The sequence below is a fragment of the Shouchella shacheensis genome, from assembly GCF_001484965.1.
Classification (GTDB): Bacteria; Bacillota; Bacilli; order Bacillales; family Bacillaceae_D; genus Shouchella; species Shouchella shacheensis.
The window spans coordinates 1-57,671 of the sequence record NZ_LLYY01000010.1 but is presented as its reverse complement, the minus strand read 5'-3'; the positions used below and the strand labels follow the sequence as shown (position 1 = coordinate 57,671).

At 46.0% G+C, this 57,671-nt stretch carries 51 protein-coding genes, 3 pseudogenes, 1 CRISPR repeat array and 1 other annotated feature (1 of these 56 running past the window's edge); of the genes and pseudogenes, 46 read left to right on the top strand and 8 right to left on the bottom strand.

The window, feature by feature from the left end:
- On the top strand, positions 1 to 532 hold the 3' portion of the coding sequence (locus AVZ68_RS11995; protein ID WP_245628123.1) for a YeiH family protein. It extends 470 nt beyond the left edge of the window; 532 of the gene's 1,002 nt are visible here — the last part of the coding sequence; the start codon falls outside the window, past its left edge; it ends in the stop codon at positions 530 to 532.
- 136 nt (positions 533 to 668) lie between these two features.
- Here the strand turns inward: AVZ68_RS11995 and AVZ68_RS11990 are convergent, their stop codons facing one another.
- Complete coding sequence (locus AVZ68_RS11990) at positions 669 to 869, bottom strand: cold-shock protein (RefSeq protein ID WP_059104802.1); 201 nt, start codon at positions 867 to 869, stop codon at positions 669 to 671.
- 249 nt (positions 870 to 1,118) lie between these two features.
- Here AVZ68_RS11990 and AVZ68_RS11985 point away from each other — a divergent pair, with 249 nt between their 5' ends.
- From AVZ68_RS11985 to AVZ68_RS11940, 10 genes and pseudogenes are all read left to right on the top strand, one after another.
- Positions 1,119 to 2,243, top strand: coding sequence for an NAD(P)/FAD-dependent oxidoreductase (locus AVZ68_RS11985; RefSeq protein WP_059104889.1), 1,125 nt, complete (start codon positions 1,119 to 1,121; stop codon positions 2,241 to 2,243).
- Between the two features lie 275 nt (positions 2,244 to 2,518).
- Positions 2,519 to 3,424: an arginase gene (rocF, locus tag AVZ68_RS11980; RefSeq protein ID WP_059104801.1), complete on the top strand. Its 906-nt coding sequence runs from the start codon at positions 2,519 to 2,521 to the stop codon at positions 3,422 to 3,424.
- A gap of 41 nt (positions 3,425 to 3,465) precedes the next feature.
- A complete protein-coding gene (locus tag AVZ68_RS11975; RefSeq protein WP_059104800.1) occupies positions 3,466 to 4,671 on the top strand; it encodes an ornithine--oxo-acid transaminase in 1,206 nt (401 codons plus the stop codon).
- A gap of 349 nt (positions 4,672 to 5,020) precedes the next feature.
- Positions 5,021 to 5,503 (top strand): hypothetical protein, encoded by a 483-nt coding sequence (locus tag AVZ68_RS11970; protein ID WP_059104799.1) that lies wholly within the window; start codon positions 5,021 to 5,023, stop codon positions 5,501 to 5,503.
- Positions 5,500 to 7,209: a GMC family oxidoreductase N-terminal domain-containing protein gene (locus AVZ68_RS11965; RefSeq protein ID WP_059104798.1), complete on the top strand. Its 1,710-nt coding sequence runs from the start codon at positions 5,500 to 5,502 to the stop codon at positions 7,207 to 7,209. Before AVZ68_RS11970 ends, AVZ68_RS11965 begins: the two co-directional genes overlap by 4 nt.
- Before the next feature lie 153 nt (positions 7,210 to 7,362).
- Positions 7,363 to 7,482, top strand: a complete 120-nt coding sequence (locus AVZ68_RS19870; protein ID WP_082676553.1) for a YjcZ family sporulation protein — start codon at positions 7,363 to 7,365, stop codon at positions 7,480 to 7,482.
- A 179-nt stretch (positions 7,483 to 7,661) separates the two neighbouring features.
- Positions 7,662 to 7,778: pseudogene (locus AVZ68_RS21065) on the top strand (ABC transporter permease); the annotation flags it as partial.
- 204 nt (positions 7,779 to 7,982) lie between these two features.
- Positions 7,983 to 9,674, top strand: coding sequence for a dihydroxy-acid dehydratase (gene ilvD, locus AVZ68_RS11955; protein WP_059104796.1), 1,692 nt, complete (start codon positions 7,983 to 7,985; stop codon positions 9,672 to 9,674).
- A gap of 424 nt (positions 9,675 to 10,098) precedes the next feature.
- Positions 10,099 to 10,986, top strand: coding sequence for a glycine betaine ABC transporter substrate-binding protein (locus AVZ68_RS11950; protein ID WP_059104795.1), 888 nt, complete (start codon positions 10,099 to 10,101; stop codon positions 10,984 to 10,986).
- A 315-nt stretch (positions 10,987 to 11,301) separates the two neighbouring features.
- On the top strand, positions 11,302 to 12,255 hold the full coding sequence (locus AVZ68_RS11940; RefSeq protein WP_082676550.1) for an alpha/beta hydrolase: 954 nt from the start codon (positions 11,302 to 11,304) through the stop codon (positions 12,253 to 12,255).
- 168 nt (positions 12,256 to 12,423) lie between these two features.
- On the opposite strand, the gene AVZ68_RS11935 is transcribed toward AVZ68_RS11940, so the two are convergent.
- The 3 genes from AVZ68_RS11935 to AVZ68_RS11925 form a co-directional block, all read right to left on the bottom strand.
- Positions 12,424 to 12,783 carry a DUF1516 family protein gene (locus AVZ68_RS11935; RefSeq protein ID WP_059104793.1) on the bottom strand — a complete coding sequence of 120 codons (360 nt, stop codon included), beginning with the start codon at positions 12,781 to 12,783 and terminating at the stop codon, positions 12,424 to 12,426.
- A 37-nt stretch (positions 12,784 to 12,820) separates the two neighbouring features.
- The gene (locus AVZ68_RS11930; RefSeq protein ID WP_059104792.1) at positions 12,821 to 13,252 is read right to left on the bottom strand and encodes a GNAT family N-acetyltransferase; all 432 of its coding nucleotides are present in this window, start codon (positions 13,250 to 13,252) and stop codon (positions 12,821 to 12,823) included.
- 116 nt (positions 13,253 to 13,368) lie between these two features.
- Complete coding sequence (locus tag AVZ68_RS11925; protein WP_059104791.1) at positions 13,369 to 13,959, bottom strand: NAD(P)H-dependent oxidoreductase; 591 nt, start codon at positions 13,957 to 13,959, stop codon at positions 13,369 to 13,371.
- Positions 13,960 to 14,439: 480 nt separating this feature from the next.
- Here AVZ68_RS11925 and AVZ68_RS11920 point away from each other — a divergent pair, with 480 nt between their 5' ends.
- The 7 genes from AVZ68_RS11920 to AVZ68_RS11890 all read left to right on the top strand — a co-directional run bounded on the left by AVZ68_RS11920 (position 14,440) and on the right by AVZ68_RS11890 (position 18,467).
- A complete protein-coding gene (locus AVZ68_RS11920) occupies positions 14,440 to 14,793 on the top strand; it encodes a c-type cytochrome (RefSeq protein WP_157404644.1) in 354 nt (117 codons plus the stop codon).
- Between the two features lie 187 nt (positions 14,794 to 14,980).
- Positions 14,981 to 15,409 carry a hotdog fold thioesterase gene (locus AVZ68_RS11915; protein ID WP_059104790.1) on the top strand — a complete coding sequence of 143 codons (429 nt, stop codon included), beginning with the start codon at positions 14,981 to 14,983 and terminating at the stop codon, positions 15,407 to 15,409.
- A 190-nt stretch (positions 15,410 to 15,599) separates the two neighbouring features.
- Positions 15,600 to 15,824, top strand: coding sequence for a twin-arginine translocase TatA/TatE family subunit (gene tatA / locus AVZ68_RS11910; protein WP_059104789.1), 225 nt, complete (start codon positions 15,600 to 15,602; stop codon positions 15,822 to 15,824).
- Positions 15,825 to 15,845: 21 nt separating this feature from the next.
- On the top strand, positions 15,846 to 16,577 hold the full coding sequence (gene tatC, locus AVZ68_RS11905; RefSeq protein ID WP_059104788.1) for a twin-arginine translocase subunit TatC: 732 nt from the start codon (positions 15,846 to 15,848) through the stop codon (positions 16,575 to 16,577).
- Between the two features lie 219 nt (positions 16,578 to 16,796).
- On the top strand, positions 16,797 to 17,654 hold the full coding sequence (locus AVZ68_RS11900) for an MBL fold metallo-hydrolase (RefSeq protein ID WP_059104787.1): 858 nt from the start codon (positions 16,797 to 16,799) through the stop codon (positions 17,652 to 17,654).
- 103 nt (positions 17,655 to 17,757) lie between these two features.
- Positions 17,758 to 17,982 (top strand): hypothetical protein, encoded by a 225-nt coding sequence (locus tag AVZ68_RS11895; RefSeq protein ID WP_059104786.1) that lies wholly within the window; start codon positions 17,758 to 17,760, stop codon positions 17,980 to 17,982.
- Positions 17,983 to 18,053: 71 nt separating this feature from the next.
- A complete protein-coding gene (locus tag AVZ68_RS11890; protein WP_245628122.1) occupies positions 18,054 to 18,467 on the top strand; it encodes a thiol-disulfide oxidoreductase DCC family protein in 414 nt (137 codons plus the stop codon).
- A gap of 57 nt (positions 18,468 to 18,524) precedes the next feature.
- On the opposite strand, the gene AVZ68_RS11885 is transcribed toward AVZ68_RS11890, so the two are convergent.
- The 3 genes from AVZ68_RS11885 to AVZ68_RS11875 all read right to left on the bottom strand — a co-directional run bounded on the left by AVZ68_RS11885 (position 18,525) and on the right by AVZ68_RS11875 (position 21,085).
- A complete protein-coding gene (locus AVZ68_RS11885) occupies positions 18,525 to 19,142 on the bottom strand; it encodes an NUDIX hydrolase (RefSeq protein ID WP_059104785.1) in 618 nt (205 codons plus the stop codon).
- A 25-nt stretch (positions 19,143 to 19,167) separates the two neighbouring features.
- A complete protein-coding gene (locus AVZ68_RS11880; RefSeq protein WP_059104784.1) occupies positions 19,168 to 20,142 on the bottom strand; it encodes an MBL fold metallo-hydrolase in 975 nt (324 codons plus the stop codon).
- A gap of 394 nt (positions 20,143 to 20,536) precedes the next feature.
- The gene (locus AVZ68_RS11875) at positions 20,537 to 21,085 is read right to left on the bottom strand and encodes a DUF6944 family repetitive protein (RefSeq protein ID WP_059104783.1); all 549 of its coding nucleotides are present in this window, start codon (positions 21,083 to 21,085) and stop codon (positions 20,537 to 20,539) included.
- 402 nt (positions 21,086 to 21,487) lie between these two features.
- Here AVZ68_RS11875 and AVZ68_RS11870 point away from each other — a divergent pair, with 402 nt between their 5' ends.
- From AVZ68_RS11870 to cas2, 7 genes are all read left to right on the top strand, one after another.
- Positions 21,488 to 23,893, top strand: coding sequence for a CRISPR-associated helicase/endonuclease Cas3 (locus AVZ68_RS11870; protein WP_059104782.1), 2,406 nt, complete (start codon positions 21,488 to 21,490; stop codon positions 23,891 to 23,893).
- Positions 23,894 to 24,080: 187 nt separating this feature from the next.
- Positions 24,081 to 24,794, top strand: coding sequence for a type I-C CRISPR-associated protein Cas5c (gene cas5c, locus AVZ68_RS11865; protein ID WP_059104781.1), 714 nt, complete (start codon positions 24,081 to 24,083; stop codon positions 24,792 to 24,794).
- The gene (cas8c, locus tag AVZ68_RS11860; protein ID WP_059104780.1) at positions 24,795 to 26,723 is read left to right on the top strand and encodes a type I-C CRISPR-associated protein Cas8c/Csd1; all 1,929 of its coding nucleotides are present in this window, start codon (positions 24,795 to 24,797) and stop codon (positions 26,721 to 26,723) included.
- Positions 26,698 to 27,561, top strand: a complete 864-nt coding sequence (gene cas7c / locus AVZ68_RS11855) for a type I-C CRISPR-associated protein Cas7/Csd2 (protein ID WP_059104779.1) — start codon at positions 26,698 to 26,700, stop codon at positions 27,559 to 27,561. The genes cas8c and cas7c overlap by 26 nt, the downstream gene beginning before the upstream one ends.
- Entirely contained in the window at positions 27,551 to 28,210 is a 660-nt protein-coding gene (cas4, locus tag AVZ68_RS11850) for a CRISPR-associated protein Cas4 (RefSeq protein WP_059104778.1), read from the top strand. Before cas7c ends, cas4 begins: the two co-directional genes overlap by 11 nt.
- Positions 28,207 to 29,238 carry a type I-C CRISPR-associated endonuclease Cas1c gene (gene cas1c, locus AVZ68_RS11845; RefSeq protein WP_059104777.1) on the top strand — a complete coding sequence of 344 codons (1,032 nt, stop codon included), beginning with the start codon at positions 28,207 to 28,209 and terminating at the stop codon, positions 29,236 to 29,238. The genes cas4 and cas1c overlap by 4 nt, the downstream gene beginning before the upstream one ends.
- An 8-nt stretch (positions 29,239 to 29,246) precedes the next feature.
- Positions 29,247 to 29,537 (top strand): CRISPR-associated endonuclease Cas2, encoded by a 291-nt coding sequence (cas2, locus tag AVZ68_RS11840; protein WP_059104776.1) that lies wholly within the window; start codon positions 29,247 to 29,249, stop codon positions 29,535 to 29,537.
- A 171-nt stretch (positions 29,538 to 29,708) separates the two neighbouring features.
- Positions 29,709 to 35,056: a CRISPR direct-repeat array (repeat unit 32 nt; unit sequence GTCGCACTCCTTGTGAGTGCGTGGATTGAAAT).
- A 202-nt stretch (positions 35,057 to 35,258) separates the two neighbouring features.
- Here cas2 and AVZ68_RS21060 read toward each other — a convergent pair.
- A pseudogene (locus AVZ68_RS21060) lies at positions 35,259 to 35,486 on the bottom strand (transposase); the annotation flags it as partial.
- Between the two features lie 217 nt (positions 35,487 to 35,703).
- Between AVZ68_RS21060 and AVZ68_RS11835 the strand changes: the two are divergent.
- The 21 genes and pseudogenes from AVZ68_RS11835 (at position 35,704) to AVZ68_RS11750 (ending at position 57,143) form a co-directional block, all read left to right on the top strand.
- Complete coding sequence (locus AVZ68_RS11835) at positions 35,704 to 36,459, top strand: DeoR/GlpR family DNA-binding transcription regulator (RefSeq protein WP_059104775.1); 756 nt, start codon at positions 35,704 to 35,706, stop codon at positions 36,457 to 36,459.
- 20 nt (positions 36,460 to 36,479) lie between these two features.
- Positions 36,480 to 37,769 carry a four-carbon acid sugar kinase family protein gene (locus tag AVZ68_RS11830; RefSeq protein ID WP_059104774.1) on the top strand — a complete coding sequence of 430 codons (1,290 nt, stop codon included), beginning with the start codon at positions 36,480 to 36,482 and terminating at the stop codon, positions 37,767 to 37,769.
- Positions 37,770 to 37,780: 11 nt separating this feature from the next.
- The gene (gene pdxA / locus AVZ68_RS11825) at positions 37,781 to 38,779 is read left to right on the top strand and encodes a 4-hydroxythreonine-4-phosphate dehydrogenase PdxA (protein WP_059104773.1); all 999 of its coding nucleotides are present in this window, start codon (positions 37,781 to 37,783) and stop codon (positions 38,777 to 38,779) included.
- Positions 38,780 to 38,940: 161 nt separating this feature from the next.
- Entirely contained in the window at positions 38,941 to 40,308 is a 1,368-nt protein-coding gene (locus AVZ68_RS11820) for a GntP family permease (RefSeq protein WP_059104772.1), read from the top strand.
- A 238-nt stretch (positions 40,309 to 40,546) separates the two neighbouring features.
- Positions 40,547 to 40,756: pseudogene (locus AVZ68_RS19855) on the top strand (acyl-CoA dehydrogenase family protein); the annotation flags it as partial.
- A gap of 116 nt (positions 40,757 to 40,872) precedes the next feature.
- Positions 40,873 to 41,132: a binding site (T-box leader), on the top strand.
- A gap of 63 nt (positions 41,133 to 41,195) precedes the next feature.
- On the top strand, positions 41,196 to 42,428 hold the full coding sequence (locus AVZ68_RS11815; RefSeq protein ID WP_245628121.1) for an MFS transporter: 1,233 nt from the start codon (positions 41,196 to 41,198) through the stop codon (positions 42,426 to 42,428).
- A gap of 315 nt (positions 42,429 to 42,743) precedes the next feature.
- Positions 42,744 to 42,884: a YpzI family protein gene (locus AVZ68_RS19850; protein WP_082676546.1), complete on the top strand. Its 141-nt coding sequence runs from the start codon at positions 42,744 to 42,746 to the stop codon at positions 42,882 to 42,884.
- 353 nt (positions 42,885 to 43,237) lie between these two features.
- Positions 43,238 to 44,227, top strand: a complete 990-nt coding sequence (locus tag AVZ68_RS11810; RefSeq protein ID WP_059104770.1) for a LacI family DNA-binding transcriptional regulator — start codon at positions 43,238 to 43,240, stop codon at positions 44,225 to 44,227.
- Positions 44,220 to 45,113 carry a ribokinase gene (rbsK, locus tag AVZ68_RS11805; RefSeq protein ID WP_059104769.1) on the top strand — a complete coding sequence of 298 codons (894 nt, stop codon included), beginning with the start codon at positions 44,220 to 44,222 and terminating at the stop codon, positions 45,111 to 45,113. Before AVZ68_RS11810 ends, rbsK begins: the two co-directional genes overlap by 8 nt.
- Positions 45,110 to 45,499, top strand: coding sequence for a D-ribose pyranase (gene rbsD, locus AVZ68_RS11800; RefSeq protein ID WP_059104768.1), 390 nt, complete (start codon positions 45,110 to 45,112; stop codon positions 45,497 to 45,499). The genes rbsK and rbsD overlap by 4 nt, the downstream gene beginning before the upstream one ends.
- A 15-nt stretch (positions 45,500 to 45,514) precedes the next feature.
- Positions 45,515 to 47,014, top strand: a complete 1,500-nt coding sequence (locus AVZ68_RS11795) for a sugar ABC transporter ATP-binding protein (RefSeq protein ID WP_059104767.1) — start codon at positions 45,515 to 45,517, stop codon at positions 47,012 to 47,014.
- Entirely contained in the window at positions 47,001 to 47,945 is a 945-nt protein-coding gene (locus AVZ68_RS11790; RefSeq protein WP_059104766.1) for an ABC transporter permease subunit, read from the top strand. Before AVZ68_RS11795 ends, AVZ68_RS11790 begins: the two co-directional genes overlap by 14 nt.
- Positions 47,946 to 47,958: 13 nt before the next feature.
- A complete protein-coding gene (gene rbsB / locus AVZ68_RS11785) occupies positions 47,959 to 48,891 on the top strand; it encodes a ribose ABC transporter substrate-binding protein RbsB (RefSeq protein ID WP_059104765.1) in 933 nt (310 codons plus the stop codon).
- Between the two features lie 274 nt (positions 48,892 to 49,165).
- Positions 49,166 to 49,321, top strand: a complete 156-nt coding sequence (locus AVZ68_RS20250) for a hypothetical protein (protein WP_157404643.1) — start codon at positions 49,166 to 49,168, stop codon at positions 49,319 to 49,321.
- Positions 49,322 to 49,353: 32 nt separating this feature from the next.
- The gene (locus AVZ68_RS11780; protein ID WP_059104764.1) at positions 49,354 to 49,863 is read left to right on the top strand and encodes a DUF1572 family protein; all 510 of its coding nucleotides are present in this window, start codon (positions 49,354 to 49,356) and stop codon (positions 49,861 to 49,863) included.
- 65 nt (positions 49,864 to 49,928) lie between these two features.
- Positions 49,929 to 50,171 carry a hypothetical protein gene (locus AVZ68_RS11775; protein ID WP_059104763.1) on the top strand — a complete coding sequence of 81 codons (243 nt, stop codon included), beginning with the start codon at positions 49,929 to 49,931 and terminating at the stop codon, positions 50,169 to 50,171.
- A 320-nt stretch (positions 50,172 to 50,491) separates the two neighbouring features.
- Positions 50,492 to 51,658, top strand: a complete 1,167-nt coding sequence (locus AVZ68_RS11770) for a hypothetical protein (RefSeq protein WP_059104762.1) — start codon at positions 50,492 to 50,494, stop codon at positions 51,656 to 51,658.
- An 18-nt stretch (positions 51,659 to 51,676) separates the two neighbouring features.
- Positions 51,677 to 52,918 (top strand): metal-dependent hydrolase family protein, encoded by a 1,242-nt coding sequence (locus AVZ68_RS11765; RefSeq protein ID WP_059104761.1) that lies wholly within the window; start codon positions 51,677 to 51,679, stop codon positions 52,916 to 52,918.
- A gap of 185 nt (positions 52,919 to 53,103) precedes the next feature.
- Positions 53,104 to 54,084, top strand: a complete 981-nt coding sequence (locus AVZ68_RS11760; RefSeq protein WP_059104760.1) for a LacI family DNA-binding transcriptional regulator — start codon at positions 53,104 to 53,106, stop codon at positions 54,082 to 54,084.
- Between the two features lie 119 nt (positions 54,085 to 54,203).
- A complete protein-coding gene (locus AVZ68_RS11755) occupies positions 54,204 to 55,631 on the top strand; it encodes a sucrose-specific PTS transporter subunit IIBC (protein ID WP_059104759.1) in 1,428 nt (475 codons plus the stop codon).
- 48 nt (positions 55,632 to 55,679) lie between these two features.
- Entirely contained in the window at positions 55,680 to 57,143 is a 1,464-nt protein-coding gene (locus AVZ68_RS11750; protein WP_059104758.1) for a glycoside hydrolase family 32 protein, read from the top strand.
- Positions 57,144 to 57,671 lie beyond the last annotated feature (528 nt).

Below are 57,671 nucleotides of genomic sequence, written 5' to 3'. Positions count from 1 at the left end.
CGGAACATCGTTTACCATCCTCTATGCGCTACTGTATCCAATCCTGCCACTAACTCCGCATGAGTTTGGAATTCTTTCAGGGGGAACACTGCACGAAATTGCCCATGCAATCGCCGCATCTTCAGCAGGTGGGACAGAATCCGAAGACATGGCCATCGTTGTTAAATTAACACGAGTCGCACTCCTTGTACCTGTTGCGGTTCTAATTGGTCTCTATGTGAAAAAGAAAGAGAACAGAACCAAAGAAGAGAACGACTTTTCGCTAAAAATGCTGCCTGTTCCTTGGTTTATTTTTGGCTTTCTTGCCATGAGCGCGCTGAACACAACGGGGAGTTTGCCCGAGGCGATGGTGAGCGTATTGGTAACAGTTTCGTACCTATTGCTTGCAATGGCGATGGCTGGATTAGGCTTAAATGTCGAACTGGCTGTATTTAAGAAAGTAGGGCTTAATGTTTTCTATGCCGCATGTTTGGGGAGCGTTGTGTTAGCAGGGGTTGGGTTCGGGCTCATCTATCTCTTGCAATTAGGGTGATGGAAAGGGGAGACCTGCTTTGGACCGAAAGGCTGATAAAACATAAACACGTTGATTAGTAGGGGAGATGTTGAGTTTATACACATAAAAAAACAGGCTCTGTTTAGAGCCTGTTTTAATTATCATCCACCTAAAACTATGCTTTTTGAACGTTAGCGGCTTGAGCTCCACGAGCCCCTTGCTCAACGTCAAACGTCACTTTTTGTCCTTCGTCTAAAGATTTGAAGCCTTCACTTTGGATTGCAGAGAAGTGTACGAATACATCGTCATTATCTTCACGTTCGATAAAGCCAAATCCTTTTTCTGCATTGAACCATTTAACTGTACCTTGTTCCATTTTTGTTGCCTCCTAGTGCGTTCCCACACGATATATTACTATTCTTGCCCAAAGCGAATCTCAAGACGAAAAGAACTACTCATACTATCCTTTACACCGAACAAAAATAATTACTCCTATCATAGCACAAGATGAAGGGTATTGCAAATCCCTCGAGAGAGTTAAGAGTATATTTTTATTTCTCGAATTGCTCCGGGGCTGTTAAAATAAGAGGTACTCTTAATTAAAGTAAATGAAAAGGTGTTTTTAGTGAAATCATATATTGTCATTGGTGCGGGCATTTTAGGTGCATCGGCCGCTTATCATTTAGCGAAGACAGGAGCGCATGTTACGCTTATTGATCGTGAGGAGCCTGGGCAAGCAACAAGAGCTGGAGCAGGCATTATCTGTCCGTGGCTGACAAGGCGCCGTAATCAAATTTGGTACACGCTTGTTAAAAAAGGAGCGGCCTTTTACCCACAGCTGCTTGCAGAATTGGAAGCGCTTGGCGAAACGAATACAGGATACGCGAAGGTTGGCGCGATTCGCCTTCACGATGCAGAGGAAGAATTGGAGCGAGTACTGGAAATTGCTGAAGAACGGAAGGCAGATGCACCGGAGATGGGCGTCATCACGAAGCTGTCTCCACAGAAAACAAAGGCGCTTTTTCCGCCTTTGGACCCAGCGTATGGATCGATTCATATTAGCGGCGCGGCAAGAGTAAAGGGACAGGTGCTGTGCGAATCGCTCATTCGAGCTGCAAAAAAGCTTGGGGCCGAAACAGTGAACGCCGATGTCAAGTTAATTGAAGAAGGGCAGACGATTAAAGGCGTGAGATCAGAAGATCAAGAGTGGCGGGTAGACAAAGTGATTTTAACAGGCGGGGCCTGGGCGAAGTCCCTCTTAAAGCCGCTCCATCTTCAATTTTACCTGCGGCCCCAAAAAGCGCAGATCGTCCATCTCGATCTGCCTCGGGCACAGACAGATGCCTGGCCGGTCGTCATCCCTCCTGGCAACCAGTACTTGCTTGCCTTCGGAGGCGGCCACATTATTGCAGGCGCGACACATGAGAACGATGCAGGTTTTGACTCTCGAGTGACGGCCGGAGGGGTCAATGATGTGCTCGGAAAGCTGCTAAAAGTGGCGCCTGGGCTCGCCGAGGCCACATGGATAGAAACACGAGTTGGCTTTCGGCCGGTGACGCCAGACTCCGTTCCGGTAATGGGAATGTGGCCGCCGTACAGTGGCTTAGTGATTGCCAATGGTCTTGGCGCATCTGGCTTAACGGCAGGTCCGTATTTTGGCAGCCAATTGGCTAAGCTAGCACTTGGCGTGGAGCTGGAGCTTAACTTAGCAGACTACGACCTAGCAAAAGCGATTCAGGTGATGGAGTGAGCACTCTTCTGGAACACGATAGAAAACACATCTGCTAAAATTCGTGATTGTTAGAAACTTGAGCCTAATTTTTCGCTGTTTTAAGCAAGGTTAGGCTTCAAGGAGTCGCTTGCTATTTTAGTAGAGAAATGATCACAGCATAATGATTGCAAACAAATTGAAAGCGTTTTAAAATGAAATATATTATAGTGCTAAAAAAAGCCTTTTTCATAGATCTATACATTGGGCACAAGTTTGGCACTGGACTGTATTTGTTCTGAGAGGAGTTAAGGTTGATGAAACAATGTAAAAAAGTATCGGTCATAGGCGTTCCGATGGATTTAGGCCAAAAGCGCCGAGGGGTTGACATGGGCCCAAGCGCGATGAGGTATGCAGGGTTAATTGAAGAAATACAATCGCTGGGCTATGAGGTGAAAGACCACGGGGATATCCCCATTCATAGACCTGGAACAAGTGATACAAAACCGGGGCAGTTAGAGAATTTGCCTGAGGTTCTTAACGTTAGTGAGGAGTTAAGAAAGAAAGTCAAAGAAATGGAAGCACAGCAGAGTTTTCCGCTTATTTTAGGTGGAGATCATAGTATAAGCATTGGTTCTATCGCAGGGCTCAGAGAGGACTATGAAAATCTTGGCGTGATTTGGTATGATGCCCATCCCGATTTAAATACGGAAGAAACGTCCCCATCGGGAAATATTCACGGGATGCCTTTAGCTGTAAATATAGGGGTAGGACACCCGAGTTTGACGAATCTTGGAGGATTGGCTCCGAAAATAAAGCCTGAAAACGTTGTAATCATAGGTGCACGTTCCATTGATGAGGGGGAAAAAGAACTCATTAAAGAAAAAGGCATAAACGTCTATACCATGCATGACCTTGACAGAAGAGGGATGACAAGGATTATTGAAGAAACGATCGCGTATTTAGCAAGTCGAACAGACGGCGTTCATCTAAGCTTTGATTTGGACAGTATTGACCCGGTAGATGCACCGGGGGTAGGGACACCTATCCTTGGAGGGATTTCGTACCGAGAAAGTCATTTAGCGCTTGAGATGTTAGCTGAATCAGAACTCATCACTTCTGCAGAGTTCGTTGAAATTAACCCTATTCTAGATAATAAAAACCAAACGGCAGATGTTGCGGTTGCTTTAGTGACGTCGTTATTAGGGAAAAAACTACTATAAATCACGCTTGACTCTTGGGTTAGAAAAAGGGAGGAACTGACATGACAGAGAAGAAAACAACCACTTCTTCAATTATTGAAAAAACGGAAAGCCTCGGGGCAAACAACTATCAACCCCTTCCTATTGTTATTTCCGAAGCAAAGGGCGCATGGGTAAAAGATCCAGAAGGAAACGAGTATTTAGATATGCTGAGTGCATACTCAGCTGTCAATCAAGGCCATTGTCATCCTAAAATCATTCAAGCCCTAAAAGACCAAGCAGACAAAATCACGCTCACATCAAGAGCTTTTCATAACGACCAATTGGCTCCATTCTATGAGAAGGTCTCTCGCCTTACAGGGAAAAATATGATCTTACCGATGAATACGGGGGCCGAGGCGGTTGAATCGGCGGTAAAAGTAGCGCGGCGATGGGCTTATGATGTAAAAGGAGTACCCGACAGCCAAGCGGAAATCATTGTTTGTGAAAATAATTTTCATGGGCGGACGATGACAGCGGTGTCTCTATCATCTAATAACGAATACAAACGGGGATTTGAACCGATGCTGCCGGGGATAAAAATCATTCCTTATGGTGATATACACGCTTTGGAGGCAGCTATTACTCCCAATACGGCTGCCTTCTTACTTGAGCCGATTCAAGGAGAAGCAGGGATTATTATTCCTAAAGAAGGCTTCCTGAACGAAGCGTATCAACGATGTAAACAAGAGAATGTGTTGTTCATCGCTGATGAAATTCAAGCTGGTTTAGGCCGTTCTGGGAAGTTGTTTGCCTGCGATTGGGAAGGTGTAAAACCAGATATGTATATTTTAGGAAAAGCTTTAGGTGGAGGCGTATTTCCGATTTCTGTTATTGCCGCGGATCGAGACATTCTAGGAGTGTTTGAACCTGGCTCTCATGGATCAACCTTTGGAGGGAATCCATTAGCCTGTGCCGTGTCGGTCGCGGCACTTAACGTGATGGAAGAAGAAAAATTGGTGGAACGTTCGCTGGAACTTGGGAATTATCTGTTAGGTCAATTAAAGGCCATTCAAAACCCAATCATTACCGATGTACGCGGGAGAGGATTATTCATTGGAATGGAGTTAAATCAACCGGCTAGAGCCTATTGTGAACAACTAAAAGAGGAAGGGCTCTTATGTAAGGAAACGCACGAAACGGTTATCCGTTTTGCGCCACCTTTGGTTATTAGCAAAACCGATTTAGATTGGGCAATTGAAAAAATACACAAAGTGTTGGCGGGATAAATCCAATTTTATTTAAGCAAATGCGGGGCGACCTATAAGCTTTCGTGGCGGAAAGGTGAACCCCGCTATCCAAAGGGGCCTGCGTATGACTTTGTGCTAACTGCTCGTAACCTCAGTAAAAAAGGCGGCAGTCTTCGAGGTTGGTCATAAAAAAGGGAACGGATGAATACAGTAGTAGAAAAATTGAAAGAGGTGAAGCATCATCGATCCTTCTACCCGTCCCGAAGAGTATCTGCAGGCAACCTTCCAGGCTCTTACCGATGCCTTACTCCCTTCAATACCCGGGTTTGATTCTGGACACTTTTTTAGTGTTTCGGACAGGGAGGTTCATGAATACATCATCTATGCGTTGGATCACTACATTTCGATTCAGCAACAGCTGCATCACACCGACATCCCCCTCGCTTATCCTACAGCCATTATGTTAGATCGTGCGTCTATGCAGCTTGTGAATGCCGAGCAGGCACAAGCCTCTTCGCATGGGTCATTCCCCGGTGGGGGGATGTTCTCTTTTCTTTCCCGCCAAGATCGAATTGGAACATTATCTACACTAGAGGCGCTCGACATTGACCTTTACTTACTACCATCCCCTTATCAAAATAATGCAGGACTTATCAAACATGTGATCGATGCACTGAATCGCTTCTCCATGTTCGGTTATTATTCGGAGTGGTCGGCTTACGGTTCGACGCGCTTATACCCGCCGGATCATCGACGCCTCGAATCTTTTCCTTTAAGTTGGCAACAGGTGGGATACCCAGGTGTGTCTTTCGGTTATCGTGATTTTCGTGGGTTTTTATTAATAATGGGCAGAGATGAGGAGGACGAATGAAGACAGACCCTGATGTGATTGTCATTGGAGCTGGCGGCGGTGGGCCCGTTATGGCCAAAGAACTTGGAGAACTAGGAATTCGTGTGCTGGTTCTCGAAGCCGGCCCATGGTATGGAAATAGAAAATGGCCTGAACCTAATAAAAACCGGGGGGAGACAACAGAAAGTTCTGATCCAGAAGAGTTGGATGGTTCCCTTTATCGCAGGCAGTTGACAAGACTTGAAAATGATATGAATGATGTCGTTAGCGGTAAGTTCCGCTGGGGCCCGGCTGACCGCAGACGTACACGATGGTACAGGAACATTCCTGATCCGGCGTTGCTGTGGCAAAATGCCGGGATTGGGGGAACCACCCTTCATTACTATGCCAACTCCCCACGTGCGTTTCCGCAAGCGATCAATAACGTATGGCCCATCACATATGATGAGCTCGTCCCCTACTATGAAAAAGTGGAAAACCTATTACCTGTTGAATTTGCGCCGACGACAGCGAAAGAAGCACTTTTTTATTACGGAGCAGAAAAGGCGGGTTTTCCCCTTAATCAAACCTTAGATGCAACGACCAGTGGGTACCGTCCGCAACCGAATGCAATCTTGCCCCCGAATGAACATTTAATGGACCCTACCTATTCTTTAGAAGAACTAAGCCATATGGAAGGATGTACGTTAAGTGGTCATTGCGGGCAAGGATGTCCTTATGGTCCCACGCTTGAAAAGACGGCGAAGCGTTCAACCAATGTTAGCTATGTCCCCCTAGCGATGAAGACAGGGAATGTGACGTTCAGGCCGAATACGTTTGTCACGAAGGTATTAACAGAGCAGCAGGCGAGCGGTGGTTGTCGTGCGGTAGGGGTTCAAGTTCGAGATACGTGGACAGGTGAAATCGAAGAGTTGCGCGCAAACGTGGTCGTCATGGCGGCTGGTTGTGTAGAAACCCCGCGCCTTTGGCTGAACTCTGAGTTGCCGCGCAACCCCTGGGTAGGAAGAGGCTTGACGAATCACTATATGGACACGGTGACAGGGACGTTTGATGAGCAAACGTTAATGAAAATCATAGGGAGCTCAGCTATTAACCCATTTATTGGCCACACGTCAGGCGCCAGGCTTGATTATCCCGGTCTAGGGATGATTGAAAACCTTGGAGAAAGCCCCGGCTTGACAGCTCAACTGCTTTTTGGATTCAGTCAAGCAGGCTATCACCGTAAGCGTCAACCTAGTTCAGATATATGGAATCGACGAGGAAGAATCATCGGTTCTGAATTGCAAGACGCCATGAAAGACTATAGAAAAACGCTCAGTCTTCTCATTATTACAGGCGACGAAGTGCAGTATCGAAACAGAGTGGAGTTGGACCCCCATATTAAAGATGAACATGGAGCGGTCCCACGTGTCCACTATACACCAAGCAAACGAGATGAAAAGAAACGAGATCAATTAGTGAACATAGCAACGAATCTTTTACAAAAAGCAGGGGCGAACAACGTGCATCGAAGCGACCTAGCACCCAATTTATATATTCATTTAGAAAGCACGATGCGGATGGGTTTTGTCACTGATTCGTCATGTGAAGCTTATCAGGTGGAACGTCTCTACATTGCCGACAATAGCGTCCATTATAATTCACTTGGAGGTCCCAATCCGACCTTAACGACGCAAGCGCTTGCCACGCGCACAGCTGAAAAATTAGCTGACAAGTATTATAGTTAAACGTGTAAAAGTAAAGGGTTCGATCGTTCAAGCTTGAGAGACTAAGGACTGCACTCTATGGCCATTTATTTTCCGCTTCTCCTGCTCAAAAGCCCGGTCAATCATTAACTTTCCTCATATCTTATTATTAGCAATAGGAAAGGAGGAAACGAAATGTCTTATGGAGCTGGAGGCGGAGCCGGAGCTGGATCAGGATTCGCATTAATTGTTGTCTTGTTTATCTTGCTTGTTATTATCGGGGCTTCTTATGTTGGTGGCGGCGGCTACTGCTAAACCACCCGTTTGATTCCAAATAAAAAATTCCTAACTAAGCTTGTAGACTGCATGGTTTCCTGGGCAGGTCTACAAGCCTTTTTGCTTTGGAGGAATGCTAAAGAGGAACGATGCGGATCATACAATGGCGATGGTGATTCTCTTGTTATTTGTTGTCAGTACAGAACTTCCCAAATCGTCCAAGGATGATGACCGGTATGATCATTGCAGGCGCCAATCCGGTGGAAGCGGTCCACTATCCATGGCTTATTGTTTTTGCGATCACCAGTTCAGCTGCCATACGATCATCCTCTTAAGCATATTGACGCATTCGTTCAGGATGGAAGGGATCTTAGAATCAACAAGTAGAGAAACGCCGGGGAAAGAGGGGGAGTGGTTAGTTGCCCATCTGAACCAGTAATCATGTTTTGTGCTTTTATAAAAAGGGTAGAAGAAATGGATAGCAGTAAGAACAGTCAGAACACTGCCAGTTTCCTGAGCAGCAGAAAGGATGAGTGACGATGGAGAATGAATCGAAAGACCTGCGCATCCGCAGCAAAGTCATAAGCGATAGCGAAAAGCGCGCCCCGAACCGAGCGATGCTTCGCGCGGTCGGGTTTCGCGATGAGGACTTCAAGAAGCCAATGATTGGCATAGCCAGTACCTGGAGCGAGGTGACGCCCTGCAATGTTCATATTGATCAGCTTGCAGAGGGAGCGAAAAAAGGGGCAAGAAACGAAGGTGGGTCGCCACTAATTTTTAACACCATTACAGTCTCTGACGGGATATCCATGGGCCATGAAGGCATGCGCTATTCGTTGCCAAGCCGGGAAGTGATCGCTGACTCGATTGAGACCGTCGTCGGTGCCGAGCGCCTAGATGGGGTCGTCGCTATTGGTGGCTGTGACAAGAATATGCCTGGTTGTATGATTGCGATTGGCCGCTTGAATCTTCCCGCTGTTTTTACATACGGAGGGACCATCTCCCCCGGCAAATCAAAGGAAGGCAAAGATCTTGACATCGTTTCCGTGTTTGAGGCCGTCGGCCAGAGAAATGCCGGCAATCTCGACGAAGCGTCTTTGAAGGAGATTGAGTGCCACGCATGCCCGGGAGCTGGCTCTTGCGGCGGCATGTATACAGCGAATACGATGGCGTCGGCGATTGAAGCGATGGGAATGAGCTTGCCGGGCAGTGCTTCTAATCCGGCTGAATCGAGCGAGAAACGGGAGGATGTGGAAAAAGCAGGAGAAGCGGTCGTTGAGCTTTTGAGAAAGGACATTTACCCTCGAGACATTATGACGAAAGAAGCATTTGAAAACGCGATTACGGTTGTCATGGCTCTTGGCGGCTCCACAAATGCCTTTTTACATTTGTTGGCGATGGCACATGCCGTCGATGTGGAGTTGACGCTCGATGACTTTGAAGAAGTGCGTAAGCGCGTGCCGCATGTGGCTGACCTGAAGCCGAGTGGTCGGTATGTGATGCAGGATTTGCACAACGTCGGGGGCGTGTCGGCCGTGATGAAAGCATTACTTGAAGCAGGGCTGCTTCACGGTGATTGCCTAACGGTTACGGGCAAGACGCTCGCAGAAAATTTAGCGGAACAGCCAGGGCTCAAGGAAGGACAGAAAATTATTCGTGCGTTAAGCGAGCCGGTTCGCGCATCTGGCCCGCTCTATGTGCTCAAGGGGAATCTTGCTCCAGAGGGCGCGGTCGCCAAAATGTCTGGCCTTGCAATCTCAAGCATGACCGGCCCTGCGAAAGTGTTTGATACGGAAGAAGAAGCAACGGAGGCGGTGTTGAACCATGAGATTGTGGCAGGAGACGTCCTCGTTATTCGCTATTGCGGGCCAAAAGGCGGTCCTGGAATGTCGGAGATGCTTTCGATTACAGGTATCATCGTTGGTAAAGGCTTAGGAGAGAAGGTCGCGCTCCTCACCGACGGGCGTTTTTCCGGCGGGACCCATGGCCTAGTGGTTGGCCATGTCGCACCAGAAGCACAGGTCGGTGGTCCGATCGGTCTGCTGAAAACGGGCGATATAGTGACGATTGATAGCGAAGCGCAGGAGCTGTCGGTGGACGTGTCCGAGGAGGCATTACAGCAGCGCCTAGCGGAATGGTTCGCGCCGCCGCTGCGCTATAAACGAGGGGTGCTTCATAAGTACGCGAGGCTCGTATCGTCGGCTTCGAAGGGAGCGGTAACGGATCTGTAGAAATCTGCGTAAGGTCGGGGAAGAATCATTTTCTCTCCGACCTTTTTTATCCGGAAACTGCAAGGAACGTGGCCGGGATGATGTTACTTCTACCATTTGAAACGCCCTCCTTAAGTTTTTAAACAAAAGGTGTGTTCACTTGAAGGTAGCCTTCATGTTAAAGAACGTTTGATCGGTCGTCAATGAAAAGGTGAAGCGAGTGGGGGATGTCCTTGAATTCTTATAGCCCCTTCCTTTCGAAAAACGCCAACCTGAATTCGACAAAATTCAGCGACTCCTCTATAATCTTAATAAAGTAGAAAAGAAGGCCCATAACACAAAATCACTGTTAGGCGGGTCTCGGTCATTTGAACGTTTCTCATAAATGGTTTAATAACGTAGAATGAGGAACGTACTGATGTACATACAAAGAGGAGGATCAAATTTGAAAAACTACTGGTTACTAGGGGCAAGTCTTGCGGCCGTGATGACACTGAGCGCTTGTGGCGATTCAGAGGAGAATAGCGCGGAAAACGAAGGCGGAGAAGGCGCCCCTGGGGAAAGCACTTCTATTGAACTAGGTTATGTTCAATATGCAGAGAGTATTGCCATGGCGAGTGTATGGGAAATTTTATTAACTGAACAGGGCTATGATGTAAATATGACAACAATGGAAAAACAATTTCTTTTCTCAGGCGTGGAAAATCATGAAATCGATATCGCCTTTTCAGCTTGGATGCCATTTACCGACGCGAATTTGTTAGAGGGCAAGGAAGACTCAATCGTTATTCACGATCCTTGGTTTGAAGGGACAAGCTTAGGTCTTGTTGTCCCGGAATATATGGAAGGTGTTAACACCATCACCGATTTAAATGATCAGGTAGAGGAACTTAGTGGTGAGATTACCGGGATTGATGCCGGAGCGGCACTTACAGAACGTACATACGAAGTGATTGATCACTATGAACTTGATTTTGAGCTAATCGAGTCTTCGGAGAGCACAATGATAGCTGCTCTTGATGCGGCCTACGAAGATGAAGAACCGATTGTCGTCACGCACTGGAGTCCGCACTGGTCCTTTGCTGAATATGACATGAACTATTTAGAAGATCCAGATGGTGTCTACGGAGAAGAAGACAGTATCTACTTTATGGCCAATGCTGATTTTGATGAAGAGCACAGCGAGGTAACAGAACTGATGAACAACGCGTACCTAGAAGAAGAGGAGCTTTCTGAACTACTCGCTTTGACGAAGGAGCCAGGTAGTGAAGCAGAAGGGGCGCAGGAATGGATCGATAACAATCGAGACATTGTCGACGAGTGGTTGGAATAAAAGAGGAAGTCATGTAAAGACTTTGCCATGTAGCTTTTTAAAAAGTGGCCGGTTGTCGGTGACAGAAAAAAGTCCTACATTTAACCATTGGTAGAGTACCAAAGAAACCGCTTGAATGAGAGCGGTTTTTTTGTCGGGCTGCGGCATCCATTCGCTCGAGGTTTCTTCACGACGCCAGATCAAGCCAAATTCGGGCTTAATATTGCCGTCACTCCAGAACTTGTCGCTCGTGAGCAACCCGCCTGCGCTTTTCAGTTTGCCGGGTGGAATGATAAGATCAACATCATAAACGCACGTTTTGGGAGGAGAGTCAACATGAGCAAAAAAGGAAATCGTTCGTTTTCATGGGGATGCGCCGCTGCGCTAGCCGTAGGCGGAGCGCTGATTGGAGCGAGCGCTTACTTTTATAAGGTTGCTGTCAAACGAGAGGAAGAAAAAACGTTTTTGCTTGAGCACGAGAATTTGGAACGTGTTTTTGATGAGACCCACACGTTAGAAAGGGAACAATGGCTTTGTGGACAGGCTGTAGAAGATGTGTTTATTCAGTCGAAGGATGGTTTACGTCTGCATGCCCTATACATAGCTTCACCGGTGCGGACGAAAAAAACCATTATTCTCGCCCATGGCTATACGGGAGTTTCTTCGGAAATGGGCAGTCTTGCGCGGCTGTACCTTGAAGACCATCAGTACAACATTCTCATGCCAGATAATCGTGGCCATGGACGAAGCCAGGGAGACTATGTGGGGTTTGGTTGGCCGGATCGCCTGGATTTCTTGCAGTGGATAGACTACACGATTCAAAGGACGGGTACTGACTCGAGTGTTGTGCTCCACGGCATTTCCATGGGCGGAGCCACGGTGCTGATGACGAGCGGAGAGAAGCTTCCTCCACAAGTTAAAGCAGTGATTTCAGATTGTGCGTACACCTCGGCGGAGGACATTCTTTCGTATCATCTCAAACAAATGTATCGACTGCCGCGTTTCCCAATTCTATACACGACAAGCCTATGGACGAAGATGAGAGCTGGTTATTGTTTTCGGGAGGCGTCAGCGCTCAATCAAGTGAAAAAAGCGCAGGTCCCAATTTTGTATATTCACGGCGAAAAGGACACCTTTGTGCCAAGAGAAATGGTCTATTCATTGTTTCAGGCCACAGGATCGGACAAAGAGCTGCTAATCGTCCCTTATGCGGAACACGGACATTCCTTTGATACAAACCCCGTAATGTACGAGCGCAAGGTACGGGATTTTTTGGAAGAGCATGTATAGAGCTCTCAATGCTGAGTTACGAAAGAGGTTTATTTAATTTCATTTACCATAAAAGAAATAGATCAAAGGCTATCAACAAGCGAATCAATCGTCTAAACACCTAGTCGAAAGCTATTGTATCTCAAAAAAGAGAGAACTGACTGAACCGTCAATTCTCTCTTATTGTTTCTACCAGACGAGATACCATCCAAGAGGAAGAAACAGACCCATCGCAATGGTAGCGCCAAGCAGAACTCCAAAGCCTGTCCAATGGAAGAAGCCTAGGTCCCCTTGTCTCCGGTGCATCAGAAAGATTTCCATAAACCCCATCGTAAGAACACCAAGAAGGAATTTGAACATCCTTCCAAACGTAATCGGCATCACCGGTAAGAGCAATATGCCCGTCAAAAGGACGAGGAGATAGGAGAGACGTAGCAGTTGATGAAGAACAAGCGCTGTTTTGCGTTTTTGTATCTTGTAAAAAATATTAACAAAAGCGAAGAGTAAGAACGTGAGCAAAAGCGATAGCAAGTGATTGAGCGTAATCATTAGAGCCCCCTAATACGAGCGACAAATTGGTACACAGTCACATCTCTTTTTTCATCAGAAGATGAGGAATGCCATCCTCGATAAATACCTCGGAGGCTGTTTTATAGCCAAGTCTATGATAAAAGCCTTCTGCGTGTTGCTGGCCATGAAGCTTTGCGGCGGCTACTCCTTTTTGTCGTGCCACGTCTTCAAGGCCTTTGACGATCACTTTTCCTATTCCTTTAGCCCGGTAAGCTTTGCAGATGCAAATGCGCTCCAGCTTACCAACGTTTTCTACGTAACGAATCCTTCCTGTTCCAACAGCTTCTCCGTTTAAGGTGACAAGCAAATGATCACAGTCCGCTTCGAGTTGGTCAAATGAATCAAATTCATCTTCGACAGGGCAGTGCTGCTCGTCGACGAACACTTCTTTACGAATCGCAAAGGCTCGTTCCAAATCGTTCTCATTGTCAATAAGTATGACGTTCATCCTAATCAATCCTTTATTTCGTATTTTCTAGAAGAGCTTATGAAATGAGAAAAGGCGATGCAAGTATTAAGCATGAAAAAAGAGTACAATAATCAGTAGCATCTTATAAACAGCAGCTACGTACTTAGCAAATACGTATGGATTTCCCTCAGAAAGCTCCGCCGCCGCTCCTCCGTGCCCGTTGGGGTCTCATCGCAATTGAGCCAGTGCCCGTTTAAGAGCCCGACCTCTTCAAAGGTCCCGTTAATCAGCGTCCCCTCGATTGGGTTGCCATATTTCTGTCGGAGTTCCGTTGTTTTCGCTTCTGAAGTGGTAATCACGGTTGTCTTCTGAATAGTTAAGAGGGGGACAAGTCGCTCGCTTCCTTCTTCCCCAAACTCAAAAGCAAAGCCAGGAAGAAACACTTTCTCGAAAAAGCCTTTAAGAATTGTTGGCAGGCCATACCACCAAATGGGGAAGATCAGGACAATCTCATCCGAGTTTTGAATAATGGTTTGGTACTGCCTCACGCTTTCTTCGACAAACGCTCCTTGGTCGTAAAGCGAGAGTTCTTCTTGATTAAGGATGGGATTAAACTGTTCTTGATTCAAGTCAATCAGCTCGGACGTTTTCCCTTTTTGTTGGAACGTCTCTTTTGTCGTTTTAAGAATTTCCGCATTAAAACTTGTTTTGTTGTTGGGGTGGGCGTAAACAATTATTGCTTGCATCAATCAACATCCTTTCTACCTGGAGCTTATACAAAAAACGAATAGACGACAACCCCCCTTGTACTAGACGCTTCTTTTTACCTTTCAACCATGAGGTTGAAACCTTCTGTGGTGAGAATCGAAACGGTATAAAATGTCTTTATGTTGCTCCATGCCAAGAGCGTGGCAGTTCTATGCCTGCGGCTTCCCAACAGCGGTTATCTTCGCCCTTTTGGGTGATACACGCGAGCACGACACTGAATCGCATCACTCCTGCTGCAATTAGCGTTATGAGCGTAAAATCTGCGCCACTGTGCCGAGTGAGAAAAGGAGGGTTGATTTTGGCCGGGGCAGGAGGACGTTCTGGTTAAATTGTATTGCAGAGGCACGGCGCATGACAATGATTCGACAAATGAACAAAAAAGAAGTGACAAGACTCGCATGAGATTGCCGTAACAGGGTAAACTTAAAGGGAGTTCTATTTTATAAGGAGGGACACAGATGAAAATCAAAACGCTAGTCTCCGTTTTAGGAATGGCGCTTGTTCTAACGGCTTGTGGAGGCGGAACTGACGAGTCGGAAGAAAACACTGGAGCCCCAGAGGAGGAACCGGCGCAAGAAGAAAACGGGGGCGGAGATTTTGATGCTCAAGCGGCAGAAGAGAGTTATCAGTCGAGCTGTATTCAGTGCCACGGGGACAACCTTGAGGGGATGCAGGGTCCAGCCCTTACCGGTACTGACTTAAGCACAGATGAAATTGTGGATATCATTCAGAATGGACAAGGCAGCATGCCTGCAGTAGACCTACCTGATGATGAAGCCGAAAATTTGGCGAAGTGGATCCAAGATCAGTAGGAGCAACCAAGTTGTACGGCCTGACTCTTCAAAAAAGGGACGGGCCGTATTTTAATGAGTAAGGCTGCTGGGCATAACAGATCGTTTGACTCCCTTTCATTCGGTGAGCGGTCACTTTGTGCAACCGCCTTCATTATGCTAAAATGAATGAGTATTCACCATACTCAAGCGAAGGGGAGAGGGTTGGATGGTTGAAAAGGTAAACGAAGAGCAGGTGGCCTACTTACAAGAACGCTCGAAAGACTCGCTGGTCGGCTTGTTAGACATTACGTTTGACGAGCTGAAGTTGGATAAAGTTGTCATGTCGATGCCTGTTGGGCCGAAAACTCATCAGCCGTACGGCATCTTGCATGGAGGCGCGTCTGTGGTTTTAGCTGAAACGGCGGCTTCGGTTGCAACAGGGTTGAACGTCGACCCTGAAACAAAGATCGCCGTTGGCTTGGAGATCAATGCCAACCATGTTCGCAGCAAATCGGAAGGGGTCGTGACGGCGACGGCTACTCCTTTGCATAAAGGGCGGACGACCATGATATGGGAGATCAAGATCACAGATGAAGCAAAGAAACTCGTTTGCGTATCTCGCTGCACGATGGCGGTTTTGGATAAGCCAATCTAAACAGGGAATGGTATGTTTCCCGGAGGCTACTTGATTTAAGTAGTCTTTTTTGTCGTGTTCATCCATTTAGGTCATGAACAAATGAGTTTTTCTGCGCTTAAAACCTGTAATAATGGACATTAAATAGGGCAAGTTAAGAGCGTATCAATATTCTAGGTTCGGTATCAACCTAAAAAAAGGAGAGGTTACGATGGGTATCCCAAACATTGGTGTACCAGGGCTAATCATTATATTAGTCATTACATTAATTATTTTCGGACCGAAGAAATTACCGGAAATTGGAGCTGCCTTTGGACAAACACTTGCTGAATTCAAAAAATCGGCGAGCAACTTGATGAGTGATATGGACGCTGGATCCGAACAGGAAAACACCAATCATACGTCCAATGCAGAAAAAAAAGATCCACGATCTTAACTATTCAGGGGGATTCCAACCATGCATCAAGAATCATTAGACGAGCAGTCACTGGTCGAGCATATCACGGACTTGAGGAAAGCGATTATTACTTCTGTGCTTTTCTTCGCGATGTGTTTTGTATTCATATTGGTGTTTATGAATCAGGTAATTCCAATATTGACGTCGGAAGACAAGCTGATTATGCATGGGCCTCTTGATGTGATACGCTTTTACACAGGCATTGCGGGGAGTCTGAGTTTGGGCTTTTCCGCGCCTGTGATTGGCTATCAAATCTGGAAATTTGCTAGGCCTGCTTTGACTGATCGAGAGAATAAAACCGCTTTATCTTTTATTCCGGGGATTTTTATCAGTTTTCTTACCGGGATTGGGTTTGGTTTCTTTGTGATTTTCCCTACCGTATTCGGTTTTCTAATGAATTTAGGAACCAAGAACTTCGGCATGATGATCACAGCAAAAGAATATTTTTCTTTTATGATGATGACGACGATTCCGCTTGGATTTTTGTTCGAAATCCCGCTTTTATTAATGTTTTTAACAGCGGTTGGCATGGTGACTCCGACAAAGTTAGCAGAGATCCGAAAGTATGGCTATGTGCTAATGGCCGTCCTATCTGCCTTAATTACACCGCCAGACTTTATTTCGCAACTCATGGTGTTAACTCCTCTAATTCTTCTGTATGAGCTGGGCGTCTTGCTTTCAAAATGGATGTACAGACGTAAAATGGGAGCTGGAAACGAAGCGGAAGCGTAAACACCATTTGAAGCTCATACTTACGAAAGGCGCGCAAATTTTCCATGCAACCATTCAAATCGAAGAGGGAGGATTGGTCCAGCGACGCAGGGGTTCCGTAGCGGTTGGGCTTTCATAGGTGACCTGCTGGTTGCGAGAAAAAGCAGGCGGGATGGAACTCCACATAAAAGCTCAATAAATGCCCATACTAGCAGGAGAAAATCACTGAGGAGTGGAGACATGGATATTGTCAAGTACGACCATACAGCACCTGATGAATTGAAAATACCGATGACTTCGGCACATGATGGTTTATTTCAGAAAGTAACCGAAGATGTATACTGCCTGACGGTGGATATTGTCAACGTTTGTATGATTGGCGATCCGAACCAGCCCTTTGGCTGGGTGTTAGTGGATACAGGCATGCCTGGTAAAGCGAAAGAAATCCTCACAGCGCTTGAAGAAAACTTTGGCAAGGCACATCCGGCGAAATTCATCGTGTTAACGCATGGTCATTTTGATCATGTAGGTGCTGCACACGACCTTGCAGAGCTGTGGAGCGTTCCGATTTATGCCCATGAAGAGGAGCTTCCGTACGTCACAGGCCAAAAGAGCTATCCTGAACCTGATTCGTCCGTAGAAGGCGGCATGGTGGCGAAGCTTTCAAAGACGTTTCCTAACGATCCCATTCAGCTCGACGACTACGTTCAACCGCTTCCCGCAAATCTTGCTGTGCCAGGTGGCGAGAATGAGTGGACGTGGATCGATGTCCCGGGACACTCCCCAGGACAGATTGCTCTGTTCCGGGAAAAAGATGGCGCGCTCTTATCCGCCGATGCCGTCATTACCGTAAAGCAGGATTCCCTTTACAAAGTGCTCACACAAGAGCAGGAAATTCAAGGACCGCCCCGCTATTTCACAATGGATTGGAAAGAGGCAAAGGCCTCAGCAAAAAAACTACAGGAACTTAAGCCACACTTTCTTGTACCGGGTCATGGACTGCCGATGTTTGGAGAAGAGCTAGAAGAAGGACTTCACATGCTCGTGGAAAAGTTTGATGAGCTGGCCAAACCGGACCATGGGAAATACGTGAATTAAATTAAATGATGCCCCTCTGTCGGCTGGATGCCTGCGGAGGTTTTCGTATGCAACATTGAGTTGAGGCATATACTGTTCTAGGACACGGGAAGGCGGGGTTCTAGTGGAAGATTTTCTAAGGATTCTCAAACGCAAAGTAAGCGTTCTACCATTAAAATATACGATCAATAATCAACGAATGGAAAAAGAGCTCGAGGAAATTGCCGCGCTGATTGAGGAAAAGTTGAACGACTGCTATTCAGAAGAGTTTCAGCTCGAAAGAATACTCAGACGGTTACTTGCTGAGGAACGCAAGCGGGCTTCTTCAGATCAAGGCGAAAAGAGGTAGCGAGTTTTCAGCGTGGGTAGGGATGACGGTTGAAGCGGCGCCGGTCGTTTACGCGGATAGAGGGGGTTTGCATGATGCGTTCAGAGGAAATAGAGGAAGGAAAGGAGAAGATGCTGGTGGACAATCATATTGTCTTTTATGACGCAGAGTGCCCATTGTGCCGTAGTGTCAAGGCTGTGGTGCAAAAGCTGGATTGGAAAAGGGAGTTGGCCTGGTATCCTGTGCAGGAGGTGGACGAGGCAACGCAAGCAAAGGCAAATGCGCACAAGGATATGTATGATGAAATCTATATGTTGACAAAAGACGAGGATGTTTTAACGGGCTATTACACGGTACGTAAAATTCTTTCTCTTCTCCCGGTCACAAGGCCTCTTACTGCAGTACTCTATTTTCCACTTATCTCTAAAATTGGCGATTTGGCCTATCGTTTTATCTCTACCCGCCGCTACCGCTGGTTCGGGCGTGTAGCATACACCCGCTCGTAAGCTGGAGCGGGTGTTCTTCTTCCATCTAACGTGCTCGTCAGATGGAACGCCTAAGTATTAATCTAAATGAACAGGGTTTTCGGAATTTCTTGCCTTTTTAAAGGCCATCTCAATTTGTGATTCGGTGTTCCGGCTTAGAGATAATGCTGGAAGTTCATTTTCAGAAAAAAACTCAACAGCACTTGTTTCTATGCCTTCCATTGCTTGCCCTCCAACGATTTCACATTGGATGAATAGCTTGTACGTGTGATAAGGAGAAGGAGGGTGCGGGTAGCACTTCTTATCAAGAACACCCAACAATCGGATCGCTTTTACATCGAACCCTGATTCCTCCTTGACTTCTTTTACCGCAACTTCACTTGGTGTTAATCCGATGTCCGCCCAGCCACCAGGAAGTGCCCAGCTGTCATCCGTGTTTTCTTTAACCATTAGTAGTTTATTCTCTCTTAAGATGACCGCTCGAATATCGACTTTCGGAGTGGCATACCCCGTTTCATTGGCAAACAAATCGGTAATGGCTGTCTGATCGACTTCAGTGTGGTGTGCCATAATTTCTGTGCTGATCGTTCGGATTAACTCAAATCTCTCCAGATCGTATACGTCTTTTGAATACGTCAGTCCCGCCTGTGCAATGGATTGGAGCTGTTTCGCCCAGTCCAGCCATTTTGGTTCCATTTAGCGTCACCCCTTTTTACATTTTTCATCTCGCTACCCGATAATGCAAAACTCCATCCCGCTTTTCTTTGGTTACTTCATTATAAGCCTCTAAATAATCCAAATGGCCAATGACCTCGGACATAACAAGAACAAACTGATTTTTATACGTTTCGCCATAGTAATTCGAGGCAAGGTCACTGGCTGTTGTATGTCCTTTTGCGACCAACTTTTTGAACTGCTCCGCTTTTTGTTCTGTTCTTGTTAGCCGTTTTTGAATCAAGCGGGAAGGGTCCGTAATGAGCGCTCCATGTCCAGCGTAAACCCTTTGCAGTGGGTAGTTCAAGCATTTTTGTAGAGATGCCCTTTGCTGCATAACGGAAGGCAGCCGCACGCCGTTCACATCTGGTTCAACGAGGGCATTGCTTGAAATATGTCCCACGAGCAAATCACCTCCAAAGAGAGAATGGCTCCGAGGTTCATAGAAGGCGATCTGGTCTGGCGCATGGCCGGGCACATGAATCGGTGTAAGGCCAAATAACGGTTCCTCGGGATGAATCACTCGTACCTCTTGTTCAATGGCACGCTCGGCGTTCTTAAGTAGAGCCTCTTGCAAGTGCTCAATTTGAGCGGCCCCCGCCTGATTGCAGCCCATCTCGGCATACAGTTCTTCAAAAAAGTCGATGCGCATGCGGAGAAAGTCAGGGTCTCGTTTTAGACGTGGAACCGCTTGCTTATGAGCGTACACCGGAACAGGATGACGGTCGGTAATCCGGTTGACGAGGCCAATGTGATCAATATGATGATGAGTCAATACAATCGACGTTATGTCCCTGAGGGTGTATCCGTTTTCAGGGAGGGTGCTCTGCAGTGCTTGCCAACAGCTCTCGTCATCGGCCCCCGCATCAAGAAGGAGAAGACCGGTCTTCCCTTCAAGAAGATAAAAATTAAACGTTTTCAGTCCATAAGAAGCAGGAGCTTCAATGGGGATGATCTTTGCTATATCAAGTTCAAGAGACATGAATCAATCACAGCCTTTCAAAACGGTAGTACCATCAGTATAGCAAAGGTGCTGTAGATTTTCCGAAAAATCGTATGGACGGGAAACCATATTCAAGCTCAACGTGGGTCTGCCGGCATCGCTGCTTACACAAAGGAAAAGGAAGGGTTTATTAGGAGGGTTCATAGGCGCATAAATCTCTCACAGGCTCAGACAAAGAAGAAACACGAACTGCGGGAAAAACAGTTCGTGTTTCTGCGGGAAATAAATAGTAAGGCTGTTTCAGTGTAGCAGAAAATGTGTGGAAAAACAAGTGAATCAATGCCGATGTTTACGGGAAATAGGTGGCAGTGGTTTCCTTGAGGTAGTTAAGACTCTGTGCCCGATCTTTAGCAGGACGAACACTGCAAGTAAGTTACTCACCTAGGCTAAACTCTATGCTGACACCCAGCCCAGTAAGAACAGAGCCAATTGCATGAAGCCAAGCTCCAATCGTATTCATCCGTTCTCTGTCCACTCCTCTAAGTTGATTAATTCCAGCTAAGGCTTGCATGGAATTCCCAATGATTTCAAGCAAGGGTCCATAAATATAATAAAACGATTCCCTTGTCGGTTCTTCACTTAAGGCGTGTGATAGAGACAAGCCTTCACCTACCACTTGAACAAGGTTCCCTTTCGCGTCTAACTGCACCTGAATGTTTTCATCAGCCTCCATTATAACCCCTACCACATTCGGCAAGTGGCCAGCCGATTCAATATAATTGCCGAGTTTATCTAAAGAAGGTGGCTCCACGTTGTCTCCGAGCAAAGCCATCCCTAGCGCTTGCAGAACATTTCCTTCAAAATCAAGGTCGGAAAGCAGCTCTGAATCACGGGAGACGGATGGTGAGTTTCCAATGGCAGAAATGACGGCGCCGATGGCTTGTGTCCACGCCCCAAAAAGAGCTTTCGCTTGATTGTCCAACTGGTACACCGCCTACTTGTTTGATCTATTTTTCCTATTTTATTCAAATGGAGAGCGATTCGTTTCCGTTCTGCACGGAATATTTTGTTGATGAGGAGTTACATTAAGGCGAATTGAAAGAATCCATTTCTTCTGTATAGTGACGTAGACCTATGTACATATGTACAACTGTTAGGGTTCCAATGTGAGTTGTAATAAAGGATACGTTCAAAAGGAGGGCAAGCAAAGAGGAAAGGGGTTTTGCTTCGTTGAAGGGGAACGGAGAAAGACGCTACTGTTGTTTTTTCTGGCATCGTTTAACAATTACAGTTAAAAAGTACTAAAAACATGGTTGTAATCCTACCATTATCACGATACTATTAACTGAAAGTAGAATTTCCATAGAGAACGGGAGGCGTAGGTATGCAATCCATTGCACATATCCGTGAAAGCGATAAAGAGATTCAAACAGTCAAAGAACATCTACTAGGAGTAAAAGGTTTGGCCGAGTCATACGGGAAAAAGCTGGGGATTCAGCATATTACTGGTCTGGCCGGTCTGCTTCATGACGTAGGAAAGTATACCTACGAGTTTCGTGACTATATTGAAAGGGCTGTCTTCCACCCGGAATTGGCTCCTAGACGGGGAAGCGTCGATCATTCAACTGCTGGGGGAAGGGTCTTATACAATTTGTATCACAAGGACACAACAGATCCGTTTCAAAAAATACTAGCCGAAATTGTAGGGAATGCCATCATCTCTCATCACTCCTATCTTCAGGACTTCATTGCTCCTGATTTAGAATCGAATTACTTAAAAAGAGTTAGGGATAAGGAATTGTGCGAGTTTACGACATCCATGGATTGCTTTTTTCGTTATGTTATGGGAGAAGATGAGTTCTATGAGTATGTGGGTCAAGCACTGGTTGAATTAAAAGAATTTATGGACAAGACACCTAGGCAAATGATGTTTCTTACAAAATATATTTTCAGTGCTTTAATCGATGCGGATCGCACGGATACAAGACGTTTTGAGGAGGATAAGACCGAAGAGGAGCTTGTTGATAGCCCTTTATTTGAATCTTATTACGGAAAGTTGATGGACAAGCTTCGTACATACAAAAAAGATGAGCGATCGAACCACCCGATAAATGTATTGCGAGCTGATATGTCGGAACAGTGTGATCGATTTGCAGAAAACCCTTCAGGAATTTATACATTATCGATTCCAACAGGCGGTGGCAAAACTTTAGCAAGCTTACGCTATGCACTGAAACATGCACAGCTGCATCGAAAACAACGCATTATTTACGTGGTACCTTTTACAACGATCATTGAGCAAAACGCGAAGGACGTCCGTGATATTTTGCAGGATGATATTCATGTGTTAGAGCATCATTCCAATGTCATTGAAAACGAGCGTGATGAAGACGAAGATGAAGACGGGGTTATAACGAAAAAGCAGAAACTGAAGCTTGCCCGTGATAACTGGGACAGCCCGATTATTTTTACAACCATGGTACAGTTCTTAAACGTGTTTTACGCAAAAGGAAATCGGAATACGCGGCGTCTTCACAATTTGAGCAATGCGGTGCTTATTTTTGATGAAGTCCAAAAGGTGCCAGTGAACTGTATCTCACTTTTTAATGAAGCCTTGAATTTCCTGAAAAATGATGCCCGTTCAAGTGTTCTGCTTTGTACGGCGACACAGCCTGCTTTAGATTATGTGAATCATAGACTCGAGATTAATCCTGAAGGAGAGATTATTGACCAGCTTGATGATGTAATGGATCAATTTAAAAGAGTGGAAATTATTGATGAAACCACATCTCCAATGACAAATGAACAGCTTGCAGAGTGGATTCTTGAAAAAGTTGCGGATGATCAGCAAAGCTTACTTGCTATTTTAAATACGAAAACCGTTGTTAAAGATTTATATGAGCGATTAAAAGGTGAAAATTTACCCACGTATCACTTAAGCACATCGATGTGTGCAACGCACCGCAAGCGGCATTTAAGGGAAATGAAAGATTTGCTAAAAGCGAACATTCCATTCATTTGCGTTACCAGCCAGTTAATTGAAGCCGGTGTCGACGTCAGTTTTGATTGTGTTGTTCGTTCGTTAGCTGGACTTGATTCCATTGCTCAAGCAGCTGGCCGCTGCAACCGTCATGGCGAGCATGAGCTGAAAAACGTGTATGTAATTGATCATGCCGAGGAGAAGCTGGACAAGCTGAAAGAGATTAAAGAAGGGAAAGCGTTGTCTAAGAAAATTTTGATTGATATTAAAAACGACCCAAATGAATACGGTGGGCATTTATTGTCTCGAGAAGCTATGGAGTTTTATTTTAAACGTTTTTACCACACCTTCAAGGAAGATTTGAATTATCCCATTTTAAAATTAGGGGATAAAAAGATGACTGACCTTTTGTTCTACTCTTTAAAGAATGGGTACACCAAGGACTACGTAAAAGAAAATGAAACAGGAACGCTAGAGCTTATGAATACGAATAGCTACAGGACAGCCGCCGATCATTTTCACGTCATTGATGATAGTACGATACCAGTGCTCGTCCCTTATAAAGAAGGGAAAAACCTGATTGCCGAGCTGAATAGCGCTGCTCATATCGAGGATTTAACAAAGCTGCTGCAAAAAGCGCAACAATATACAGTCAATCTGTACCCGCATGAATTTAATAAGCTCACTAGTGAGAAAGGTGTGGAAGCTCACCTAGATGGACTCGTTTATGAGCTGAAAGAAGGTTGGTATAGTAACGAGTATGGGGTTGATTTGGGGGGAGAGAGTGAGTTAGAGATAGAATTGTATTAAAAACTCTATCTTTTTTCAAAATAGGTTCCTCAATTGAAGTAGGTTTCCACATTTTTTTTAATCCGCGTTGAGTAGCCATACTGTTAGTTCAACATGGCGGGATGCATTATCAAGTGTGAAAATAAAAAAGGTGGTGTCCAAGTTAGCTAATAGATGCTGAGCTACACTTTATCAAGGAGGTGAGAACATGAAAAATGCTATAGAGTTTCAAGTACATGGCAAATATGCGCTGTTTACAGATCCTCTCACAAAGATCGGTGGGGAGAAGCTTACATACAATGTCCCAACCTACCAAGCTTTGAAAGGGATTGTTGAATCAATTTACTGGAAACCGACGTTACTTTTTATTATTGATGAACTACGAGTGATGAAACCGATCCAGATGGAGTCGAAGGGCGTCCGTCCAATTCACTACAATGGTGGGAACACCCTTGCGAATTACACGTACTTGAAGGATGTATGTTACCAAGTGCGGGCTCATTTTGATTTTAACTTTAATCGTCCAGACATGGCGTTCGACCGTAGCGAAGGGAAGCATTTCAGTATTATGCACCGATCGTTAAAAGCGGGAGGGCGACGAGATATTTTTCTTGGAACCCGTGAATGTCAGGCTTATGTGGAGCCATGCACGTTTGGCGAGGGAGACGGCTTTTATGACAATTATGAAGGGGAACTGCATTTCGGGACGATGGTTCATGGCATCAATTATCCCGATGAGACAGGCAGAAACGAGCTTGAGGTCCGTTTATGGAACCCAGTCATGGAGAAGGGCATTATTAAGTTTCTACGACCGGAGGAGTGTACAGTTGTCCGTGAAGTTCAAGAAATGACGCCGAAGCATTTTGATGAAAACAATGTTGAATCGGTTGAATCATTGGCTCGTCAATTAGGAGGTGAATAAATGAGTTGGTTGCTTCAATTATATGAAACCTATGAAGCGAATATAGACCAAGTCGGTAAGGTCACGAGTAAGGAAAATAACCGTGAATATACGCTGTTGCCGATTTCACATACAACACAATACGCTCATATTGAGGTAACGGTAACTGAAGATGGAAAGTTTCATTCAGCGCGAGTGCTTGGCGAAAAAGGAGTATCCACTCTTATACCTTGTACAAATGAATCAGGTAGCAGATCAAGCAATGTAATGCCACACCCTTTACATGATAAGTTACCTTACGTCTCTGGTGATTTTATTAAATTTGGTGGGGAAATTAAAAAAGATGAACCATTCGCTTTATACATCGCCCAACTAAATGATTGGGCACATTCTCCTCACGCTACCCCAAAAGTTAAAAGCGTTTACACCTATCTTGAGAAAGGGCGGTTAATTGAAGATTTAGTCACAGCGAACATCCTTTATCTTGATGAAAACCAAAAGATAATAGAAAAATGGGATAGAAAATATGAAGCGTTGTATGGCGCAAAGCCACCAATTTTTTCAGCCGTCACTGGCGGGCAAGAGGGCGCGTTTGTTCGTTTTAATGTTTATTCGCCAAATAAGGTGTTAACGGATGTGTGGGAAGACAAAGACCTGTATGACTCGTTTATTGCTTTTTACAAAGCCCAACTGGTGGACGAGGAATTATGCTATGTATCAGGGAAATTAATGCCTAGGACAGAGATTCATGCTAAGGGAATCAGGTATGCAGGAGATAATGCAAAAATAATATCTTCAAACGTTGATAAAGGTTTCACGTATACAGGTCGTTTTAAAACAAGTAACGAGGCAGCAAGCATCAGCTACGAAGTTTCGCAAAAAGCACACAACGCTTTAAAGTGGCTCATTCATCGTCAAGGAAAAATGCTTGATAAGCGCGTGTTTCTCGTTTGGGGAATTGAAGGTGAATCCTTACCAGAGCCGAGTGGGGCTGCTTTTGACTTTTGGAAGCAGGAGGAGCGAAAAGTTGAAAAGAAAGCAGACACAAAATTAATACAAGCCAAAGAAGTTGCCAAACTCATCGATGGATATCGTGGGAAATCATTTAAAGCCCATGTAAACATTTTAATCCTGGATTCCGCCACCACTGGGCGAATGAGTGTTCTGTACTATCGTCACATGAACAAAGAGCTTTACTTAGACCGATTAAGTAACTGGCACCAAAAAACATGTGTTTGGAGGCACAGTTATCACAAAAACGACGGACAAGTAGTGGAATTTGTCGGAGCTCCAGCTACCAAAGATATTGCGTTTGCTGCATACAGTCCGCGTGCCAGTGACAAGGTTGTCAAAGGACTAATGGAACGGATGCTTCCATGTGTGGTCGATGAACGAGACATTCCAAAAGATATTGTCAGAAGTGCGGTACAGCGCGCGTCAAACCCTGTGTCAATGGAGAAAGGGGAATGGAAAAAAACATTAAGCATTGCCTGTTCGCTAGTAAACGAAAAGGGGGAAGATGGTGTGGCACTGAATCATGAGAGTAACGATCGAGATTATTTGTTTGGAAGGTTGTTGGCCATCGCCTATGTGCTTGAAAAATGGGCTCTCAAAGAACAAGAGGAAAAACGCGACACGAATGCGGAGCGCTACATGGTCAGCTTTTCAAATAAGCCAAAGAGAACATGGAAAACGATTCATGATAGTTTACTTCCGTACAAAGCGCGATTGGGTGGACGTGCAAACAAGCTTCACAACCTAATGATGGAAGTAACGGATAAATTCCAAACAGGAGAATTTAATGATGAAAAATTATCCGGAACCTATCTGTTAGGATTCTCTAGCCAGGTCATAGCACTAGATAATACAAAAAGTAGTAAAAATGCTGAAGAAATTCAAACGAATGAGAGCGGGGAAGAAAATAATGCCAACATTAGACCACAAAATTGATTTTGCAGTCGTACTATCCGCAACAAAGGCCAATCCAAATGGTGATCCATTAAACGGGAATCGGCCACGTCAAAATTATGACGGGCTTGGGGAAATTTCAGATGTCGCGCTAAAGAGAAAGATTCGCAATCGCTTACAAGACCTAGGAGAGTCCGTTTTCGTGCAATCCGATGATCGTAAAACAGATAGCTATAGAAGTTTACGAGAACGAGTTGATGCGAATGAAGAACTTGATACTATACTTAAGGAAAAAAACCCCTCAAGTGATGAATTTGCCCAGATTGCATGCCGTGAGTGGATTGATGTAAGAAGCTTTGGTCAGGTCTTTGCTTTTAAAGGGAAAGGGAAAGGATCTGGAGTGTCCGTAGGTGTACGAGGTCCGGTTTCTGTTCAAACCGCAACGAGCATGGACCCGATCGACATTACAAGCATGCAGATTACCAAAAGCGTCAATTCTGTAACAGGGGATACAAGAGGCTCCGATACAATGGGAATGAAGCACCGTGTTGATTTTGGCGTCTATGTATTTTATGGAAGCATTAATACGCAGCTAGCAGAGAAAACTGGCTTTACCAATGAGGACGCGGATAAAATCAAACAAGCGCTCTTCACTCTGTTTGAGAATGACGCCTCTTCGGCCCGTCCAGACGGCAGTATGGAAGTACATAAAGTCTACTGGTGGGAGCATACATCTAAGCTTGGGCAGTATTCGTCTGCGAAAGTGCATCGTTCATTAGACATCACGTCAAAAACGGATACACCTAAAAGTTTTGATGATTACGCTACGGAATTGAGTGAATTAGAAGGGTTATCAGTGGAAATCATCGATGGCCAATGACGAAGAAGATCACTACCTGATGCTGTCTGGCCTTCAGCATTTCCAATTTTGCCGCCGCCAGTGGGCACTAATCCACATTGAGCAGCAGTGGGAAGAAAATGTGAAAACCATCGAAGGTCAGCATCTTCATCAAAAAGCGGATCAGCCGTTTATTCGCGAAAAACGAGGCAGCAAACTTACAGTTCGAGCAATGCCCATTCAATCAAGAGAACTTAGGTTAAGTGGCATTTGTGATGTCGTGGAATTTGTTCAAGATGAAAAAGGCGTTGAAATTAACGGAGGAGAAGGCAAATACTTGGCTTCTCCTGTTGAATACAAAAGAGGGAAGCCAAAAAAGAATGACGCAGACTTAGTACAATTAACTGCTCAAGCGATGTGTTTGGAGGAGATGCTGCTCTGCGAGATTGAAACAGGCTATATGTACTATAATGAAATTAAGCACCGAGTAGAAGTGCCCCTAACGCAAGATTTAAAAAGCAAAGTAAGGGCAATCGCCAAAGAAATGCATCACTATTATGTGAAGCGGCACACGCCCAAAGTAAAAACAGGCTCTTTTTGCAAGAGCTGTTCCCTTCAGCATATTTGCTTGCCAAAGCTAATGAATAAGCGCTCTGTGAAAAGCTATATCGACGGGAAGGTTAAGGAATGAAAAAGCTACTCAATACTTTATTTGTGACTCAGACAGACGTGTATTTATCTTTAGACGGCGATAATATTGTGTTGCTCAAAGAGAAAGAGAAGTTAGGAAGGGTTCCTCTTCATAATCTGGAATCTGTCATGAGTTTTGGCTACACTGGGGCTAGTCCTGCGTTGATGGGGTATTGCGCAGAACGCAACATTTCTCTTGTGTTCCTTACAAAAAGTGGCCGTTTTCTTGCCCGTGTCATCGGCGAAAGCAGAGGAAATGTCGTTCTGCGAAAAACGCAGTACCGAATCGCTGAAGATGAACACGCTGCTACTCTTGTTGCGAGAAATTTTATTACAGGCAAGGTTTTTAACAATAAGTGGGTCGTTGAAAGGCTGACCAGAGATCACGCACTAAGAGTCGACGTTGATCGATGCAAGGAAGTCTCGGCCCAGCTCTCTGAGATTCTGAAAGAAATTCGAAGCTGCGAATCATTAGAAAGCCTGAGAGGCTGGGAGGGACAAGCAGCCATTACCTATAACAAGGTATTTAATAACATGATCCTTCAGCAAAAAGAAGGTTTCTCATTCAAAATGCGGTCACGCCGACCGCCTCTTGATCCCGTTAATGCGATGCTGTCTTTCGCCTACACATTGCTTGCAAATGACATGGCAGCGGCATTAGAAGCGGTAGGGCTTGATGCTTACGTTGGATTCTTACACCGCGATCGCCCGGGTAGAGCGTCACTCGCACTAGATGTTATGGAAGAATTACGTGGCATTTACGCTGACAAATTTGTGCTGGGACTTATTAATAAAAAAGTGGTGAACAAAAACGATTTCCTAAAAAAAGAGAACGGTGCAGTATTGTTTACGGATGAGGCGAGGAAGAAGTTTTTAACAGCCTGGCAATCAAGGAAACAAGAAAAAATCACTCATCCTTATTTAGGTGAAAAAATAGCCTGGGGCTTGGTCCCTTATACTCAAGCGTTGTTGCTTGCTCGCTTTTTACGCGGCGACTTAGATGAATATCCGCCATTTTTATGGAAGTAGGTGAACGGATGCTTGTATTAATTACGTATGATGTCAGTACAACCAGTACTGGGGGAACGAAGCGGCTCCGTAAAGTAGCAAAAGCGTGCCAAAATTATGGGCAACGAGTACAAAACTCTGTGTTTGAATGCATTGTGGATGCTGCGCAATTTACAACGCTTAAAATTGAACTTGCGAACCTAATCAATGAAGAGCAAGACAGCCTGCGTTTTTATCAACTAGGGAATAATTATAAAACGAAAGTCGAGCACATCGGTGTGAAGGAATCGATTGATCTGGATGAGCCGTTAATTTTTTAGCGGGTGCGAAGGTAAAGCGCACATGAAAAAGCAGGGAGGTTCGCACCTCATTTTTTGGGTTTTTATGGTATTTGTCTGACATTTAGATGAGTATAACCTGAATTTTTGAAGAAATAGTGGCGATTTTAACAAAAAAGGGTAGATGATCCCCTTTTTTTAGGAGAAATCGCTGTCGCACTCCTTGTGAGTGCGTGGATTGAAATAGCCTGGCATCCTACTAACGGCAGAGGATCAGGAGTCGCACTCCTTGTGAGTGCGTGGATTGAAATAAACGGAATATCAAACACCTTTTGATTGCCTCGGGTGTCGCACTCCTTGTGAGTGCGTGGATTGAAATAACGTACGGATCTTCCGAGCGCCGTCGAGGCCGAGTCGCACTCCTTGTGAGTGCGTGGATTGAAATACCCAACTTTTGGCCGTTCCGGGGCGCGTGGAACGTCGCACTCCTTGTGAGTGCGTGGATTGAAATACCTTCCCGGTGCAATTTGGCATCGAGGGAGATGTGGTCGCACTCCTTGTGAGTGCGTGGATTGAAATAGCGCAACCAAAGGGGTAATTGCTTAGCACATGGTCGCACTCCTTGTGAGTGCGTGGATTGAAATATGATTGCCCTCAGTCAAACGAAGAAAGAGAAACGTCGCACTCCTTGTGAGTGCGTGGATTGAAATCAAGACGGGACAACACGCATTTTCAACGCGGTATCGTCGCACTCCTTGTGAGTGCGTGGATTGAAATTACCAGCGCGGATTAGCGGGAAATTGTCACGCTCGTCGCACTCCTTGTGAGTGCGTGGATTGAAATTTTCCTTTTAAACCTAGCTCGTTCGTGAAATCGGGTCGCACTCCTTGTGAGTGCGTGGATTGAAATTTCTCCAAGTTTCCAAGCATAACATCGGGTGATTCGTCGCACTCCTTGTGAGTGCGTGGATTGAAATATGGCACCAAGTACTGGCTTGACTCTACGCTGTGTCGCACTCCTTGTGAGTGCGTGGATTGAAATTCTGTAGTAGTCATCAAGCCACGAGACAAAAGAGTGTCGCACTCCTTGTGAGTGCGTGGATTGAAATCGTCAGCCCCGGACAGACGATCGGCCTTGTCGGTTGTCGCACTCCTTGTGAGTGCGTGGATTGAAATCTCCAGCCGATTGCGCCATTAATTACAGGTATAGGTCGCACTCCTTGTGAGTGCGTGGATTGAAATAACGATGTCGAGCATGGTTTCTTTAGCAAGAAATGTCGCACTCCTTGTGAGTGCGTGGATTGAAATAACAACACGTACGGTTTGAGTGGTAGTGCAAAAAGGTCGCACTCCTTGTGAGTGCGTGGATTGAAATTCCGTGTCCCTTGACGTTGTTTACACCGATGCCAAGTCGCACTCCTTGTGAGTGCGTGGATTGAAATGCCACAACAACAACCTACCGCGTCAATGAGTGGCGTCGCACTCCTTGTGAGTGCGTGGATTGAAATTGCGATGTAGCCGCAACAAGAGCACCGTTGAGACGTCGCACTCCTTGTGAGTGCGTGGATTGAAATGATCGGACTCCTTACGATTAGATCACGTCTCACGTCGCACTCCTTGTGAGTGCGTGGATTGAAATAACAGTGTGACAGGTAACGAGCGCCAGTACCAAGCCGTCGCACTCCTTGTGAGTGCGTGGATTGAAATCGCACATCCTCTTGTTTGATTCCTTTGCGCTCCAGTCGCACTCCTTGTGAGTGCGTGGATTGAAATACAGAAGCTCTCCCTCAGTTTATTGAGCAAGGGACGCGTCGCACTCCTTGTGAGTGCGTGGATTGAAATTAAGTAAAAATCCACGCTCATTTCTGCCATGCGCTGGTCGCACTCCTTGTGAGTGCGTGGATTGAAATTTAAAACTGCTGTTCCGTATATAGTTCCTCCCACGTCGCACTCCTTGTGAGTGCGTGGATTGAAATAGGAAACATCACCGTCACTTCAGCTTTCCACAAAAGTCGCACTCCTTGTGAGTGCGTGGATTGAAATTTTTTAGCCCGTCTGACATTCGTTGTGGCATGCCGTCGCACTCCTTGTGAGTGCGTGGATTGAAATGATTCCTCAAACACGCCGCCCAGTAGGTTTTCGGTCGCACTCCTTGTGAGTGCGTGGATTGAAATATTGCTTAATCAGCCCCCTTATGTGTGGTTTAAGTCGCACTCCTTGTGAGTGCGTGGATTGAAATAGCCTATCAACCACATTAGACTCCTTTAATGGGGTCGCACTCCTTGTGAGTGCGTGGATTGAAATATGGGATGGTTGAAAGCATTAAACAAGAGCGAGACGTCGCACTCCTTGTGAGTGCGTGGATTGAAATCACGGAAGGTGGACACACGATGCCGGAGCCGCAAGTCGCACTCCTTGTGAGTGCGTGGATTGAAATTAATCGTTCCCCGTCAATCACAGCTTGGCGTAGCAGTCGCACTCCTTGTGAGTGCGTGGATTGAAATTTACGAGCGTGGCATTGATCGAATCGTTACGAAGTCGCACTCCTTGTGAGTGCGTGGATTGAAATAAAAATACGGCTTTGGCTATAGCGACAAAATGGAAAGTCGCACTCCTTGTGAGTGCGTGGATTGAAATGACAGCCTCTTTGGTTTTCTTTTTATCCAACTCAGGTCGCACTCCTTGTGAGTGCGTGGATTGAAATTCCCTTTAAGCATATAAGCGCTTGATTCGACGATGTCGCACTCCTTGTGAGTGCGTGGATTGAAATAACTGGTGTCGTCCTCGGTCTTCGTATGGTCGCCGGTCGCACTCCTTGTGAGTGCGTGGATTGAAATAGCAATCCTGCTTGCGTGAGTTCCAGACGCGACGTCGCACTCCTTGTGAGTGCGTGGATTGAAATACAAAGGCTCGGCCGATCTATACGGCAAACAGGAGCGTCGCACTCCTTGTGAGTGCGTGGATTGAAATCTAAGTAGTTTTGACACGGTATCAACCCCTTCTGTCGCACTCCTTGTGAGTGCGTGGATTGAAATATATCAGCAAATGCATACTTCGCAATCTGTTTTAACGTCGCACTCCTTGTGAGTGCGTGGATTGAAATATATCAGCAAATGCATACTTCGCAATCTGTTTTAACGTCGCACTCCTTGTGAGTGCGTGGATTGAAATATATCAGCAAATGCATACTTCGCAATCTGTTTTAACGTCGCACTCCTTGTGAGTGCGTGGATTGAAATTTCAGATTTTCGACGTAGGAACGATGATAATCCTCGTCGCACTCCTTGTGAGTGCGTGGATTGAAATAAATAGGAGTTGAATGATAATGGATTTTAAAGTTGTCGCACTCCTTGTGAGTGCGTGGATTGAAATTCCATCTTTGCGTACGTTTGTACATGGATGCCCAGTGTCGCACTCCTTGTGAGTGCGTGGATTGAAATTAGCATCCGATCCCGGTTTACTGATATGAAAAATCGTCGCACTCCTTGTGAGTGCGTGGATTGAAATACGTTCCCGGTGCAGTTTGGCATCGAGGGCGACGGTCGCACTCCTTGTGAGTGCGTGGATTGAAATCACAATCCCCCCTTCGCCTTGCCAGTTATGAGAGGTCGCACTCCTTGTGAGTGCGTGGATTGAAATTTGGTAAGAGCAAGCGCAAGGTGAGAAGTCGCTGATGTCGCACTCCTTGTGAGTGCGTGGATTGAAATACCTCCAGGTTCTTCCGCTCCTCCATCATCGGTGGAGTCGCACTCCTTGTGAGTGCGTGGATTGAAATACACCTCTCACTTTTTCTACTAAAAATCCAAACAGTCGCACTCCTTGTGAGTGCGTGGATTGAAATGCCTAGGTCTTGGCGAATAAATGTATCCTCCACGTCGCACTCCTTGTGAGTGCGTGGATTGAAATATTTTGGGTTCCTCCCGGGAGCCGCCTGTGGTACGTCGCACTCCTTGTGAGTGCGTGGATTGAAATACCAGCGTATATACTCAGGAGTGGTTCACCGATTCGTCGCACTCCTTGTGAGTGCGTGGATTGAAATTTCAATGTCTCTGTCTAGTTGTAGGATCTCCGCGTCGCACTCCTTGTGAGTGCGTGGATTGAAATCGAAAAATTGGATCAATCGATTCATTGGTCCGAGGTCGCACTCCTTGTGAGTGCGTGGATTGAAATTGAAGAGTGTCCCACTCGTTTTGAAGCCGTTTCGCGTCGCACTCCTTGTGAGTGCGTGGATTGAAATCGACACGTTTCGCGGCATTATACACAATCTCAGAGAGTCGCACTCCTTGTGAGTGCGTGGATTGAAATGTCATGCAAAATCAGTTGCTCCAAGGCCAAGACCGTCGCACTCCTTGTGAGTGCGTGGATTGAAATATCTGGGAAGTAATAAAACGTCAGTCGTTTGGAGTCGCACTCCTTGTGAGTGCGTGGATTGAAATAAAGAGCGTCAGGGTCGATGGCAAGGGAGGTGTCCGTCGCACTCCTTGTGAGTGCGTGGATTGAAATTTTGATGTACTGCGCTTCCCGCTTTAAAAGGCGGCGTCGCACTCCTTGTGAGTGCGTGGATTGAAATCCCTATGCCCATCATTACTCGAGAAGGACTATTGTCGCACTCCTTGTGAGTGCGTGGATTGAAATTTATCAAGCTCGGCCATCTTTTCTGCGGCGTTGGTCGCACTCCTTGTGAGTGCGTGGATTGAAATTTCATACTCGGAGGGGGTAAGCTCCAAAAACCCAGTCGCACTCCTTGTGAGTGCGTGGATTGAAATACAGGACTCTCGCCTCCGATACGGTTTTGTATAGCCGTCGCACTCCTTGTGAGTGCGTGGATTGAAATCCGAGACGCTCGCCCTGGTCAAGCAGGTACATTTGGTCGCACTCCTTGTGAGTGCGTGGATTGAAATTTCGTCCCTCTGCTTGGCTTTGGCATGGTTGATCACGTCGCACTCCTTGTGAGTGCGTGGATTGAAATCTTGAGTATCGCTACTCTTGCGTGTGAGTCCTTTGGTCGCACTCCTTGTGAGTGCGTGGATTGAAATTTTATTAGATTCATCATTAACCCCTGCCGCTAGGTCGCACTCCTTGTGAGTGCGTGGATTGAAATTTCTTTTCAACAGTCAACCCATGACCTCACTGGAGTCGCACTCCTTGTGAGTGCGTGGATTGAAATCTTTGACGACAGGCTGGGAAACAAATTCTCTACGGTCGCACTCCTTGTGAGTGCGTGGATTGAAATAGAGATTAGACGTGCTAGAGCTTGATTTTGCTTCCCGTCGCACTCCTTGTGAGTGCGTGGATTGAAATTTCCATCTCGTCCACGTCGAAAAAGTGAGTAATGTCGCACTCCTTGTGAGTGCGTGGATTGAAATATAACGATAGCACTGTATTCGCGGTATGTCTCGTGTCGCACTCCTTGTGAGTGCGTGGATTGAAATGCTCGTCCATATAGGTTCGCCTCCATTTATACGGTCGCACTCCTTGTGAGTGCGTGGATTGAAATTAGTATAAGGCTATTACAATTCCATCTGCCCTGGTCGCACTTCTCGTGAGTGCGTAACTTGACATACTGCCGGATGAATTAGCCAAAAAACCACCACTTTCTCCTCGAAAGCGGTGGTTTTTTAAATCTCCACAACTCACTTAGACGACCACTTCCTAAAGTAAGTGGATTTAGCCATGAATGTCTACGACGTAAAGTCGCCTTCAAGACTGAAGTCTTCTATAAGCTCTTATGCTCAAGCATACTAAAAGGGACTGAATTTAACCCTCAATCATGAAGATATCGTGCTTTTCTTTCTTGGATTGATTGGTAATATAGTTTCGGGTCAGTTCTTCCGTCACATTTCCGACCGTAGCACAGAAGTATCTTCTCGCGCATAGGTGCTACCCCCAATAGCTTTTTCTTGAGTTCAGAAAACTCGTCTTGTAACAATCTAGACGACCTGCTCTTTAGGCATTGCATGATTTTGTTCGGTGCCAATCTTGGTGGGCACCGAGCAAATGAATGTGGTTTTTGTTCAAGTACGGACGCTTACGTTCAAAGCTAAAAGCGTGTGCCGTCTAAAGACGGTGGAGTTAGACCACGCTTCTGTAACTCAAAAATGTTAAAATGAAACAGAATCAACTTCTGTTAATGTGAATATAAAACATTTGTAGATTGACTAATCAAGAATTGTGTTGTAAATTAACAATATAGGATGTGAAAAACGAACATGAATCCTGGGAAAAGGCGCGAACAGATTCAACAAATAATTGCTTCGCAAGGAAAAGTTGAAATTGATGAATTAATGGAAACGTTAAAGGTGTCTCATATGACGGTACGTCGTGATTTGGCCCAACTAGAGGAAGAAGAGAAGCTGATCCGTACACACGGAGGGGCTGTTTTGCCAAAGACGTTAATTAAAGAAACGCCGTATGTGCGTAAGGAAACGAAGGAGCTTTTTCCGAAAAGAGCGATTGCGAAAGAAGCTGCATCGTTGATCCAACATGGGGCAACCATTCTTGTGGATTCGGGGACAACGACACTCGAAATCATTCGGCTGCTCAAGGAACGCGAAGATTTAACCATAATCACCAACGATATAAAAATAGCGAGTGAACTCGTAGAGGCGAAACCACGTTGCATTGTGACAGGAGGGGAAATTCAAGTAGATGTGGGAGCGCTTTATGGCGACCATGCTCAAGAACTATTAAGGTCCATACATGTGGATTTGTTCTTATTGGGTGCCCATGCTGTTCACCCTTATGCTGGAGTAAGCGCCCCTACGCTAGAGAAGGCAAAAATGAAGCGCCTCATGGTTCAAGCAGCGGAAATGACCTGGCTGGTATGTGATTCAAGCAAATTTGATGAAAAGTCATTTGCTCATGTGTGTCAGTTAGAAGAGTTAGAAGGCGTGATTACAGATGTTCGGTTGCCGTATGCAGAGCGAGAAAGGTACCACCCTAACATGCAAATAGCGCCTGTCTAACAGATCAGGAGGAAGAAGCGATGAAAATAGGTGTGATTGCAGATGATTTAACAGGAGGCAACGCTTCAGGAGTCAGGCTTGCGAAGCAAGGATTTCAAGTGACGACCATTGTTCACAGTGCGAATTTGCCCGCTCATGGTTCCTATGATGCGGTTATTATGGATACAGATAGTCGCTATGTAGAAAAGGAGTTTGCGAGAACAAGAGTTGCACGAGCGATGAGACAGCTAAACGAATGGGGCGCAACTGTTTTTACAAAACGGATTGACAGCACGATGAGAGGAAACATTGGAGAAGAGATTGATGAGATGCTCTCGCATATGAGGGAAGATGCGGTTTGTGTGCTGATTCCTTCGTTCCCAGACTCGGGAAGGGTGATGACGGGTGGATATTTGTTGTTGGACGGGGTGCCGTTACAAGAAACCTACGTATCCAAAGACCCTGTGGCTCCCATTACAAAATCCTATGTTCCTACTCTTATTGCTGAGCAGTCGAAACACGCTGTTGGTTACGTAGGGTTACATGCTGTGTTGGAGGGTCCAGAATCCTTTTATCAAGCATTTTTGCAGGAGCTGGAGAAAGGCAAAAAGCTGATCGTTGTCGATGCGGTGACAAATGAACAAATTGAAGATGTAGCTGAAGCGTTAACGCGGAGTGACAAGCCGATCTTATGTGCCGATTCTGGCCCTTTGACGGCGAGTTACGGGAGAGCCCTTTCTAGAAATCATATAAAAAAAGCGACCATCCTTGTTTCGGTTGGGAGCGCTACAAGTTTGACAGGCACACAGCTTGATTATCTGATAGAGAAAACTGGATCGGCTCCAGTCTATGTGAACCCAGAGCCACTCGCGAGCTATACAAAGACGTGGGAGGCTGAGGTAGAGAGAGCCACGAAGGAGGCGCTTGTAAAAGCAGAGACGGAACATGTGTTAATTGTTACGACGCACAAGCCGGGGCAAGAGCTTGTGGATTTGAAAACAAAAGCGATCACAGAGGGAAAAAGTAAAGACGCGCTTGCCAAGCGAATCACGGACGGTTTAGCAACGATCAGTCGTAAACTGTTGACGGATAATACGATCACCTTTGCTGGATGCTTTACCAGCGGTGGAGATGTAACCGCTTCTGTGTGCGCGTTAGGGAGAGCCAATGGAATTGCTTTAAAAGATGAAGTGATGCCACTTGCCGCCTATGGTCACTTTGATGGTGGATACTTTGACGGCCTACCCGTTGTAACAAAAGGTGGACTGATTGGCGATAAAAAAGCCATTTATGAATGTGTGAAATTTGTACAAACAAAAGCAACCATATAGAAGGAGAGATTATGATGAAAAAGCCAACAATTGCCGTAACAATGGGAGACCCAGCTGGAATTGGACCGGAAATCACAGTCGGTTCACTGGCAAAAAAAGAAATCTATGAAGTGTGCGCGCCCGTTGTCATTGGGAACGCCGACATTTTGGAGAAGATGCTTGTTGTAAAAGAAGCCGACTTGCAGATTAATAAAATCGAAACGGTGAGCCAAGCGACAGGGGAGTATGGAACGATCGATGTCATTCATTTTGCTGGCTTAGAGGACTATGAGCTTGGACAAGTAAGTGCTGCGTGCGGCCAAGCTGCTTTTGACTATATTCAACATGCGGTAGAGCTATGCAACACGAAACAAGTGGAAGCCATGGCAACAGCACCAATTAATAAAGAATCGTTAAAAGCTGCTAAAGTCCCATATATTGGGCACACGGAAATGCTAGCAGGACTTTCAAATACGGAAGATCCATTAACGATGTTTGAAGTGCTAAATATGCGCATCTTTTTCCTTACGCGACATCTGTCGCTGAAAGATGCAATTGGACAAATGACCAAAGAGCGTGTCCATGACTACCTGATTCGCTGTGATGCCGCACTTGCTCAACTGGGTGTGGAAAAGCGCAAATTTGCGGTAGCGGGCTTGAATCCTCATAGCGGAGAAAACGGCTTGTTCGGCTACGAAGAAATGGACGAAATTCACCCTGGCATTGAACGTGCTCAAGCCGATGGCATCGACGTGGTTGGCCCCGTACCTGCAGATTCTGTTTTCTATCAGGCGTTAAATGGGCGCTATGATGCGGTACTTTCTCTGTATCATGATCAAGGACATATTGCCGCAAAAATGACGGATTTCCATCGCACCATTTCGATTACAAACGGATTGCCATTTCTGCGTACCTCCGTAGACCACGGTACGGCCTTTGATATTGCCGGCCAAGGAATCGCTAGCTCAGTCAGCATGGAAGAATGCATCAAGCTTGCTGCCAAGTATGCGCCGCATTTTGTCAATGCGTAGAAGGGCGGGCCGCTCAGGCGGCTTTCCTCTTTTTGTCTAGCTCCAGCGGGTAGAAGCTTGGGATTTTTCAGGCCTGCTTCGAAATCCGCGTTTTTGTTCAACCCGCTTACGCTTTTCGGTCTAAATATTAAAGCGCTTTCCAAGAAAAGGAGAAGAAAACTATGGATGTATCAGGAACTCAAATGATAGCAGGGCTTGTTCTAGCAATTATTGTTTTAATTGTCCTTGTTGTAAAAACAAAGGTTCATGTATTTCTAGCATTGATCATAGCCTCCTCCATCACAGGTTTAGTTGGTGGTATGAGCCCTCCTGCTGTTGTCACAGCGATTACGGAAGGTTTCGGGAGTACGTTAGGCTCGATTGCGATCGTTATTGGTTTCGGTGTAATGATGGGTCGGATCTTGGAGGTATCGGGCGCTGCAGAAAGACTTGCTTACACCGTTGTTAAGGTGTTAGGAAAGCGAAAAGAAGAATGGGCGATGGCCATCACTGGCTATATTGTCGCCATCCCTATTTTTGTTGACTCGGCGTTTATTATTTTAAGCACGTTGGCCAAGGCGTTATCCAAGAAAACAGGAAAATCCATCGTCGCGCTTGCCATTGCTTTAGCCGGCGGTGCGGTGGTCATGCATAGTGCGGTTCCGCCCACACCGGGCCCTCTTGGTGTAGCAGGGATCTTTAATATAGACATAGGATGGATGATTTTATCGGGAATGTTGTTTGCTGTTCCCATTGTGTTTGTGATGGTTCTATATGCCAAATGGTTAGGGAAGCGAATCTATCAACTTCCTAGTGAGGATGGGCTGGATTGGATTCGTCCGGAGCAAGAAGTGAACGTGGAGGAATGGATGGAGGAAAAGGAGAGCAAGAACCTGCCTTCGTTATTTCGTTCCGCGGCACCCATTGTGGTACCGATTGTTTTAATCTTTATGAATACCACGGCTACAGCAATGGAATTAACCGGGCCTATGGTGGAATACATTCAATTTTTTGGGTCGCCCGTGATTGCGGTAGGGATTGCCGTACTCATTGCCATTTATGGATTATTCGGACACGTGAGAAGGTCTGAGGCACTAGATCGTATGGAAGAAGGAATTCAACAGGCAGGAATTATTTTACTTGTTACCGGTGCTGGAGGAGCATTAGGATATGTCTTAAGGGAGACTGGCGTGGGTGAATACATTGCCGAGGGGGTTGCAAATACAGGAATTCCAGCGATATTATTGCCATTTGTCATCGCCAGCCTTGTACGATTAATTCAAGGAAGTGGTACGGTTTCGATGATTACTGCCGCTTCGATTTCCGCTCCTATCCTTGCGGGCTTAGACGTGAATATGGTTCTAGCCGCTCAAGCAGCTGCGCTTGGTTCCTTAGTTTTCTCTTACTTTAACGATAGCTTGTTCTGGGTTGTGAACCGGACGATTGGAATCACGAAAACAAAAGAGCAAATTCTTGTATGGTCGATTCCAACAACCCTCGCGTGGGGAACATCGTTAATTCTACTGCTAATAGCGAATGCGATTGTCTGAATGATATAGATGAATGATGTGTAAGCCCTTTCTACCCTATTAGGTGTAGAGAGGGCTATTTTTAGATAAGAAGTAAATGCTGTCGTGGCCTCAAAGTTACACTTTAACGTCTTATTGATACTGAGAGATGGGTAGTTTGCTGGGGCATCTTTATGCAATATTGAATCAACTAGATTCACTGTTGAATTAATCTCTCTGTTCGTTTTCGACAACTCTTTCTGAGAACAAGCGGTAGACAGACCAAAAGAAGAAGGTTATTAAGGAAGCGGCTATCGCCAAGCTGTATGGTTCGGAGGTATATAATTGCATTGCAGACATGGCCGTGCAAATTCATGGAGGCATTGGGTACATGAGGGATTATCCGATTGAACGATATTACCGCGATGCACAGATTACGAAAATCTATGAAGGGACCTCTGAAATTCAACGAAACATTGTCGCTGCCTAGTTAAAAAACGAGTTTCAGTAGGGGTGGGCTGAAAGAGATCGAGTACTATGACCACCGCACCAAATTTAATCATTTACACTTCTTTCAGAAAGTGTTACGATAAATTCAATTTTATACCAAAGGCAATGAAAAGAAGAGTAGGCACGCGAACCATCAACAGAGACCTCCAGTAGCTGAAAAGGAGGGATGAGGACTGTGCTGAACCAAGGCTTGGAGCTGTGCCCCGGATTTATGAGTATCATAATGATGGTGCAACGGGTTCTCCCGTTATCGAGATAGAGTATCGCAGGCGATCTGTCTAGCCGTACTTGATAAGGTTTCTGCAGGAATGCAGCAGCAAACTGGGGTGGCACCGCGACATCATCTCGCCCCCAAGACAACTTTGTCTTGGGGGTGAGATTTTTTATTTGGTTTAACAAATTCAAATAAAAAAGGAGAAGTGTTGATCTTGAGGTGGAAATATCCAGTATTGCTTTTAGGAGGAATAGGCATTTCAAATGTTGGGGCATGGGTGTATTTGATTGCCCTGAATCTAATTGTCTTAAATGAAACAGGTTCACCGCTTGCAGTTGCTCTGCTTTATATACTAGGACCCGTCGCAACGATCTGTTCAAACGCATGGGCAGGGAGCTTGGTTGACCGATTGAATACGCGGCGGCTTATGATGGGATTAGACATTTTTCGGGCGGTGTGTATTGCGCTGATCCCATTTCTGCCTTCCCTAATTTATATGTATATAGGGGCATTTGTCATAAATATGGCGAACGCGGTCTTTCAGCCTTCTTCAATGGTTTATATGACAAAGCTTATCCCGAAAAAAGACCGTCAACGTTTTAATGCCTTGCGCAGTTTTATTAACTCCTGTGGTTCGCTCATTGGCCCTTCCATTGCAGGAGTCCTATTTTGGCTGGGTACGCCTTACACCGCGATTCACATGAACGCAGTGGCGCTTCTTCTATCTGCATTCATTATTCTGCTTTTACCCAATGTTGATCAAACAAAAGAAGAAGCAGAAAAGCAGCGGTTTACTTGGAAAATGATTAGAAGCGATTTTCGTGTGGTGCTTCGTTTTTGCAAAGGAGCTCCTTATGTGGCAAAGATCTATTTGTTGTTTTGCGGTACGACCGTGTTCATGACGGCAATCGATTCCCTGGAAGCAGCGTTTGCAAAGGGCGTGCTGTTATTATCGGATACGAGGTACGGGTTTTTGTTGAGTGTTTTTGGAGCAGGCATAATCATTGGTTCAATGATTAATTCCCTCTTTGCGAAACAGCTTGCCGTGAATCGCTTAATTGGGTTTGGGACAACGGCTACTGCGGTAGGATATCTAGTTTTTTATGGGTCACACCATTTTCATGTTGCTGCGGCAGGCGTATTTTTAATTGGGTTTGCTGTAACATTTGCCAATACAGGGTATGTAACATTTTACCAAAATCATGTGCCCGTTAAAGTCATGGGTCGATTTGGCAGCATCTTGGGCATTATTGAAGCAGTGTTTATTGTGGCATTGACTGCTTTGGTTGGTTTAGCAGCGGAGTTCGCAACCATTCGCCCGGTTGGATTACTAAGTTCAGGAGGTTTCTTTCTGCTGGGTTTCGTTGCAGTTAAGGCTGTGATGGGAAGTAGACGGGGAAAGTATTTTAGTGAAAATGTAGTGACAAACGCTTCGTGAAAGAAGAGTCCTGGTTTTAAAGGCTAGGGCTCTTCTTTATTTTAAACAGGAGATTCACAGTTGAATCACCGTTCCCCGTACATATAATTGTTGACATTGTTGTATCCTATATCGTTTCCATTCAAATCTATAAGCGAAAAGAGTTTTAAAGGAGAGGAGATTCACCAAGTGTGTGGAGCGGGGGGGGGGATGCAAGCAAACTCCAAGAAAAAAAGCAGATCCGGTCAAGAGCAATGATCTTAACATAGACAAATGCTTTAGATGATGAATAACCCTTTTTAAAAAGACTCATTTTAAGGTGAGGAGGTGCTGAAAATGGGAAGAGACCGTCAAGAAAAAAAACTAAAAGAAAGTGGTCGTGTGGAATCAGACCGAGATGTTGGTCTGCGCTATAAAGGTGCAACAAAAATGTCAAGCCCCGAAGAAGCCAGAGAATTAAACGACGGGAAAAAGTAAAATGGAAAAGCGATCATCCTAAAAAGGCGATCGCTTTTTTCGGTTTCAATGGTCGACAATTTTCCAAGAGCCGCTTTGCGCCACTTTATTTGTAGTCTCACCTGTGAAAAGCCATTTTCGTATCACCTGAGTGCAAACGAAAAAGGCTTGTTCAACGGTCACCTTCCCCTCTAAGAAATGGTGTCCCACTTTTCTTGGAGGGTTTTTCTCATGAACAAAAAGGCATGCTTTACCACTGATTCGGAGAGTTTTAGGGAGAGGCCGTTTCTTTATGGCTTAATTAACCATTGACAGGATTAACATCTCGTTTTATAGTATCTGTAACCGGTTACAGATAATGAGGGCGAGATAGAATGACGACAATTAAAGACGTGGCAAAACACGCGAAAGTCTCAGTGGCTACGGTCTCGCGTGTATTAAACCAAAAAGGATATGTAAGCAAAGAGGCTAAACAAGCTGTAGAATCGGCGATCAAAGTCCTTAACTACAAACCAAATGCCGTAGCGCGAACGCTTTATCATAAAACATCGGGAATGATTGGGTTAATGATTCCGGACATTTCGAACCCGTTTTTCCCCGAGCTGGCGCGTGCCATTGAAGATGCAGCACTGAAAGAAGGGTATACAGTTGTCTTATGTAACACAGATGACCAGGTAAAAAAGGAACAACATTATCTGCATGCCCTTCAGCAAAAGTACGTTGACGGAGTTATTTTGGCAACTGGGACAGATTCCTATGACCATTACCTTGCTTTAAATCTTCCAGTCGTTGGCCTAGACCGTTTTGTCAGCAACAAAATACCGACTGTTGTTTCAGATAATAAGAAAGGGGCAATCGCTGCAACCGAGCATTTAGTCGAAAAAGGGTGCCAATTCATTACGCATTTGCGTGGGCCAAAAGGGCTTGCGCCGGCGGATGAACGCTACCAAGGGTTCAAAGAGGTTGTTGAAACGCATGGAGTAGCCCATATTATTGTAGAAGCTGATTTTCAAATAGAGCGGGCGGAAGCTGTAACCCGTGGTCTCCTTCAAAAGCACCCGACAATCGACGGCATTTTTACAAGCAGTGATGTAACAGCCGCAGGAGCAATGAAAGCAGCACATACATGCAAACGGGTAATTCCAGATGATTTGCAAATCGTTGGTTTTGACGGTATCCCTTTTGGAAACATGCTCGTCCCTTCATTAACGACCGTGCAACAGCCCATTTATGAGATGGGGGAGCGAGCTACGCAACTGCTGATTCAACTAATAGAAAAAAAGACGATGGATTCCTATTGGCATGAATTGCCTACAACATTGATTCAACGCCAAACAACAAGAGGGGGCGGTGGACATGAATAAACCAAAAGTAACCGTGGTAGGCAGTATTAATATGGATATGGTGACAACTACTGACGTGGCACCGAAGCAAGGAGAAACCGTATTGGGAACCACGTTTGCGATAGCACCCGGCGGAAAAGGCGCCAATCAAGCCGTAGCAGCAGCACGGCTTGGAGCGGAAGTGCGGATGGTTGGCTGTGTTGGAGATGATGCATTTGGTTCGTTATTGCTACAGGGGCTTCAAGAGAAAGGCATTGCCATTGATCGTGTGGAACGCGTTACACATTGTAGTTCTGGAGTAGCTACCATTGTCCTATCAAATGGAGACAATCGCATTATTATAACGCCTGGAGCCAATAAGCATGTAAATGAATCCTTTGTGGCGAACTGTGAACAAACGATTGCGGAGAGCGACATTGTACTCGTCCAGCTCGAGATTCCGCTGGAAGCGGTGAAGCTTGCCATTGCGCTTTGCGCAAAGCATCAGGTGCCTGTTATTTTAAATCCCGCTCCAGCGCAAACTCTGCCGGAGGAAACACTGCAGCAATGCACGTACATTACTCCTAACGAAACGGAACAAGCTGAATTGTTTGCTGGCGGTGAGGATGTATTAAAGGACAAACTGATTGTGACCAAAGGTGTGCAAGGCGTGATTTGGAGCGAAGGCGGGCGTGACCAACTCGCTCGTGGCTATCAAGTCGATCCTGTTGATACGACCGGTGCAGGCGACACCTTTAACGGAGCTCTAGCAGTAGCCCTTGCTGAGGGGCGTTCTCTAGCCGAGGCCGTTTCTTATGCAAATGCTGCTGCCGCTCTTTCTGTGCAGGCTTTTGGGGCACAGGGTGGAATGCCGACAGAAGCAGAGGTTTTTCGTTTTCTACAAATGGTTGAGGGGGGAGTCAAATGAAAAAGAGCGGGATACTGAATCGCGATATCTCCAGGGTGTTAGCAACGCTCGGTCATACGGACCACATTGTCATTGCGGACTGTGGATTGCCTATTCCTGCTGGAATCGAGTGCATTGATGTGTCCATAAAACTTGGGACGCCAAGTTTTATGGATGTCCTGGCTGAGGTGATGCTGGATATGGAGGTGGAGGCGTGTATTGCTGCGACAGAGGTGGAGGGCGCTAATCCGCTGGTTCATCAAATACTGGAGAGGCAGCACATGCCAGTCTATTATTTGCCTCACGTTGAATTGAAAGCGGAAACAAAAAAAGCGAAGGCGTTTATTCGTACAGGGGAGGGCACACCTTTTGCCAATGTGATTTTGCGGGCAGGCGTAATCTTTTAAGAAGGAGGACTGGCAATGATTGTTGAGATGAATGGCATCAGTAAGGCATTTGGTGGCAACCGTGTACTCGAAGAGGTCTGCTTTACACTTGGAAAAGGCGAAATCCATGCACTGATGGGTGAAAATGGTGCTGGAAAATCGACGATGATGAAAATCTTAACAGGCATTTACGAACGCGATGAAGGAACCGTGCATGTAAAAGGACGGGAAGTGATTTATAAGCACCCGAAGGAAGCAGAGAAAGATGGCATTTCGGTTATTCACCAAGAGCTTAATATATTGCCAGAGCTGACAGTTGCAGAGAACTTGTTTCTTGGCAATGAGCAGACAGTTGGAAAAACAGGCTGGCTAAAAACAAAGGAAATGAACCACTTTGCCGAACAAAAGCTAGCTGAGCTAGGACTGGAGGTGAAGGCCTCGGAACGAGCAGGGAATCTCTCTGTTGGCAAGCAGCAATTAATCGAAATTGCAAAAGCGCTAATGACAAATGCAGAGGTTATCATCATGGATGAGCCAACGGCGGCCTTAACCGACCGAGAAATTGACACCCTTTTTGCAGCTGTGCGTGTGTTGCAGAAAAGAGGCGTTACCTTTGTCTATATTTCCCACCGTATGGAAGAAATCTTTTCGCTTTGCCATCGCATCACCGTACTTCGTGACGGACAGTATATTGGAACAAAAGATATTTCAGAGACAAGCTTTGATGACATCGTGAAAATGATGGTGGGACGGGAATTAGGTGGGCGTTTCCCGGAATATGATTTGGATCCAGGCGCCGTGAAACTGTCCATACAAGAACTATCCAGAAAGGGTGAATTTAAAAACATTTCTTTTGAGGTGCGTTCAGGTGAGATTTTGGGGATCGCTGGCTTAATGGGCGCGGGACGATCTGAAGTTGTGGAAACAATTTTTGGTTACCGGCGTCCGGAAGGCGGGACCATTCAAATCGATGGCAAGCTTGTTACCTTTAGGCGCCCGTCTGATGCCATACAAAGAGGCATTGGCTTTATATCCGAAGACCGCAAGTCAAAAGGATTGGTTGAGGACTTCTCTGTGAGCGATAACATTAGTTTGACGAATTTAAAGACAGTTTCTTCAAAAGGATGGCTGTCAACATCAAAGGAGAAACAACTGTATAAGGAGCTCGTTGAAAAACTTGGCGTTCGCGCCTCTGGGCCGCATCAAACAGCAAAATCACTTAGCGGGGGAAACCAACAAAAGGTCGTCATTGCAAAATGGCTAGGCATACGCCCTAATGTGCTAATTCTCGATGAACCGACACGAGGGGTCGATGTTGGCGCAAAAAAAGAAATCTATACCATTATGAACGAACTTGCCAAAGAAGGAGTTGCCATCATTATGGTCTCTTCCGATTTGCCGGAAATAATCGGCCTAAGCACCCGCGTTGCCGTTATGTTTGAAGGCAAACTGATGAACGTGCTTGAGCGTAGCGAGCTCTCAGAAGAAACGATCATGCACTACGCCACTGGAGGAGAAAAACATGTTCGCAAGTAAAAAGGCAAAGGCGTTGTTGGCAACGTTCGGCCCCTTTATTGGACTGATTGCCATTGTTGTGATTATTAGTATTTTAAATCCGAGCTTTTTATCATTACCTAACTTATTAAACGTCCTCCGTCAAGTTTCAATCAACGCGTTAATTGCTTTTGGAATGACGTTTGTTATTCTTACAGGCGGGATTGATTTGTCTGTAGGTGCGATCCTTGCCCTTTCAGGTGCAGTCACCGCAACGCTTTTATCTGCTGGGGTTGATCCGGTTCTCGCTATTTTAGTCGGTTTACTTGTCGGTGCGATTCTAGGTGCCATTAACGGCTTTATTATTGCAAAAGGAAAAGTTGCACCTTTTATTGCGACGTTGGCAACGATGACCATCTACCGCGGTGCGACATTAATGTTCACCGATGGACGGCCGGTTTCAGGACTAGGCGATTCGACACTTTTCGAAATGATAGGTGGAGGTTATTTCTTTGGTGTGCCAATGCCAGCCATTACGATGATGGTTAGTTTTGCTATTCTCTATTTTATCTTAAAGAAAACAACGTTTGGGCGGCGCGTCTATGCAGTAGGCGGCAATGAGGAAGCGTCAATCTTATCTGGAATTAAAGTCGACCGCATCAAAATTTATGTGTACTCTCTGACGGGTTTCTTGGCAGCGGTTGCAGGTATTATTTTGACTTCACGCTTAAACTCAGCCCAACCGACGGCTGGTACGATGTACGAGCTTGATGCGATTGCTGCTGTTGTACTTGGTGGAACAAGCTTAACTGGAGGAAGGGGATGGATTGTCGGCACACTCATTGGTGCCTTGATTATAGGCGTCTTGAATAATGGCCTCAATCTGCTGGGAGTGAGTTCGTTTTTCCAGCAAGTTGTTAAAGGAAGTGTCATTTTGCTAGCGGTCTTGATTGATCGCAGAAAAACAGCGTAAAGGGGAGAGTAATATGAAAAAAACATGGTTGTCAGCAGTATTTGTAGGGGTTGTAGCATTAATGGTCGCTTGTTCAACGGAATCTCCCGTTGATGTGGAGGAGGACATTTCTGAGGGAGGAAACACTGATGGGGAGTTTACAGTTGGTTTCTCCATTTCAACATTAAATAATCCTTTCTTTGTGACATTGGAAGAAGGAGCTGAAGCCAAAGCGAATGAACTGGGTCTTGAACTCATCACAGTGGATGCGCAAGATGACAGTGCCAAGCAAATCAATGATGTGGAAGACTTGATTCAACGGGATGTGGATTTAATTCTCGTAAACCCAACTGATTCAGAAGCAGTGGCTGCAGCCATCGAATTAGCAAATGCGGCAGACATCCCAGTCATTACAGTAGACCGGGGCAGTGACAGCGGCGAAACGGTTTCCCATATTGCCTCGGATAATGTATCTGGCGGTGAAATGGCAGGTGAACTCTTAGTCGAACTGACTGGCGAGGATGCTGAAGTGGCAGAACTTGAAGGCATTCCAGGTTCATCCGCGGCACGTGAACGCGGGGAAGGCTTTAACAAAATTGCTGGCGATACATTAGACGTTGTTACAAAGCAAACGGCAAACTTTGACCGCGCTGAAGGACTGACGGTTATGGAAAACATCTTGCAAAGCAATCCAGACATTGAAGGCGTATTTGCCCACAATGATGAGATGGCGCTTGGCGCGTTAGAAGCCATTTCTGCTTCAGACAATGAGGACATTGTGGTAGTAGGCTTCGACGCTACCGAGGATGCCGTGGCAGCAGTGGAAGATGGGCGCATGGCGGGAACAGTTGCCCAACAACCAACGCTCATTGGAGAAGAGGCGCTCGAAACTGCAAATGATGTACTAAACGGCGAAGAAGTCGAAGAGTTTATTCCAGTTGAGCTTGAGATCATTACGAACAATTAATCAAACATAGAACCATCCGCTTAATATTTTAAAGCGGGTGGTTCTTTTATCAGTAGCCGACCGAGTAAATAACCTATCGTGGCGGTTCGTTTTAGAAGAGGCGAAAGAGCGCCACCATGCGCATGTGGATGGTTAGGCCTCCGAAGTGAATATGAGAGAAACACTAGCAACCACTAGTGTGCATTTCCACATAGGTCCTCATATTCGTCCCTCTTTTTTAGTTTCACTACTTTGACTCTTATCATAATTAGTATAAAATGAAGGAAGACAGGCGTTGCAAACATTGCTTGCCTTGTATAACGTCAATGATCATAAGAAAGCGGTGCAACTCTTGTTCCGTGCATTAATGGAGTCTTCTTCAGACGAATGGATTCACTCCTACCGAAGGGCAATTACGTTTTACATTGACCATATTGATGAGGTGTGGTAGGCATTGAGTGCAAAACAAAGGAAGGAGGCGTCATGGTCAACGATACAGATCTAGCACACGAATACATAAGGGTTGTGAGATGGCGGTTTGAAGAAATGAAGGCCACTGCCGAGAAAGCCTTTGCACAAGTAGAGGACCAGAAGCTCTTTTGGTATCCGAATCATGAGTCCAATAGTATGGCAGTGATTGTCCAACACATGAGCGGAAATATGATGTCTCGTTGGACGGATGTCTTAACGACAGATGGGGAGAAACCGAATCGAAACCGGGATGAGGAGTTTGAACTTACCATTGAAACACGGGAAGAGCTGTATGCTGCTTGGAATAAAGGCTGGACTCGATTATTTCATGCACTGGATGAAGTTGAAACTAAACACCTCTTGCAAAAGGTATGGATAAGGAAAGAGCCACATTCATTGATGGAAGCAATCGAAAGACAGATGTATCATTATTCGTATCACATAGGCCAAATTGTATACATTGCGAAGCAAGTATTGGCGGATGATTGGGCAAGCCTGACCATTCCTAGAAGTTCTAAATGATAGGTAGAAGCGCTTGTGTTTGCTTCATTAAATAAAACGTAGAGCGTTGAAGAGGGGGCTTGTGTTTGCTTTTGAATGAAGGGGGTAAACAGGGTTTGCCGAGGCAGCTCTGTTTCGGTTTTTATGAAGAGAGGAAAAGGGGGCTGAAAGAATATGGGTTTTTTTTATTGTTTTTAGCTATGTGGGCCGGGTGCTTTGCCGTTTCAAGGGTCCTCAGTTTTTACTCAGGTACACATTGGAAAGATGAAATGATAATTACTTTGGCTCAGGCGGTGATTATATCAGCTTTTTTGCTTTTTATACTTTGAAATTACCGTCGAAAAAGTTACGATTAAATAATTCGAGGAGGGATCGTATCGGGAAATGGATAGAAGAAAGCGCGACCTTGTGGAAAATTTTTGATATGCAGGAGCTGCAGCTCGCGTTTAAAGCGTGGAATATTTAGAAAAAAACGCGACTAGCCACAGCTACTAATTCCTACGTCATAATTTTGTTGAAAAGCACTATATGCTCGTGGTTGGAATTGGTCTATAGTTTTATCGATGGATTCGTTCAGACTAATTTGGTAAATCAGGCGGGTGTGCATCCACCTTTCTTAGATGAACCATGTGGGAAAGGGGATAGAAGAATGGAACCAATATATCTTGCGTTACTCTTTATTGGCATTATTGCCCTAGGGGAAGTGCTTTCGATTACGTCGAGAGCGAGAATTCCAACATTGCTTGTTGTTGTGGCCACCGTGTTTGTTCTTTTGCAAAGTGGTATTCTGCCGGAATCCTACATTGAGGCTTCAACATTTGTGGCGGTCGGTGGGGTGCTTGTCCCCGTCCTCATTGTCCATTTAGGGACGATGATTCCATTTTCGACGATGGTGAAGCAGTATCAGGCGGTAGTGATTACACTTATGGGACTGGCATTCTCTGTAGGGGCGGTGCTCTTGATTGTCAGCCTCTTGTTTAATTATGAGACAGCCGTTGCTGGAGCAGGCCCAATCACTGGAGGAATTATCGCATACATCGTTACGGCCGATGGTTTGCGGGAAGCAGGAATGACGGCCATTCTCGCTGTGCCGGTGGTTGTCTTTACGGTTCAGAATTTCTTTGGAATGCCGTTAACGTCTTTTTTCCTTGCTCGTTATGCGAAAACCATTCGAGAGGACACGAGCGCTGTTCAAGGACAAGCAGATGATCCAGACGCCATCATGTCGGACCATCAGAAAAAGAGGTTCATTTTGCCGGAGTCCTTTATGCAGAGCAATTTTATTTTAATCTTTCTCTTATTTTGTGGCGGGGCGCTTGCCGTGTGGTTCGACGGACGAACTGGAGTCAATGCGAGCCTGTGGGCACTAGCCATTGGCGTTGCTGGGGCAGCCGTCCGCATTTATCCGGAGAAAACAATAGAGAAAGCCAATAGTTCCGGTATCACGATGGTGGCCCTTATTTTTGTTGTGATCCATTCATTAGTTGGAGTAACGTGGGACCAGGTGGTTGCAGCGATTGTTCCAGTCATTGTGATTATTGTAGTCGGCATCGCAGGGTTGATACTCGGTGCCTTGATTGGGGCAAAAGTATTTAAATGGAATGTGGAGAAAGCCATTCCCGTTGTGCTGACCGCGCTGTATGGTTTTCCAGGCGACTATCTAATCGTAGAAGAAATCAGCCGCAGTGTGGGCCGGAACGAAGCCGAACAAAAACGGATGATGGATGAGCTCGTCGCCCCGATGCTGATTGGTGGATTTACATCTGTCACGGTTGGTTCGGTAGCCGTTGCCAGTCTTTTAATTGGAACACTATAGAAAAGGGGAGCATGCACAATGGGTTATACCGTTATAAAAGATGTTACGCTGATTAACGGCACAGGAGAGGCGCCTTTAGAAGACGCGGTGATTTTAGTGAATGGTAAAAAAATCGAGAAAGTAGGGGCGGCTCCGGAAGTACCTTTTCCTGAGGGGGCCACAGTGATTGACGGGAAGGGTAAATATGCCTTACCTGGTTTGATCGATACGCACGTGCATATGGCGATGCAGATCAAAAATGTCCAGGATACGCTCTTAACGCCGTTCTCGTACCGCTTTTACGAAAGTGCCAAGTATTTAAAAACCACGCTGCAAACCGGAATCACCTCGGTTCGAGATGCTGGTTTTGCTGATCTTGGCATAAAAAAAGCAGTTGAGGACGGGCTGATTGAGGGGCCACGCATGCAAGTGAGCATTAACCCGCTGACAATTACAGGTGGCCACGGCGACAACTGGAACGTTTCCGGCATCGATACGACGTCTCCGGTTCATCCCGGGTTGCCCGATGGAATTTGCGATGGGAAAGAAGAAGTCCGCAAAACGGTTCGGAAGATGCTGCGTGCTGGGGCGGAAGTCATAAAAGTCCACGCCACAGGCGGCGTTTCCAGTCCGACAGACCATCCAGAATTCACGCAGTTTTCGCAGGAAGAGCTCGAAGTGATGGTGGAAGAAGCGACTTTCCGCAAAGGAATTAAAGTGATGGCCCATGCTCAGGGAGCAGAAGGCATTAAAAACGCGATTCGCGCAGGCATTTACTCAATTGAACACGGCATTTACATTGACGATGAAGCGCTTGAATTAATGCTTAAGCACGGGACTTTCCTTGTACCAACCTTATTGGCACCGCTGTCTGTACTGGAGGCCGCTGAGACGTCCAACACGATGGCTCCATATGCGATCGCGAAATCAAAAGAAGTCATGGAAGCCCATAAGGCCAGCATTGCAAAGGCTTATCAGGCAGGCGTCAACATTGCGATGGGAACAGACGCTGGTGTCTTCCCACATGGGATCAATCTGCGTGAACTCGGCCTGCTTTGCGACATTGGCATGAGCGCGATGGAAGCCATTGTCGCCTCCACAAAAACCGCGGCTGAATGCCTGGGTTGGGAAGAACAAGTCGGAACGCTTGAAGATGGCAAACTGGCAGATCTGATTTTAACGGACGTGAACCCGTTGGATAATGTGCGTGTTCTGGAAAACAGCGACCGCATTATCTATGTTATGAAAGATGGGGTCGTGTATAAAGACATGGGTCGCTAGAAAAGCAATAGGGGAAGAAGCTGGGCGGAGAGAGAGGCCCAGCTTCTTTGGTTATTGTGGATAGGAGGGCCAAAAATTAACGAGTATGAAAAAAGCTCAACGCTGGAAAGCGAATTCGGCCATGCGCCAACCCATCATCCTTGCTATAATTAGAATGATAAATTGGAATGAGTGGAGTTGGACAGATGGCAACGATTGCAGATATTGCGAGACTGGCGAGTGTCGCCAAAAGTACGGTGTCGCGTTACTTGAACGGCGGCTCCGTTGGGAAGGACACCGCCCGGAAAATTGAGCGCGTCATTCAAGAAACAGGGTATGCACCCAACAAATTTGCGCAAAGCTTAAAGGCCAAACGAACGGCGATGATCGGCACGGTGATTCCGCGTCTTGATTCGTTTGCCACTACGCAAACCTTGATCGGGATTGACCAGCAATTGCGTGAATTAGATTATCAGCTCTTTGTATCGAATACGAGTCAGGATGTAGAGCGAGAGCTTGAAAATATCCACGTACTAGCCAAGCAGAAAGTCGACGGAATTATCCTGATTGCTACGGTGGTGACTGAGAAGCATGTGGACGTTTTAAATGACATTCAAGTTCCCGTTCTGCTTGTCGGCCAGGAGCATACGCAGTTTCATAGTTTCACTCATGATGACTATCATGCGGCCTATGACATGGGCAAGTATGTGTGCCGCATGGGGCATACAAGAATCGCGTATTTAGGCGTGACAGAAGACGATATTGCGGTAGGTGTGATGCGAAAAAAAGGGTTCAAGCAGGCCTTGTCTGAAGTCGAGGGGGTCGAGGCCCGCTATTTTGAGACCAGTTTCAAAAGCCTTGAGGCGGTCCCGGTTACGATGGATATTTTGGAAAGCTACCAGCCAAGCATCTTCGTCTGTGCCACGGATAATATTGCGCTTGGGGTGTTAAAAGCCTCGCATAAGAAGGGGCTGCGCGTGCCTAAAGATGTATCCATTACAGGGTTTGGCGGGTATGAAGTGACGGACCTCATCCACCCGGGGATTACAACGGCCAAGTTTTTTTACCGAGAAGCCGGAGAGATGGCTGCAAAGCAAATGGTAAACTTGGTGAACGGGCAAGAGGTGCCGAGGAGGATGCGCTCAGCGTATGAACTCATCGAAAAAGAAAGCGTTGACAAGCGTTGAAATCCATTCTATACTCAAATGGAACCGGTTCCTTGTATTGAAGTAACGAATCGGTTCTAGAACAAATTTTTAGCCTTTATTGGAACCGGTTCCGACAAAGTGGAGAGGATGGAGTCAAAGTGGATCATCAAAAAGTGGCCCAAGACGTGCTGGAGGCGCTCGGAGGCAAAGATAATATATCGGCCGCTGCCCATTGTGCTACTCGTCTGAGGCTTGTTCTGCATGACGAAGAAAAAGTTGATCAGAAAGCACTAGAAGAAATGGAAGCGGTAAAGGGAACGTTTTCGACCGGCGGACAATTTCAAATTATCTTTGGCGCTGGGATCGTTAACCGGGTGTACCAGCAGTTCACGAAATTAACAGGACAGGAAGAAATGTCGACGAGCGATGTGAAGCAGGAAAGCGCGAAAAAAATGAATCCGCTTCAGCGCTTTGTGAAAATGCTTTCCGATATTTTTGTGCCGATTATTCCTGCTATTGTTGCAGGTGGCTTATTAATGGGACTTAACAATATATTAACCGCGGAAGATCTCTTTCTGGATGGGCAGTCGCTTATTGATGCGTATCCGAATATGAGCGGTTTGGCTGCGTTAATCAATACGTTTGCGAACGCAGCCTTTGTATTCCTCCCGATTTTAATCGGGTTTTCCGCAACGAAGCGCTTTGGTGGAAACCCTTACTTAGGGGCTACGCTCGGGATGTTGATGGTTCATCCTGATTTGCTCAATGGATACGACTATGCTGAAGCCCTTCTTGCAGGAGAAGTGCCGGCATGGAACATTTTCGGTTTTGAGATTGAGAGTGTTGGCTACCAGGGAACGGTACTTCCTGTGCTGGTCTCATCGTTCATCCTTGCGAATGTTGAAAGCTTTATTCGCAAGAGAGTCCCGTCCTTTTTGGATAATCTCGTGACTCCTTTATTTACGATTTTTATTACAGGCGTTTTAACATTTATTTTGGTAAGCCCATTGACACGCACGGCAGGGGACGGACTTACCGCCGGACTAGTATGGCTCTATGATACGGCCGGCTTTATTGGGAGCGGATTGTTTGGGCTTCTGTATGCTCCGATTGTAATCACTGGCATGCACCATAGCTTCATTGCCGTGGAGACGCAGTTGCTTGCCAATATCGCTCAAACAGGTGGTTCCTTTATTTTTCCAATTGCGGCTATGTCGAATATGGCCCAAGGGGGCGCGACATTAGCGGTGCTATTAATCACAAAGAATGAAAAGATGAAAGGCGTGGCTTCAGCAGCTGGCGTTTCAGCCCTGCTTGGCATTACCGAACCCGCGATGTTCGGCGTCAATTTAAAGCTCCGCTACCCATTTTTGGCGGCCATAATCGGTTCTGGAATCGGTTCAATCTTCATTGGACTGTTCCATGTTCAATCAATTGCCCTAGGAGCAGCGGGTATTCCAGGGATTATTTCTATTCGTCCGGACTCCATGATTTCCTACGTCATTTGTATGGCGATCAGTTTTGCAGCGGCCTTCTTATTGACGATCCTGCTAGCGAAAAGACAAGCAAAAAAAGAACAGTCCTAAGGGGAGGGGGGAGGGCCCTCCCCTTGCTTAAAGTAAGGAGAGAACCACATGTGGAGCAGAAAAGAGCGCTATCGTCGCTTAGAAGATGCAACAGAAGAAGAAATGGCAGCATTAGCAAAAAAAGTACAAACGAGCCCGTGGCGGCAGGCGTTTCATATTCAGCCGCCGACCGGTTTGCTCAATGATCCAAATGGCCTTGCGTATTATAACGGGGAGTACCACGTGTTTTACCAGTGGTTCCCCTTAGGCCCGGTACACGGCTTGAAGTACTGGCAACATGTGAAATCAACGGATTTGATTCAGTGGGAGGAAGCAGGACCAGCTCTTGCGCCTACACATGACCATGACAGTCACGGAGTGTATTCTGGGAGTGCCATTGAAAAGGACGGCCAGCTCGTTCTCATGTATACCGGAAATAAACGCGACCAAGCGTGGACGCGCTACCCTTCTCAATGCATTGCTGTGATGGACGAAGAAGGGACAGTTATCAAACGAGACACCCCAGTCATTCCAGGGCCACCGCCTGGCTATACGGACCATTTTCGAGACCCGAAAGTATGGAAGGAGGACGGCCTTTATTATGCCGTGATTGGCGCCCAGCGCGAGGATCAAACGGGAACGGTGTTGCTTTATAAAAGCAAGGATCTCTTGGAGTGGGAACTGGTCGGAGACATTGCGACCAGCTATCCGTCCTTTGGGTTTATGTGGGAATGCCCGGATTACTTCGAGGAAGGTGGGCGCGGCGTTTTAGTCTTTTCTCCACAAGGCCTGAGTGCAAAGAGTGATGCGTATTGCAACATTTATCAATCCGGCTATGTTATTGGCGAGCGCCTGAATAAGAAGGAGGCAAAGCTTAAGCACGGTCCGTTTCAGGAGCTTGATCGGGGCTTTGATTTTTATGCTCCGCAAACAATGATGGACGGGGACGGGCGCAGGCTGTTGATCGGCTGGATGGGGCTGCCCGAAATCGCGTACCCGACCGACGGCTTCGGCTGGGCTCATTGTTTAACGATTCCGCGCGAAGTGAAGGTGCGAGGAGAGAAGCTCATTCAACAGCCGGCAAGGGAACTCGAACAGCTGAGAAGAAATTACGTACAGATGCAAGGGAACGTGGAGGGACAAACGAAGTTCGAACCTCTGCACGGGACAGTCTTTGAAATGATCGTACGCATCGAATCCTTGAGTGCGGCGGTGTTTAGCGTAGCACTTCGGGCCAATGAAAGAGAAAAAACGATGCTCATCTATGAGGCGCACACCAAGAAGCTGACGCTCGACCGTAGCACTTCGGGCGAAGCGTTTGCCGAGGAATATGGGACAAAGCGATCGTGTATCATTGGCGACCTGAACGAGCTGCGTGTTTTTGTGGACCATTCATCCATTGAGGTTTTCGTAAATGGAGGCGAAGAAGTTTTCACTGCTCGAATTTTTCCTGATACAGATGGCGATCATATTTATTTTGATACGCAAGGTGGAAGCGCCGACCTTACGATTCACAAATGGGATCTGTCTTAAATGTGACAAGCGTTCCTGCGAAAGCAGGAGCGCTTGTTGGTATAGGGGCAAAGAGGTCGCATTTGAATACAAGGGGGTACTCCGAGATACGTGTAAATTAGGACATAGGATGGGATTTATTTACACAAATACTTTAGCTAAGGCTTGATGGCTTCACCCTTATTCAATCCTCGCTTGATATTTATAGAGGAAACGAGCAATGATAGGTCTATGATCAATGGTCGAATGATTGTTGGGTTCGCGACGACTTCGTTGGTTTTCTTTAATTGGCGGAACCGGAATGATATCTTAATCATTGAGGATTGATTCCCTTTCAATAATTGTTGATGACAAGCGTTAAACCACTCATTTAAATTGCTTTGGTCTCGTTTGCACGCACGCTAAAAAGGACTCCGAGTTTTCCGAAGCCCTCAAGTCAGGAGTACACGTTTAGTCTATGCAAATCATAAAAGAAAAAGAACTCCAAGGATTTATAGGCCAATCCTTCGTTCTAAGACAAAAAATGATTGGGTACTAGCATCGCTAGCA

What these genes read in the sequence shown, in the direction of transcription:
- AVZ68_RS11975 (WP_059104800.1), top strand. Translation starts at nt 3,466, where the DNA reads ATGACAGAGAAGAAAACAACCACTTCTTCAATTATTGAAAAAACGGAA.
- AVZ68_RS11990 (WP_059104802.1), bottom strand. Translation starts at nt 869, where the DNA reads ATGGAACAAGGTACAGTTAAATGGTTCAATGCAGAAAAAGGATTTGGC.
- rocF (WP_059104801.1), top strand. Translation starts at nt 2,519, where the DNA reads ATGAAACAATGTAAAAAAGTATCGGTCATAGGCGTTCCGATGGATTTA.
- AVZ68_RS11890 (WP_245628122.1), top strand. Translation starts at nt 18,054, where the DNA reads ATGATGCGTTCAGAGGAAATAGAGGAAGGAAAGGAGAAGATGCTGGTG.
- AVZ68_RS11940 (WP_082676550.1), top strand. Translation starts at nt 11,302, where the DNA reads ATGAGCAAAAAAGGAAATCGTTCGTTTTCATGGGGATGCGCCGCTGCG.
- tatA (WP_059104789.1), top strand. Translation starts at nt 15,600, where the DNA reads ATGGGTATCCCAAACATTGGTGTACCAGGGCTAATCATTATATTAGTC.
- cas2 (WP_059104776.1), top strand. Translation starts at nt 29,247, where the DNA reads ATGCTTGTATTAATTACGTATGATGTCAGTACAACCAGTACTGGGGGA.
- AVZ68_RS19870 (WP_082676553.1), top strand. Translation starts at nt 7,363, where the DNA reads ATGTCTTATGGAGCTGGAGGCGGAGCCGGAGCTGGATCAGGATTCGCA.
- AVZ68_RS11930 (WP_059104792.1), bottom strand. Translation starts at nt 13,252, where the DNA reads ATGAACGTCATACTTATTGACAATGAGAACGATTTGGAACGAGCCTTT.
- tatC (WP_059104788.1), top strand. Translation starts at nt 15,846, where the DNA reads ATGCATCAAGAATCATTAGACGAGCAGTCACTGGTCGAGCATATCACG.
- rbsD (WP_059104768.1), top strand. Translation starts at nt 45,110, where the DNA reads ATGAAAAAGAGCGGGATACTGAATCGCGATATCTCCAGGGTGTTAGCA.
- AVZ68_RS11810 (WP_059104770.1), top strand. Translation starts at nt 43,238, where the DNA reads ATGACGACAATTAAAGACGTGGCAAAACACGCGAAAGTCTCAGTGGCT.
- AVZ68_RS11780 (WP_059104764.1), top strand. Translation starts at nt 49,354, where the DNA reads ATGGTCAACGATACAGATCTAGCACACGAATACATAAGGGTTGTGAGA.
- AVZ68_RS11750 (WP_059104758.1), top strand. Translation starts at nt 55,680, where the DNA reads ATGTGGAGCAGAAAAGAGCGCTATCGTCGCTTAGAAGATGCAACAGAA.
- rbsK (WP_059104769.1), top strand. Translation starts at nt 44,220, where the DNA reads ATGAATAAACCAAAAGTAACCGTGGTAGGCAGTATTAATATGGATATG.
- ilvD (WP_059104796.1), top strand. Translation starts at nt 7,983, where the DNA reads ATGGAGAATGAATCGAAAGACCTGCGCATCCGCAGCAAAGTCATAAGC.
- AVZ68_RS11835 (WP_059104775.1), top strand. Translation starts at nt 35,704, where the DNA reads ATGAATCCTGGGAAAAGGCGCGAACAGATTCAACAAATAATTGCTTCG.
- AVZ68_RS11925 (WP_059104791.1), bottom strand. Translation starts at nt 13,959, where the DNA reads ATGCAAGCAATAATTGTTTACGCCCACCCCAACAACAAAACAAGTTTT.
- AVZ68_RS11885 (WP_059104785.1), bottom strand. Translation starts at nt 19,142, where the DNA reads ATGGAACCAAAATGGCTGGACTGGGCGAAACAGCTCCAATCCATTGCA.
- AVZ68_RS11900 (WP_059104787.1), top strand. Translation starts at nt 16,797, where the DNA reads ATGGATATTGTCAAGTACGACCATACAGCACCTGATGAATTGAAAATA.
- AVZ68_RS11770 (WP_059104762.1), top strand. Translation starts at nt 50,492, where the DNA reads ATGGAACCAATATATCTTGCGTTACTCTTTATTGGCATTATTGCCCTA.
- cas1c (WP_059104777.1), top strand. Translation starts at nt 28,207, where the DNA reads ATGAAAAAGCTACTCAATACTTTATTTGTGACTCAGACAGACGTGTAT.
- AVZ68_RS11765 (WP_059104761.1), top strand. Translation starts at nt 51,677, where the DNA reads ATGGGTTATACCGTTATAAAAGATGTTACGCTGATTAACGGCACAGGA.
- AVZ68_RS11790 (WP_059104766.1), top strand. Translation starts at nt 47,001, where the DNA reads ATGTTCGCAAGTAAAAAGGCAAAGGCGTTGTTGGCAACGTTCGGCCCC.
- AVZ68_RS11870 (WP_059104782.1), top strand. Translation starts at nt 21,488, where the DNA reads ATGCAATCCATTGCACATATCCGTGAAAGCGATAAAGAGATTCAAACA.
- AVZ68_RS11915 (WP_059104790.1), top strand. Translation starts at nt 14,981, where the DNA reads ATGGTTGAAAAGGTAAACGAAGAGCAGGTGGCCTACTTACAAGAACGC.
- rbsB (WP_059104765.1), top strand. Translation starts at nt 47,959, where the DNA reads ATGAAAAAAACATGGTTGTCAGCAGTATTTGTAGGGGTTGTAGCATTA.
- AVZ68_RS11920 (WP_157404644.1), top strand. Translation starts at nt 14,440, where the DNA reads ATGAAAATCAAAACGCTAGTCTCCGTTTTAGGAATGGCGCTTGTTCTA.
- pdxA (WP_059104773.1), top strand. Translation starts at nt 37,781, where the DNA reads ATGATGAAAAAGCCAACAATTGCCGTAACAATGGGAGACCCAGCTGGA.
- AVZ68_RS11935 (WP_059104793.1), bottom strand. Translation starts at nt 12,783, where the DNA reads ATGATTACGCTCAATCACTTGCTATCGCTTTTGCTCACGTTCTTACTC.
- AVZ68_RS11830 (WP_059104774.1), top strand. Translation starts at nt 36,480, where the DNA reads ATGAAAATAGGTGTGATTGCAGATGATTTAACAGGAGGCAACGCTTCA.
- cas4 (WP_059104778.1), top strand. Translation starts at nt 27,551, where the DNA reads ATGGCCAATGACGAAGAAGATCACTACCTGATGCTGTCTGGCCTTCAG.
- AVZ68_RS19850 (WP_082676546.1), top strand. Translation starts at nt 42,744, where the DNA reads ATGGGAAGAGACCGTCAAGAAAAAAAACTAAAAGAAAGTGGTCGTGTG.
- cas7c (WP_059104779.1), top strand. Translation starts at nt 26,698, where the DNA reads ATGCCAACATTAGACCACAAAATTGATTTTGCAGTCGTACTATCCGCA.
- AVZ68_RS11880 (WP_059104784.1), bottom strand. Translation starts at nt 20,142, where the DNA reads ATGTCTCTTGAACTTGATATAGCAAAGATCATCCCCATTGAAGCTCCT.
- AVZ68_RS11820 (WP_059104772.1), top strand. Translation starts at nt 38,941, where the DNA reads ATGGATGTATCAGGAACTCAAATGATAGCAGGGCTTGTTCTAGCAATT.
- cas5c (WP_059104781.1), top strand. Translation starts at nt 24,081, where the DNA reads ATGAAAAATGCTATAGAGTTTCAAGTACATGGCAAATATGCGCTGTTT.
- cas8c (WP_059104780.1), top strand. Translation starts at nt 24,795, where the DNA reads ATGAGTTGGTTGCTTCAATTATATGAAACCTATGAAGCGAATATAGAC.
- AVZ68_RS11760 (WP_059104760.1), top strand. Translation starts at nt 53,104, where the DNA reads ATGGCAACGATTGCAGATATTGCGAGACTGGCGAGTGTCGCCAAAAGT.
- AVZ68_RS11795 (WP_059104767.1), top strand. Translation starts at nt 45,515, where the DNA reads ATGATTGTTGAGATGAATGGCATCAGTAAGGCATTTGGTGGCAACCGT.
- AVZ68_RS11965 (WP_059104798.1), top strand. Translation starts at nt 5,500, where the DNA reads ATGAAGACAGACCCTGATGTGATTGTCATTGGAGCTGGCGGCGGTGGG.